The organism is Reyranella sp. (assembly GCF_965279465.1).
Lineage (GTDB): Bacteria > Pseudomonadota > Alphaproteobacteria > Reyranellales > Reyranellaceae > Reyranella.
In genome coordinates this window covers 5306853-5362250 of sequence record NZ_OZ257242.1, presented here as the reverse complement: position 1 = coordinate 5362250, position 55398 = coordinate 5306853, and the positions used below count along the sequence as shown (strand labels likewise).

Below are 55398 nucleotides of genomic sequence, written 5' to 3'. Positions count from 1 at the left end.
GACCAGCTTGGTCCAGACCAGTTGCGGCTTACCACTGTCGTAGATCTGGGTGAACGCGTCGAACTCGGGAAACACGGACATCGCGGCCGCCTACTGCTGCTGTTGCGGCGAGAACGCCGCGGCGAAGACCTGCTCGTTGACGGTGACACCGTACTTGCCGCGCAACGCGCCAAGGAGCTGCGTGACGAGGTCGTTGGCGATCATCGTGTCGAGCTGCTTGCCGAAGCGATCGAGCGCGTCCTTGTCCTTCGCGAGGTCGGCCGCCTGAATCTCCTTCGGCCGCACGATCACGCTGCCTTCGGCGCTGCGCACGGATTGGGCTTTGCCGATCGCCAGCTTGAACAGTTCCTGAACCGCCTGCTGGGTCAGGTAGTTCCCGGTGTCGGCCTCGTAGCGTGTGACCGGCTTGGTCGTGCGCAGCTCCAGCCCGAAATCCTTCGCGATCGCGCCGAGATCGCCGCCGCTGTTGGCCTTCTCCAGCGCTTCCTTGACCTTCTGGTCGGCGAGCTTGCGCCGCTCCTCGGCCTGCCAGGCATCGACAACCTTGGCCTCGACCTCGCTCAGGGCAGGGACGCGTGCCGGCGCGACGCGGTCGGTGCGGACCACGAAATACTCGCCCTTCGGCGTTTCGAGCAGCTGGCTCTCGCTGCTCTCACGCGTGGAGAAGGCGGCTTGCACCAGCTCCGAGGCCGCCGGGCCGATGACGACCTGCTTGCCTGACGCATCCTGGCCGCGGGCATCGACGCCCTCGACGGTATGAACCTTGAGGTTGAACTCCTGGGCGGAGGCGACCATCGACTGGGTCTTGCCGAGCGAGCGCTCGAAGTCAGTGACCAGCTTGATCAGGACGTCGGGCGCAAGCTGCGCCTTGAGGTCGGTTTCGATCTTCTCCTTGACCTGTTCGAATGGCGTTGCCTTGCCGGCTTCGATGTTGTTGATGCGGACCACGTGCCAGCCGAGGGCCGACTTGATCGGCTCGGGCGCAATGCCCTGGGGGGCGGCGAACACGCCGTCTGCGAGGGCACCGGCCGGCAGGTCCTTCTTCAGTACCGGGCCGAGCTTGATGACGCCGTCGGCATTGCCAAGCACTTCCTTGGCGGCATCTTCGAGCGATTTGCCCGCCTTGGCGGCCTCGATGATCTTCTTCGCTTTGTCCTCGCTGTCGGCCATCGCCTGGTCGACGTCGCGCTTTTCCGGCGAGCCGAACTCGGCGGCACGCGCTTCGTATTCCTGCTTCACCTGCTCGGGCGTGACCGCGACCTGTCCCATCACGTCGTCGACCGTCATCAGCACATAGGAGAAGGCGCGGTACTCGGGGATCTGAAATTTGGCCTTGTTGGCCTCGAAATAGGTGCCGAGCTGCTCGGCCGTCGGCTTGGGAACGTCGACGATGATGGCGTCCGGGACATAGACCGTTTCGGCAACCCGCTTCTCGCTCTCCATCTTGAAGATGTCGTCACGGAGGCTGATCGGTGCGAGGCCTTCGGTACGCACCGTGCCGAACAGCTGTGTCGAGGCGATCTGGCGACGGATATCGGCGACGTAGGCAGCTTCGGGGATGCGCGCCTGTTGCAGGAGGGCGCGGTACTTCGCCGGATCGAAGCCGCCGCCCGTTCCCTGGAAGGTGGGATTGCGGGCGATTTCGGCCTGGACCTCGCTATCACTCACTACCAGCCCGTACTGTTGCATGGCGTTGTCGATCACCGCCCGTTGCACCACGTCCTCGAGCGCACGGATGTGCAAGCCGTAGCGCATGGCCTGCTCCGGTTCGGGCCGCTGGCCGGTCTGACGCTGGATCTGTTCGATCTGCCGGTTGAAGCGATCGCGAACCTCCTCGACGGAAACCGAGGTGCCGCCCAGCCAGCCATAGAGCGGGATGTGCATGCCGCCGACATGCGCGACTTCGGTGCTGCGCCCGCCCATCTTGAGCATGTCGCCGATGCCCCACAGCCCGAAGCTGATGATCAGCATCGTCATGAGGGTGCCCATGACGAGATAGGAGGCCAATTTCTTGAATCTGTTCACGGGCGGGCTTCGCAGCGGGGGAGGGGTCGGGACGACGGGGCGCATGCCTACCACCAGCCCCCCTTGCAGGCAACGTGGCAGCCCACTAGACACGCTGGCGTCAAAATACGAGGAAATCATGGCCCGCACCCGCCGTCCGCTCATTGCCGGAAACTGGAAGATGAATGGCCTGAGGGCCGATGCGATGGCCCTGGCCAAGGGCGTCGCCGACGGCGTGAAACAGGCCGGCTGGGCCGATCGCGAGGTGCTGATCTGCCCGCCGGCGACGCTGGTGTCGGCGAGCGCCGATGCCACCCGGGGCACAGGGCTCCTGGTCGGCGGGCAGGATTGCCACGCCAAGGCGAGCGGCGCGCATACTGGCGAGGTGTCGGCCGAGATGTTGCGCGATGCCGGCGCCAGCCATGTCATCGTCGGCCATTCCGAGCGGCGCACCGATTGCGGGGAGACCGACGCCATCGTGCGCGCCAAGGCGGAGGCGGCATGGCGGGCAGGGCTCCTGCCGATCGTCTGCATCGGCGAGACGCTGGCCGAGCGCGAGGCGGGCCGGACACTGGCGGTGCTCGAGACCCAGCTCAAGGGCAGCGTGCCGGCCGGCGCCACGGCGGCCACGCTCGTCGTGGCGTACGAGCCGGTCTGGGCGATCGGTACCGGCAAGACGCCGACCACGCCGGAAGTGGCCGCAGCCCACGCGCATATTCGCAAGGTGCTGGGTGGGCTTGTGGCCGATGCCGCAGGCGTGCGGCTGCTCTACGGCGGCTCGGTGAAAGGCAGCAATGCCGCCGAGCTGCTGGCAGCCGGCGACGTCGACGGCGCGCTGGTCGGAGGTGCGAGCCTCAAGGCCGAGGAATTTTTGGCTATCGCCAAGGCGGCCTAAAGAGGCTAGAAGCGCCCGCGAAAATGGATAGCGTACGTACTTTTTTCCATGATTGGCGGCTGGTGCTGCTGATCATCCACGTCGGCGTCACGGCCGCGATGATCGTCGTCATCCTGCTTCAGCGCAGCGAGGGCGGCGGGCTCGGCATGGGCGGCCGCAGCGACGCGCTGTTCTCGGTCCGCGGGCAGGCCAATGTCCTGTCGCGCATGACTGCGATCTTCGCCGGCATCTTCTTCTTCCTGAGCCTTCTGATGGCCTGGAGCGTCGGCGAGCCCGGCTCGCGCTCATCGCGCTCGATCATGGACAACGTGCCCTCGACGCCCGCGGCGCCGTCACCGGCCGGCGGCAATCCCGCCCCGCCGGCGGCCCCCGGGGCGCCGACAGCGCCCACCCGCTAGGAACAACGGCCGATGTCGGACCGTTCCCACCGCCGAACCTTCTCCGGCGGGACGATATCCCCATGGCCGCGCTCGACAACATTTAGTAGTCTGTAAGCCCATGACGCGCTTTATTTTCATAACGGGCGGCGTGGTTTCTTCGCTTGGCAAAGGTCTTTCGTCGGCGGCGCTCGGGGCGCTGCTGCAGGCCCGCGGCTACCGCGTGCGGCTGCGCAAGCTCGACCCGTATTTGAACGTCGATCCGGGCACGATGAGCCCGTATCAGCACGGCGAGGTCTTCGTGACCGACGACGGGGCGGAGACCGACCTCGATCTCGGCCATTACGAGCGCTTCACTGGCGTCGATGCGCGGCAGAGCGACAACATCACCACAGGCCGCATCTATTCCACCGTTATCGCCAAGGAGCGCCGTGGCGAATATCTCGGCGCCACGGTGCAGGTGATCCCGCACGTCACCGATGCGATCAAGGAATTCGTCCTCGCCGATGCCGACGAGGACTTCGTGCTGGTCGAGGTCGGCGGCACGGTCGGCGACATCGAGAGCCTGCCGTTCCTCGAAGCCATCCGCCAGGTCGCCAACGAGCTCGGCCGCGAGCGGGTGATGTTCGTTCACCTCACCCTGCTGCCCTGGGTGCCGACGGCGGGCGAGCTCAAGACCAAGCCGACCCAGCATTCGGTGAAGGAGCTGCTGAGCGTCGGCATCCAGCCCGACCTGCTGCTCTGCCGCTCGGGCGACAAGGAGATCCCGGCCAACGAGCGGCGCAAGATCGCGCTGTTCTGCAACGTCAAGACCGAGCGGGTGATCGAGGCGCGCGACGTCGACACGATCTACCAGGTGCCGATCGCCTATCACGACCAGGGCTTCGATGCCGAGGTCTGCAAGTATTTCGGCCTCGATGCCAGCGCGGAGCCCAACCTCGACCGCTGGCGCGGCGTGGTGCGCTCGGTGCGCGAGCCCGAGGGCAAGGTCACGATCGCGGTGGTCGGCAAGTACACGGTGCTGCTCGACGCCTACAAGTCGCTGTCCGAGGCGCTGACCCATGGCGGCTTCGGCAGCAACGTGAAGGTCGGGCTGGAGTGGATGGACTCCGAGATCTTCGAGCGCGACGACGCCGTCGCCCATCTCGAGAACGTCCACGGCATCCTGGTTCCGGGCGGCTTCGGCGAGCGCGGCACCGAGGGCAAGATCCACGCCGTGAAGTTCGCACGCGAGCGCAACGTGCCGTTCTTCGGCATCTGCTTCGGCATGCAGATGGCGGTGATCGAGGCGGCCCGCAATCTGCTGGGCATCGAGGACGCCTCGTCGAGCGAGTTCGGCCCGACCGACCATGCCGTGGTCGGGTTGATGACCGAATGGATGAAGGGCAACCGGGTGGAGAAGCGGGCGGCCGATGGCGATCTCGGCGGTACGATGCGGCTCGGCGCCTATGCCGCGCACCTGCGGCGGGGCACCAAGGTGCACGAGATCTACGGCCAGGACGTGATCAGCGAACGCCACCGCCATCGCTACGAGGTCAACGTCAACTACAAGGACCGGCTGGAGCAGGTCGGCTTGCGCTTCTCTGGCATGTCGCCGGACGGCCTGCTGCCGGAGATCGTCGAGATTCCCGACCATCCCTGGTTCATCGGCGTGCAGTATCATCCCGAGCTGAAGTCGCGGCCGTTCGCGCCGCATCCGCTCTTCACCTCGTTCATCAGCGCGGCCAAGGCCCAAAGCCGGCTGGTTTGACCGGATTGGGCCCCATTGGGAGTCGTATTTCCGTCAAGTTTTCCGGGTGGAATCGCGTCATGACCCGCAAGCTGCTCTTCATTGTCCTCGGCCTGTTCACGCTGACGGGTGCCTGGGCGCAGGCTGCCGCCCAGTCCTATGGCAAGGCGGAGCGCCGCGATCCGATCTTCCTGCGCTTCCCCGCCATGGCGGAGCGCTTCTGGGTCAATACCGAGACCATGGCCGCAAGCCACAAGTCCGTGGCGGTACCGATGCCCAAGCAGTGTGCCTTCGTCTATGCCGATACCTACACCCGCAACCAGATGAGCGAGCGCGAGGTGCAGGACATGGCGCTGTCAAACTGCAACGCCAAGCTCGGCCAGCTCGGGCCGCTCGGCGAGAACTACGGCATCAATTGCCAATGCAAGGTCGTGATCAGCGACGGCGTCTATGTCGTCCCGCGCGAGACGCTGCCCGACCAGGCGTACGGGCCGACATCGATCTTCTACCGCGACGATCGCGGCAACATCGCCCGCCTCAACGGCGTCGCGCGCTACGGTGCCCTGATCGGGCGCGATCGCTCGGTGACCTTCTCGGTCGACAACCCCCGCGGCGAGACGGTCTGCGAGGGCACGTTCACCAATGAGGGGCCGCAGTCCGGCCGCTTCTCGCTCAATTGCTTCAACGGCAAGTTCGCCGGCAACGGCAGCTACGAGAGCCGGATCGGCAATCCCAACGACCATATCATCGCCCGCGGCCAGACCGGTCGCGGCCAGCCGGTGACGATGGTGATCGGGCTGCCCTCGCAACTTGCCGCCAGCACCTATGGCGGCCTCTGAGATGCGCGGCTGGCTGCTGGCAGGCCTGCTTGCGCTGACGCCGGCGGTCGCGTTCACCCAGAGCGCCAGCGAGGTCGAGCGCTGCTTCCAGAATCCTGCCAGCTGCGCGTCGAGTGGCGGCGCGCCTGCCCCGGCCCCAGCCCCGGCTCCTGCCGCAAGCGCTGCTCCCGCGGGACCTGCGAGAGGGCCGGACTATGCTGCCGTGCTGAACAGCCCGGAACCCGACCGGCGCAAGCTGCAGGAGTCGCTGCGCACGCTCGACAAGTACAGCGGTCCGATCGACGGCAACCTGCAGTCCGCGGCGACGACGAAAGCCATCGGCGACTGGCAGAAAGGCCACGGCCTGGCCGCCACCGGCAAGCTGACGCCGAGCGAGGCGGTGGCCCTCAACAACGAGGCGACCAAGGCGCCGATCCGGCGCCTCGATCCCTCGGCGCAGGTCGCCGCGGCGCCCGCCGCGCCGCCGTCGAATGCCGATGCGCTGAAGTCCCTGCGCGCGAGGCTCGCGGAACGCCGCAAGGCCGCGGAGCCCAAGGCCGTTGCCGCGGCGCAGTCGCTCGTCGCCGACCTGAAAGCCTACGTTGCAGCAGACGGCAAAGGCGCCGCCGGCGAGCAGTTCGCGGCCTTCGCCAAATGGTATGCCGACACCAAGGCGGCCGGCCGCACCGTCGGCGACATCAAGCCGGCCGTCGAGGACTACGGCGACGCCAAGGCTGGCGTGGCAGCGACGGCCGAGGTGAGCTTCGAGACGAAGCAGGGCGACAAGAGCACGTCGCAGTGCCTGGTCTTCGCCTGGATCGAGGCCAGCCCCCGCAAGAACGCCCAGGTCTTCTCCTGCGACGACGTCGCGGCCGTGGAGAGGTGGAAGACCGATCAGGCGCTGCGCAGCGCCTGGCGGTAAAACGCGTTTCGCTCATTGTCTTTGCTGGGAGCGCGGCTCTCCAGAGCCGCTCATGGGATGTGGCAAACCGAAGAAAGAGCGGCTCTGGAGAGCCGCGCTCCCAGCTAGAGCCTGGTTCGGGGGTAGAGGCTCAGCCCGCAATAGAGGCCGTCGGGCAGCGGCGATCCGGGCGGGTGGATGCGGCCCTGGGCCAGCAACTTCGGCAAGAGGTGAGTGTGCGGTCCCTCGGGCGAGCGGCCGCCCGGCGCCGGGATCGGCTGATGGACCTCGATGCGCGCCACGGCCGAAGCGAGGATGCGCGTCGGGCTGGCGCGCGCAATCGCGAGGCCGGCCGGGTTGTCGGCAGCAAACAGGGGACGGCCGGCGCCCGCGCGCAGGGCGGCATCGGTCTCCGTGTCACCAGACCGCAGGCGCACCAGCATGTCGATGTGAGGCGCCGCGATGCCGACGTCGAATGTCCGATCGCCCAGATCGGTGACCGTCGCGCGTTGCGCGCCGCGCCGCTCGGAACAGAAGGCGATCTCCCGCAGCCGTCCGCCGTCGTCGGTGAGGCCAAAGGGCTGCACGCCCTCGAGCGAGACGATCGCCAGAGCGCCTCTCTCGGTCCGCACGGACATGGCCTCGAGATCGAGCCGCAGGCCCGGCTCGTCGGGGTCGTACTGGAATTCGGCGATGGCACCGTAGGTGCCCACGCTCCAGCCGGTGAGCGGATCGGCCAGATAGCGGCGCACGATCTCTGCCGGATCGTCCTCCAGCGGGCGCAGCTCCTGTTTGGAATTCGGCATGTGTAAATTTACCCGGAAAAATTCTGCCCACGATACGTCCAGGCGACCGGCTGGGCGACCCCGTCGATGGTGACCGTGCGAAAGCCGACGCCATAGGCGCGGTCGATCACGTCCGGTTGCAGCACTGCCGCGGCCGCACCGGACGCCTGCATCCGGCCAGCCACGAGAAGCACGACGTGGTCGGCGAAGCGGGCGGTCAATCCAAGGTCGTGCAGGCAGACCACGACGCAGACGCCGCGCGCCGCTTCCGCCCTGAGCAACGTCATCGCTTCCAGGGCATAGGCCGGATCGAGGTTCGCGACCGGCTCGTCCGCGAGGATGACATCGGCTTCGGTGGCCAGGACGCGGGCCAGCGCGAGCCGGGCGCGTTCTCCCTGCGACAGCTCGTCGATCCGGCGCCCTGCCAGCGACGTGCTCCCAACCCGGGCCAGGGCCCGCTCGATCGCTGCGGTGTCGGTCGGCGAGAGCGGCCGGCTGAGGTCGGCTCCGTGCGGCAGGCGGCCCAGCGCGACGAGATCGCGTCCCAGCAGCGGCCAATAGACGGCGGCGCTCTGCGGCAGATACGCGATGCGTCGTGATCGCACGGCGGCACCGAGCCGGTCGACCCGGGCGCCGTCGAGCGTCGCTTCGCCGCCGTCGGGCGGATCGAGGCCCGCGAGCTGGCGCAGCAAGGTGGTCTTGCCCGCGCCGTTGGGGCCGACGATGGCGCTCAGCTGGCCGCCCGCGAAGGCGACGTCGATTCCGTCGAGCACCGTCCGCGCGCCCCGGCGGCGGACCAGCGAGCGCGTGGCGAGCACGGTCATGTCGCCAGCCCCGTCATGCCGCGAGCCACGAGGCGCGCGTACGCCGGATCACGCGCACGAGGAACGGCGCACCGACCAGCGAGGTGAAGACGCCGAGCTGCAGCTCGTAGGAAGTCGGCAGCACGCGCACGGCGATGTCGGCCGCGAGAACCAGGATCGCGCCGACCAGCATCGACGGCACCAGCGTCGCGCCGGGCTTGAAGCCGACGTGCGCGCGGACGAGGTGAGGGGCCACCAGCCCGACGAAGCCGATCATGCCGGCGACGGCGGTCGCCGCACCGACCATCAGGCCGACCGCGAGCGTGAGCCACAGGCCGAGCCGTCGCGTGTCGACGCCCAGGCTGCGTGCCGCATCCTCGCCGAGCGACAGGGCGTCGAGCCAGCGGCGGTTCATCAGGACGAGCCCCGCACCGGCGACGATGAACGACGCCGACACGAGGATGTGGCGCATATCCCGGTCGGCGATCGATCCTGCCAGCCACAGCCAGATCTCCTGGAAGGCGAAGGGGTTGGGGGCGAGCGCGAGCACCAGCGAGATCAGCGCCGCGGCGATGGCGTTGATCGCCACGCCCATCAGCAGCAGCGATACGGTGCCCGTGCCGGCGCGCACTGCCATCATCAGGCCCGCGACGGCGAGCGCGGCACCGGTGATGCCGGCCAGCGGCAGGGCGAGCGCGAATGCCGCGGCCAGCCCGCTGTAGAACGCACAGACGGCGGCGAAGCTCGCGCACGCCGACACGCCGATCACGCCCGGCTCGGCGAGCGGATTGCGCAGCCAGGCCTGCAGCACGGCACCGCTCAGCCCGAGGGCCGCGCCGACCAGCACGCCGAGCACGGCGCGCGGCAGCCGCAGGTCGAGCACGATCGCCCATCCCACCTCGTTGCCGAGCCGCCACGGCCACCACACCGGCCCGGTCGCGACCGAAACGAGGAAGAGCACGACGACCAGCAGCGCTAGCTTAGCGTGGGTGACCAAACCGCATCCAACTGCGTCAAGTTTCCCATGTTCACCAGGACCTCCTTCCTGTCGTCCTGAGCGCTTGTGCGCTTTTCACGCTGGGAGCGCGGCTCTCCAGAGCCGCTCATAGGCTGTGGCAAACCGAAGAAAGAGCGGCTCTGGAGAGCCGCGCTCCCAGCAGGAAGGGCATGTCTTGTCGGGCCGAGGCGCAGCAGCGCAAGCTTGGCTTGAGTGACCGAACCGCATCCAAATGCGTGCACTTTCATTGCCCCCTCCGGTCGTCCTGAGCGGAGCGAAGGACCTCGCGCCAGCGGCGCGGCCCGTGTCTGATCGTTCGGTGGGGTCCTTCGCTGCGCTCAGGACGACAAGAGCGTCTTGTCGGTCCGAGGCGCAGCCTCGCCAGGCCTGTTCTCACGGATGCACCTCGCGCAGCTTCTGCAGGGCGTCGAGATTCTCAGGACCGGCGCAGATCGAGTAGCGGATCGGCAACGACAGGATGCGGGCATGTCGCGCCAAGGTCCCGATCGCCGGATGGTCGACGAACGAGGTGGCGCGCGCCGGATCGGCGTTGGATTCTTCGTCCAGGATGACGAGGTCCGGTCGGCCGGCCAGCACGGCTTCCAGCGAGAAGCGGCCATAGGCGGAGATGCCCAGATCCGCGGCGAGATTTCGATAGCCTGTCAGGCCGAGCAGCTCGTCCATCAGGCTGCCCTTGCCGGTCGTGCGCAGGTTGGCCTGCAGCACGGCAGCCGTGGCGGTCGGCGGGCCCGGCCGCACGAGCTGGCGCTGCCGCTCGCGCATCGCGACGATCAGGTCGCGGCCCTGGTCGCTGCGGCCGAGCACGTCGGCCATGCGCGCGATCTGAACCTCCGCTTCCTCGAGCGAGGCAGCCCAGGGAAGCTCCAGGATCGACACACCGGCGGCACGCACCAGCCGCTTGACGTTGGCATGCGCCATCGAATCGAACACGACGAGATCGGGCCGGAGATCGAGGATCGATTCGGCGGTGGCGCGGACGGTGGGGATGTTGCGCGCGCGATCGGCCAGAACCGCGGTGCGGGGATCGCGCGCGAGATAGCTGACCCCGACCAGCTGCCCGGGCGCGGCGAGGCGCAGGGCGAGCTGGTCGAGGCACAGGTTGACGGTCACGACCCGCCTGGGCGGTTCGGCACGGCAGGCACTCGTGGCCGCCAGGAGGAGGCAGAGCATGGCGGCGACAAGCCCGGTCTTCACGTCGACACCAGTCCCTGCGTCAAAACTTGGCCTTCACGCCGAAGAAGGCCTGGAAGGCCGGAGGCTGGAACCCTGTGGGCTCTTCGTAGCGCTGGTCAAGGATGTTCTCGGCGCGGGCGAAGAGCTCGACTCCCTTGCGGACGTCCCAGGCCGCCGTGGCGCGCAGGAGAGTGTAGGGGGGAGGGGTGATGGGCGTGAAAGTAACCGCATCGAGATCGTGGCGGCCTCCGACGCTGTTCAGCTCCGCACCCAGGCGCACGCCCTCGATCGGCCGCACGGCGGCGCGCACCGAGAAGACATCCTCGGGACGACGCACCAGCCAGGCACCGGTCGTGAGATTGAAGGCGAGCGTGTGGGTGTAGGCGAAATGGACGTCGAGCCAGTCCGTGACCTGAATGTCCACGAAGCTTTCGGTGCCTTCGGTTTGCGCCTGGGGTGCGACGTTGGTGTATTGCGTGAAGGGAGTGACGCAGTCGATCAGGTTGCTGATGTTGTTCTTGAAGTAGAGGACGCCGGCCTTGACCTTGCCGTCGAACATCGTCTGCTCGGCGCCGACTTCGAAGCCCCGGCTGGTCTCGGGCTGCAGGTTACGATTGCCGACGCAGAACAGCCCGGCGTTGTAGAGCTGGTTCAGCGACGGTGCCTTGAACGCGGTGCCGTAGGAGGCCTTGAAGGTGGTGTTCGTCGCGCTGAGCAGGTAGTTCGCGCCGACACGCCACGTCCCATTCGAGCCGTAGAGGCTGTTGAAGTCGACGCGGCCGCCGGCCGACAGCGTGAGCGCCTCGAACAGCGTGACACGGCCCTGGGCGTAGAGGCCGGTCTGTGAAACCTGGCCCCATTGCTGGACGGTGTCGGCGTTGGAGTAGGCCCACTGGTTGCTGTAGTCGATGCCGGCCACGATGCTGGCCTGCTCGGTGATCGTGAAGACGTTCTTCCAGTCGGCGCTGAACTGCCGTCCGTTGTAGGTCGAGTTCATCGGTGCGGGAAACGGGATCTGGATGCTGGGATAGTCCAGAGCGTGCCGATAGACAGTCGAATAGCCGACGCCGATCGTCGGCTTCCACACGCCGCCGAAGAAGTTGCCGTCGAATTGCAGGCGATTGAAGAACTGCTGCGTGAATTCGGTCGCGTTGGGATCTTCCGCCGGCGCGAAGGTGAAGTCCGGCTGCAATGCGTAATTGTCGAACTTCACCTGGGTGTCGATGTAACGGCCGAACCACGTCAGGCTGGCATTCTCCGTGATGTCGACCCCGAGCCGTGCCGCCAGGTTGATGTTGCGGTAGGCGTCGTTGTCGAAATAGCCATCCGACGCAATGAAGCGCGGGGGAATGGCGCTCTGGCCCGGGGTGTACAGGCCGCTTGCGCTGACATTGTAGTTGAAGCGGTTGACGCTGCCCGTCGCATAGGCGCCGAGGCTGGTTTGCAGCCGCGTCCCCAGCTCGGCATAGCCGCCGGCAGAGAGGGAGCCTTGCCCCTTCTTCGTCACCATGTTGATCACGCCACCGATCGCGCCCGAGCCGTAGAGCGTGCTCATCGGGCCGCGCACGACCTCGATGCGGTCGAGGTTGTCGGTGAGGAAATGAGCGAAGTCGATCGAGGCATTGGGCGTCGACGGATCGGTGATGGACATGCCGTCGACCAGCACGACCGTATGGTTGGAGTTGCTGCCGCGCACGAACACCGAAGTCTGCGTGCCCGGACCCCCCGACTGCTGGACGGATACGCCGGGGACATAGCGCAAGACTTCGTCGACGGTGCGCAACTGCCGGCGCTCGATCTCGTCGCGGCTGATGACCGTGACCGTGCCCGTCACCTTGTCGGCGGGCACCGGCTCGCGGTCGGTGGTGATCACGACATTGGGCATCGTCGCCGTTATGCCGCTTTCGGTTTGCGCGGATGCACAGAACGGCAGGAGCAGGGGAGAGGCTACGAGCAGAAATCGACGGAACGGCATCATCGGACGGTCCTCCAGAACAGCCACGCACAAGGCGCGTCACCGCTCGGTTGACCGTCCCGTTGGATTGTCCCGTCCATCGGAAGAGCGACGCTATCGCCGGCAGGTCTTCTGGCTCACGGGTCGTCGCTTGCGCCTGTCTTCCCAGACCGAAGTCCAGTGACCTGATGGCGTTCGCTCGCCGCTTACAGCTGCGGGTACAGCTGCCGATTGGCCCTCACGGGCGGCACGGCATTCCCTGTTAGCCTCCGGTTAGGGAGGACCGTCGATGTGACTTTGGTAATTTGAGGGCGCTGTCGCGTCAAGGAGTTTGGCGGGGGGACTTGGGCGGATCATCGTGCGCGGCAAGCTTGTCACGCGCGGCAAGGCTAAGAAGGCCGACGTTGTTCTCTACTACAAGCCGAAACTCCCGCTCGCGCTGATCGAGGCGAAGGACAACAATCACAGCGTCGGCGATGTCATGCGGCGGCCTCGACTACGCCGCGACTCTCGGCGTCGCCTTCGTTTTCTCGTCCAACGGCGCGGCTTTCTGTTTCATGACCGGACTGGCCATCGAAACAAATCTCGACCTCGACGCCGTCCCGCCGCCGACAACATAGAAATTTGGCGCAGGCGCCGATCGAGGACTTCGCCATGCAGGCCGCGCACGACCGCATCGCCGCCGCCGTCGCTAGCATCGCCTGCGAAGCGTTGATCGTCGCCCACCGAATCTTTGCCCTGGGTGCGCTCGCCAAGGCGGATATATGGCCGCTGCCGGTGAGGAGAGAGGTCGCGCCCGGGATGACAACTTCCGTCGGGCAGGCGCACGTCGCAAATTGCCAGGATTCGTTTGTCAGGCCCGCGGCCCGGTGTAAAATGCATCGGAGAGACAACCTAACGGGGCGACGGTGCAACGTCGCCGCGGGAAGGGCGGGTAGTACATGCGGTTTGCATTCGTTCTGATTGGTCTTGCGGGCTTGCTTTTCCTGGCAGTCGTCGCGATGCCGGCCTATCAGCTCACCGCCTATCCGACCGATTTCAAAGGGGCGGCCGGCATCCAGCTTTCGGAGGAGGCCACTACCCTGCTGGCCAAGGCAAAGACGAATGCGCTTATCCTCGTCGAGCGCCAGCGTCTCTGGCAGACCGTCGCAGTCTGGCTCGGTTTCCTGGGATTGGGACTGACTGCGCTGGCCTCAATCGTGGCCGGATGGAGAAGCCGTCAGAGCCGCGCGGACAGGGAAGAATTTCTCAACAAGAAGGTCACCGCCATCGGAGCGCTTACGGCGATCGCGACGCTTGCAATGGGAGCGAGCGACCTCGTCGAAAAGACCGGCGTAAAGCCGTTAGACGGGGATATCTCGGCGCTCAAAAAGGCGATCATGGAGGTGCCTGCCGGGATCGCCGTCAATCCCGCAGCAGAACGCGGCATTCTCGATGCCCTCGTAATCACGTTGGCGGAACACCGTCCATGAGCTTCGTTTGCCTGATTTTCGCCGCCATTCTTTCTGCAACCGCCTGCCCCCCGAGGCCGCCGCCTCTCATCGAGGCGCTGGGAGAGGCCCGGACGCTGCGCCCCGATGCCGAAAGAGCGATCGAAGTAGCTAACGACGTGCTGCGAGTGGCGCGGGAGCCGTTCCGTATCGTCGCTTCGTGGCAGTTGAATGGTCGGGGATTGCGCGAAGACGAGCTGGTCGTCTATCTCGTCGGATCGCCCCTGAGCCCGCGCGAGCTTTGGGAAGAGCGCAGCAAGCTAGAAACACTCATCACCTCGATCACGAGCGATCTCGGCGAAATCAATCCGGATGCGTCCAATTGCGGCGACAAGGACGACTGCGTCGGGACACTTTATCCCGAGACGAGCATCAAGGTCGTAATGGACGTGTTGAACCGGCAGAACACCTGGGAGCTGGCGAAGACCTCGCCCGAATGTCGCTGCATTGTCCTTATGGAGCAGCACCTGTTGCTTTTCAGGATCGTCTTCGGGGCCGACTGGGCCCGATACATACTTTTGATGCGCTACGACAGCAAAGATCAGCTTCAGGCGGATCTCGATAGTGGCCGGGTGCCCGACGTGCTGCTCGAGAGCAAGCGCGTGCCCCTCGAAGCCATGGTCGCCTTCCTGCTGCTGCACGAAGTTGGCCACGTGACCAAAGTGCCGTTGCGGATACCGATGAGAGACAATGCCGACCTGGCGGCATTTCTCGACCGCCTGAGCAGCGAACAGCGCGAGGAGCTCCGTGCCGACAGCTTCATAGTGCGGCTCCTCGCCGCCCGGTGCTTCAGGCAGAACCCGACCGGATTGTTGTTGGATACATGCTACACACCGGCGGTGTTGTCGATGTTGACCTTCGTGGTCGGGATGAAAGGAAAATCCAAGGACGCCTTATGCCTGCGCTACCTCGACACCGTAGCCGGCTATCCCAATTGGCAAGGAAGGCTGTTGCTGCTGGGCTATCAATACGAAGAAGTCGTGGGCAAAGGCTACTCGCTGCTGACGGATTATCTTTCTACTCGCCGGCACCTTCTCGAAAAGGCGTCGACATCGGAAAGCAAGGTCTGCCGTGATGCTGCCCTGCGCTTTTCGGCGAACCGTTCCTCGCCGGCGTCGGGTTCCAAGGTCATAGACGGCCCAAGATGATCGGCATCGGCCGACAGGACTTCCCGCATGAGCCCTGTTAACCGGTTGTTCTAACCAATGAATGCACGTCCGGGAGGCGAGCCTTACGGCCGCTACCGCCCCCGCCGCCGCCTGTGCGACACGTTGCTCGCCAAGACGCTGGCGCCGGCCGAGGAACGCGAACTGGAGGCGGCGGCATTGGATGCCGATCAACCTCGTCATCGCTGTCACGAACGGCGACTGGTTCAACATGCTGCGGCAGCAGCCGAACCGTGCTGAGGTCAATTTCTGGGCGCCGCCCGCCGCCAACTTTCGCGTCCTTCAGCCGGGCGAGATATTCCTGTTCAAGCTCCACGCCCCGCGCAACGTGATCGTCGGTGGCGGCATCTTCGCCTACACCAACGCGCTGCCATGCTCGCTAGCCTGGGAGGCGTTTCGCGAAGCCAACGGCGCGCGGTCGGCGCAGGAAATGCGGGCGCGCATCGCGCTGTACCGCCGGGTCGATCCGGGCCACCGTAGCGATTTCGAGATCGGCTGCCGTATCCTGACGCAGCCTTTCTTCTTCGCCGAGGCCGACTGGATTCTCGCGCCGGCGAGCTGGGCGTCGAACATCGTGGCCTTCAAGACCTACAGCACCGGCGACGCGGACGGGCTTGCGCTGTGGGACGCGGTCAACGAGCGGATGAACCGGCCCGGCCTCCCCGGCATGGCCGAAGAACCGGCACGGTTGGGCGAGCCGCAGCTCATCCGGCCGCGGCTGGGGCAGGGCGCGTTCCGGGTGCTGGTCACGGACATCTACAATCGGCGCTGCGCCATCATGCAGGAGCGGACCCTGCCGGCGCTCGAAGCCGCACATATCCGTCCCTATGGCGATGGCGGCGAAAATGAAGCTCGAAACGGGCTCCTGCTGCGGCGCGACATCCACAGTCTGTTCGATGCCGGCTACGTGCCCGTCACGCCCGATCTGCGCTTCGAGGTGAGCCGGCGCATCAAGGAGGAGCTCGACAACGGGCGGCACTATTAGGCCCTGCACGGGCAGCCGATCTTCGCGCCAGAGCAGATCGTGCGCCGTCCCGGCCCCGAGGCGCTGCGCTGGCATAACGACCACGCGTTTCGGGGGTGAGGCTTGGGCATGCGATCCGCCTTCGCTTGGACACGCCACACCGACGCAACCCATTTTTCTTGTTGCTCCGGGGAGTTACACTTTCCCCTTATCCCTAGGTATGGCGAATCTCGGCCGACCCTGGACGTTCTCTCTCGCAACTGCGGCGACGATCTGCCGGCGACTGGCCGCGCGCCAGAGCGCCATATCTCGCCGGGACGAGGGAGTTCCACAATGAATGGCAACAGCTGGTACGCCGACGATATCGCTTCCCTGCGCCGGTTCGTGGCGGCTGGCTGGACGGATGCGCGGATCGGCAAGGCGCTCGACCGGGCGCGCGAGTCCGTGCAGCACAAGCGCGCCGCGCTGCGCCTGGAGCCGGGGCAGTCGCCGGCGAGGACGACGGCGGTGCGCCGCTTGATGGCGCGGCGGATGGCGAGGAGCTTGCCATGAGCGTGCTTCGGCTCGCGAAGCAGGAGAGGTTCTGCCACGAGTATGTGAAGGACTTCCATGCCAAGTCGGCGGCGCTCCGCGCGGGCTACAGGTCCGGCCACATCTACGAGACCGCCTCGCGCCTGCTGAAGGACGCCCGGGTGCGGGCGCGCATCGCCGAGCTGCGCGACGCGATGGCGCGGCAGGCGAAGGCGGAGGCCGAGGTGCAATCCCATGCCGAGGCCAACTGGGTGTTGGCCCAACTGGTGAGGATCGCGCACGCCGATCCGCGCAAGTTCTTTCACGCCGACGGCACACGGAAGAAGGTCCATGAGCTGGACGACGAGGAAGCCGCGGCGCTGGCGGGTTTCGAGCCCACCGGCGAGGCCGGCAAGGTCGTCGACCGGCTCAAGGTCCTCGAGCTGCTCGGCCGGCACTTCGGCCTGTGGCAGCAGAAGCCGGCGCCGGCGCAGGAGGGAGGCCTGTTCGACGGGATGAGCCTCGAGGACGTCCGCCGGGTCCGCGACAGGGTCGGCCAGCTCCTCACAGAGGCTGGCATGGATCCGGCTCGAAGCGCACCGCGCCGTCGCCCGGGGTGAAAGCCGGGCAGGGTGTTGCCTCGCCAAGCCGGCAGGCCAGTGCCGCAGATCGCCGGGGTAAGGCTATTCAGCCTTTACGCCTGCGAACTTGATCACCATCGCCTACCGTTGGATTTTCCCGTCCATCGGAAGAGCGACGCTATCGCCGGCAGGTCTTCTGGCTCCAACTATCTCTTCGCTGCTCGCCGTGCGACTTTGACCAGGGTGTCGTTTATCCGCGTCTGCCAGCCCGCACCGCCGGACTTGAAGTAGCGGAGCACCTCAGGGTCGAGCCGAAGCTTGACGGCGAGCTTCGGTGCCATCGAGCGCGGCCTGCCGACCGGCCTGGCTTCCGTTACCACCGCACCGGCCAACTGTTCGTCCGTCAGCTCTGGCGCGTCGTCATACTCCTGCGGCTTGATTCGGTGCCGGTCGACCTTAGGCAAGTCGCTCTTGATAGCGCGCTTGTACGCGGTCATTGCACTTCCTCATCGAAATGATGTGCCGAGCGTTGCCGTCGAGGCCGCGGTCTGCTTCGTGGCGTTGCGCTTGGCGGCGTCGAAGGTGATTTTCACGAGGATATTTGTACCCCCAATAAATACAGCCGGACAATATCCGGGGGTACAGAAATTGAGAAAATTCGTGTCGGCTGGCATGCGCGATCTTCACCAGCTGGGCCACCACCCGGTCGGCTTCGGCATGGGAGACGGCCTCCGCCTCCGCCTGCCGCGCCATCGCGTCCCGCGCGGCGTCATCGCCGCGGTGAGAGCCGGGCAGGGCGGCGCCTCGCCAAGCCGGCGGGCCTCGCGCCTGGGCCGCCGGCGTGGGGCGTGAAGGCTATTCGGCCCTGACGCCCGCGAACTTGATCACCTTGCCCCATTTCTCGGTGGCCTCCGCGATGATCGTCGCGAATTCAGCGGGTGTGCCTCCGACCGGCGTGCCCCCCAGCTCGGTGATCCGGGACCTGATCTTGCTGTCGGCGAGGGCGGCATTGATCTCCTTGTTCAGGAGGGCGATCACCTCGGGCGGGGTGCCCGTGGGCACGCCGATTCCCGCAAAGCCGCTGGCCTCGTAGCCGGGCACGAAGTCCGCGATCGGCGGCGTGTCGGGTAACACGTCCAGCCGGGTCTTGGTCGTCACCGCCAGCGCACGCAGCTTGCCCGCCTTGATCTGCTGGATCGCTTCCGACACCGGAGCGAAGATCACCTGCACGTGGCCGGCGATCAGATCGACGACCGCCGGCGCACCGCCCTTGTACGGGACGTGGACCAGGTTGAGCCCGGTCATCATCTTGAAGAGCTCGCAGGAAATGTTCTGCGGCGTGCCCTGGCCCGCCGAGCCGTAGTTGATCTTGCCCGGATTGGCCTTGGCGTAGGCCATGAACTCGGGGAGCGTCGTGGCGGGGACCGACGGGTTCACCACGACGACGTAAGCCAGCCGCGTGACGTAGACGACCGGCGCGATGTCCCGCTGGAAGTCGAAGGGAAGGTTGCTGTAGAGCGCGGCATTGATCGCCGCCGGGGTCACGACCTGCAGCAGCGTGTAGCCGTCCGCGGGGGACTTGGCGACCATGTCGGTGCCGATGTTGCCGCTGGCGCCGGGCTTGTTCTCGACGATGAACTGCTGGCCGAGGCGCTCGGTCAACCATTCGCCCATCAGGCGCGCCTGGATGTCGGTCGCCCCGCCGGCCGGAAAGCCGACGACGATGCGTGCCGTTCGCGACGGATAGGCTTGCGCCCGAGAAATGCCCGGCACCGCTGATAAGGCAGCGGCACCCGCGGCCAGATGCATGAATGTACGGCGATGAAACGTCATGATGTTCCCTCCACAGCTGCGCCACGTCGCGGACTTGCAGTCCATCTGAGCGCTTTTCGAGAGGAGCCTACATCGGTCCTGTGAGAAGGCGGAAGGGGCCGATGCCGCCTTTAATCGTCCAGCGACACCGTCCGCCAGCTCGACAGCGCACGGGTGGTGGCCGTCCAATCGACCAGCACGATGCTGTCATCCGGGGCGGCGTGGGCAAAGGCGATCGTGCCATCGACCGCCGCCACGGAACGGGCGCCGGAGAAGTCGAGGACGTCCCGCCCGGTCCGGTTGCAGACCAGCACGGGCCGTTGCGTCGTGAGAGACGCCCATTCCCATTCGCCGCTCGGGCCATGCTCGCCCGGCGCCCAGGCCGCGGCCGACAGCAGGAGATCGCAGCCCTGCGCGGCGGTCTCGCCGACAAGGCGCTTCGAGTACATGTCGGCGCAGACGAACAGCCCGACGCGGCCAATGCCGGCGATGTCGACGACGGTCGGCCGATCGCCGGGCGTCGACCAGGATTCGGCGCCCACCCGCAGCGCGGCGATCTTTCGATGCCGTCCGGTCACGCCGCCGTCGGGTCCCAGCACGATCATGCTGTTGAAGAGGGCATCGCCGTCCGCTTCCGGTTGGCCCAGCACGATCGAAGCGCCGCCGGTGCGTCGCGCCAGCCGTGCCGCCCAGTCGAGAAGCGCCGGCTGCTCCCCGGCGATCCATGTCGTGCCGATGAGATCGCGGAAGCCGTAGCCGCTGAGGCAAAGCTCGGGAGTCACGATCAGCCGCGCGCCCCGCGACGAGGCCTGCGATACGGCCCGCTCGATCAGGCGCTTGTTGTATTCGACGTCACCCGGCCGGGGAGCCAGATGAAGCAGCGCTATGGTCTGCGCTTGATGGGCCTGGAGGGGAGACATGGCGAGCGAGGTTACTCCGGCAACGGTGGCGCCCAGAAGATCGCGCCGGGGAAGGCGCCGGCCGATCCTAGCCACCGAGCGGCACCGCCAGCAGAACCAGCGCCGTTCCGACCAGGGCAATGACCAGGCCAGTGAACCAGCGATTGCCTCCGGAATAGTGAGCCCACCAGTAGCCGCTGAAGAACATCAGTGCGAGCTGCAGCGCGTTGGCCACGCGCAGGGCCGTGAAACCGTCGTGGAACAGCAGCAACGGGATCAGGCCCGGGATCGCCGTCATGCTGACCAGGACCACGATCAAGGCCGCGGCCACCCAGTCATTCGCCTGAAGATGAGCCCGCTCCGTTCCCGCATTCCTGAACAGCTCCAGAAACGAACGGTGAAGCCTGGCTCCGTCCTGTGGCCGCATCGACGGTTCGCCCTCGAGGTCGAACTCCTCCTTGACCGCGGCCATTGCCTCCTCGTCGGTCGAAGCAGCCTGAAGTCTCTTCACGAACTGGACGCGCCGATTTCGGTTGAAGAGCGTACCCAGCAGGTAGAATGCGCCGTCGATCACGCCCCAGGCCACGTTGCAGCCCAGCAGCGCCAAGGCGAGCTCGACGCCGACGATATCTGCGCGTTCGGAGAGCAGGCGGGCGCCGGCGGTTATGGTGAGCGCCATGACCAGGCCGAACAGTATCTCGAGCAGCGTTTCCGACGGGTCGAGATGGCGCCTGACGAAGCGGACGATCATCGCGCCCTCTCTTCCGGGCGCCGGGCGCGCGACAACGAGACGGTGACATAGACGTTCCAGCCCTCGGGGCGATTCTGAGCGGCAAATTCCTTGTAGCCGCGGACGTCGAGCTCGGCCGCGAGGCCGCCGAGCTGGAAGGACCAGCCAATCTGCGGCCCCGCGCCCGCAACCTGCGACCGGAACCCTCCCAGCAGCGCTGCGCCGCCGGTGTCCGGGCTCACCTGGCCGAAAAAGTAGCCCGCGGCGCCGACATAGAACGTATCGCTGAACGAGTACGACATGCCGACATCGATATGCGCGTCCATCCCGCTCTGGTAGCGCGTGGTCGGATTGATGAAGTTATACGTCAAGCCGGCCGTGACCGAGACCTCGAACCCCGATGCCGGCATGTAGGTGTAGCCCATGCCGGCATCGATCGCCCAATGGCCCAGCCCGACACCGGCCAGACGGTTGGGATCGTAGGTTCCAACCGGTGCGCTGCCCATGATGTAGGTCATGATGTTGTGGCTGCCGATCTGCCACTTCAGCGATGCCATGGGGTAGAGATCGCTGACGCCCGCCGCGCTGTCACTGCTCCTGGCCGAGAAGGCGCCGGCATTGGGCGTCGCCAGGACGCCCCACACGGACGTATCGGCGCGGCCGGCGGAGAAGGTCACGCCCAGCCACAGCTGCCCATTCAGCACCGGATCGGCGAAGGTGTAGCCGGGCGTCAGGAAGAGATATTGCTCGGCTGTGTCATAGCCGAGCAGGAGCCCGCCGCCGCGGGAAAAGCTCGTCCCCGCGGTGGCGCTGGCCTTGCGGAAATAGAACATCGCCTCGAGGGAGAACCCGGCATCACCCGGCACCGCGGCGAAGCTCGCGAACTGGCCCGGCAGCCAGACGCTGGCGCCGCCCTCGTCGGCAATCGCCCGCACAGGAACGAGCGCCACACAGAGGGTGCCAAGGAGCGGCAGACTCACGACAGCCTTGCGCTGCATGCGATCCCCCCTTTTGCGCAAGCATAGCATGGCAACATGCAACCCGGTTCACGGGCTGGCGGGTAATCGTCGAGGGCCTCCTGGATCGCGACCAGAATGTCACGCAAGCGATCTCGCGCGGGCGCGCTTCACTGTCCGGCATAACCACCCGCGAGGAACGTGGCTTTGGTCGCGGAGCGGCTGAGCTTTCCCGACGAGGTGAGGGGCAGGCCGAGGCGGCGCGAGATCAGGACGACACGGCCGTCGACGCCGAAGGCCTCCTTGGTCTTCTGCCTGATGTCGCCTTCGAGCGTTTCGTCCGCGGCGGCGTCCGCAGGAGGGGCCTGCACGACGATGACGACGGACTCCATTGCACCGTCGTCGACGGAGAAGGCGCAGGCGTCGCCGCGCCGCAGGGAGGGCAGGGCTTCGACGCTCCACTCGATGTCCTGCGGCCAGATGTTGCGGCCGTTGACGATGATCAGGTCCTTCGCGCGGCCGGTGATGACGATCTCGTCGTTGCGCCAGTAGCCGAGGTCGCCGGTGTCGAGCCAGCCGTTGCACAGCACGTCCGTGCTGTCCTCGACCGGCGGGAAATAGCCGGGCATGACGCTGGGGCCACTGACGAAGAGCCGGCCGACGCGCCCTTCGCCGAAGACGATGCCGTCGGGGTCACGGATCTCGATGCGATGGCCGGACAATACCCGGCCGCAAACCACGAACTCGCGGCTGTCGCCGGCATGCGAATCGGTCGGCCGGTCGAGGCGCAGGCCAGTGAAGGGGCGCACGAAGCTCACGCCGACGCAGACTTCGGCCATGCCGTAGCTCGGCAGGAAGGCGCGCGGGTCGAATCCCGCGGCGTTGAAGCTCTCGGCAAAGCGCTGCAGCACTGACGGCTGGATCATGTCGGCACCGACACCGGCCAGACGCAGGCAGGACAGATCGATCTCGCCCAGCGCCTTGGTTTGCGCCCGGCGGGCGGCCAGATCGTAGCCGAAGCTCGGGCCGTAGGTGATCGTGGCGCGGCGCCGCGAGATCAGCGACAGCCACTGCAGGGGGCGGCGCGCGAAATCCCAGGGCGCGAGCAGGTCGACGCTGCGTTGCGCGCACATCGGGGCGAGGACGAAGCCGATCAGGCCCATGTCGTGATAGAGCGGCAGCCAGCTCACGCCCGAGTCAGTGGCGGAGACCTCCTGCGCGGCGAGCGAGCCCGTGATGTTGGCCATCAGCTGGTCCTGACGGATGTCGATGCCGCGCGGCTCGCGGGTGCTGCCCGAGGAGAACTGGATGTAGCACGCATCGCCAGCGCCGAAGGGCCGCAGCAGGGCCCTGGATTCCGGCAGGGCGTTGAACGCCGCCATGGGCCCGGCAAGCCGGACGGCCGTTCCCTCGGCCGCCCTCTGCGCGAACTCGGCAAGCTCGTCCGGCGCCACCACGCCAACGGCGCCCGCGACCGTTATCTGGCTGCGCAGCTGTTCGATGAAGCCGGCGCGCGAGCCGAGCCCCACCGGCATCGATACCGGAACCGGCACGACCCCGGCATATTGCGCGCCGAAGAAGGCGATGCAGAAGCCCGGCCAGGTATCGGCAATCAGCACCAGCCGCTCGCCGCCCTCGAAACCCGCGCCGATCAGGCGGCGGGCGAAGGCCTGGGCCTGAACCTGCAGGTCGCGATAGGGCAGGCTGCTCGAAAGCTTTCCGCGGGCATCGAAGAAATTGAGGCCGGTCTCGCCGTGCGCCGCATAATCGAGGGCGTCGCACAGGCTGGTGAAGCCGCCGCGCCTGAAGACCAGGTCGCCGTTGAGGCTGGGCGTCGGCGTATCGACGCGCCGGTCCGCGCTATGCGCCAGGGCGTGATCGTAGCGCTGGAAGCGGCTTGGCGGCGGCGTGCCCAGGTCGGAGGCTGCGCGGTCCGGAAGACGGGCAGGCGAGACAAGACGGATCGGCGTCACAGGACGGATCTCCCAAACGGTTCGCTCAAAGCGCGCCACCGCTCGGGTAGACCGTCCCGTTGGATCATCCCGTCCATCGGAAGAGCGACGCTATCGCCGGCAGGTCTTCTGGCTCGCGGGTCGTTGCTTGCGCCTGCCTTCCCGGACCGAAGTCCAGTGACGTGATGGCGTTCGCTCGCCGCTTACAGCTGCGGGTACAGCTGCCGATTACCCCCGTCAGGGGCGCACGGCATTCCCTGTTAGCCTCCGTTAAGGAGGACCGTCGATGGCTTTACATAGTGCCGGGCAAGCGCGCTGGCAAATGTGTCCAATTCTGAACACTGCCTTGCGCCGCTATGCCACGCGCTCGAGGTAGCTCTGGAAGACGCCGACATGGACCTGGGCCGGATCGGCCGAGTTGGGCCACAGCTCCTCCGCATTGAAGCGCACGTCGTAGGTCGGCTCGTCCTCGGCATGGATGCCGTGGGCATGCGCGTCGGGAAAGGGATAGGCCGGGGACTCGCTGACCACGATTCCCGTCTTGCCGCGGACGTAGCCCGGCGCGCGGACATGGCCGGGGATATGCTCGGTGCGCACGCGGACCTTGTCGCCCGGCTTGAAGCGCTCACGCGTGGCAACATTGCTGCGGCCCGGCGCGCTCGGCATCGAAAGCGGATAGGCGCCCTGCGCGCGGCGCTCGAGCTCCTCCCTGCTCACGATGCCCTTCTCGACGCAGAGCGTCGCGAGGCTGGTCAGCGAGCGCTCGTAGTAGCTGGCCGAGAGATAGTGCCGCGGCTCCATGCGCTCGATGGCGTGGCGATACTCGTCCATGTTGAAGATGCCGAGCTTCACCGCCAGGGAGTAGAGCGCATTGACCCGCTTTTCCCACGGCTCGTGGAAGGTCCGGGCCTTGAGAGTGTAGCGGACGCGGCCGAATCCCTGCCGTCCGCCCATGTCGTGCATGCCGTCCATCTCGGGCTCCTAGACGCTGTTCATTAGATTGCTAGACAAGGTTCTTAATGCCCATTCGGTGTCATCCCGAGCGCAGCGAGGGATCTTTGAGGCCATGAGCAAGGATCCCTCGCTGCGCTCGGGATGACACTGTGCGTAAGATGGAATCAAGCACTACAAACGGGCGACGCCGATCATGGCGTCCTTGGTGACGAGGCCGGCGAGTTTCTCCTCGGACCAGCCGTCGGTCCCGGCCGGCCGCACCGGCAGCACCATGTAGCGGGTGTCCGCGGTGGTGTCCCAGACGCGGATGTCGATCGACGGCGGCAGGTCGAGGCCCATTTCCCTGAGCACGGTGCGCGACTGGCGCACGATGCGGGCGCGGTATTCGAGGTCCTTGTACCAGTCCGGCGGCAGGCCGATGATCGAGAACGCGGTGCAGGAGCACAGCGTGCAGCAGATCACGTTCTGCAGGGTCGGCGTGTTCTCCAGCACCACGAGATGGCGGTGGTGCGGCGGCATGGTGAGGCCGAGCTCGGCCACCGCGTCGCGGCCGTTGGCCAGCAGGCGCGCCTTGAAGGCCGGATCGGTCCATGCCCGGGCGACGACCCGGGCGCCGTTCTCCGGAATCCATTTCTCTTCGGCGGTGTGCATGAACTCGTCGATGAATTCGGCCGGCTTCAGGCCGCGCTCCTCGAACGCGGCCTGAATGGCGTCGACGCGCTGCTCCACCGTCGCGGTATTCTGCTGGATGTTGCCGTGGTCGGGCATGGCTGGAACTCCCTCTGGCTCTGCGGCTTTCTCCGACTATAGAAACGCGGCGCCGTCTCGTCACTTGCCCGGGAGTGGGCGCGCGGCTAGAGAAATCGCGCCCCAGAAGGAGTTTTTCTCATGAGTGCCATCGTCGACATCCGCGCCCGCGAAATCCTGGACAGCCGCGGCAATCCCACCGTGGAAGTCGAAGTCGAGCTCGAGAGCGGCGCCATGGGACGCGCGGCGGTTCCGTCGGGCGCCTCGACCGGCGCGCACGAAGCGGTCGAGCTGCGCGACGGCGACAAGAAGCGCTACGGCGGCAAGGGCGTGCTGAAGGCGGTCGGTGCGGTCAACGGCGAGGTGATGGACCTGCTGTCGGGCCTCGACGGGCTCGACCAGATCAAGATCGACCGGGCGCTGATCGAGCTCGACGGCACGCCGAACAAGGGCCGCCTCGGCGCCAATGCAATCCTCGGCGTCTCGCTCGCCGTCGCCAAGGCCTCGGCGATGGATTCGGGCCTGCCGCTCTACCGCTATGTCGGCGGCAGCCAGGCGTCGGTGTTGCCGGTGCCGATGATGAACATCATCAACGGCGGCGCGCATGCCGACAATCCGATCGATATCCAGGAATTCATGATCATGCCGGTCGGCACCGACCGCTTCGCCGAGGCGCTGCGCATGGGCTCCGAGGTGTTCCACGCGCTGCGCAACCAGCTCAAGGACGCGGGCCACAACACCAACGTCGGCGACGAGGGCGGCTTCGCGCCCAACCTCGCGACCGCCGACGAGGCGCTGTCGTTCATCATGAAGGCGATCGAGAAGGCAGGCTACAAGCCGGGCGAGGACATCGTGCTGGCGCTCGATCCGGCCTCGACCGAGTTCTTCAAGAAGGGCAAGTACGAGCTCGAGGGCGAGGGCAAGTCGCTCGATGCCGGCGGCATGGTCGACTACTACGCGGCGCTCGTCGCCCGGTACCCGATCGTCTCGATCGAGGACGGCATGGCCGAGGACGACATGGCCGGCTGGAAAGCGATCACCGACAAGCTCGGCAGGAAGATCCAGCTGGTCGGCGACGACCTCTTCGTCACCAACCCCAAGCGCCTGGCCGACGGCATCAAGAATGGCCTCGCGAACGCGATCCTGGTGAAGGTCAACCAGATCGGCACCCTGACCGAGACGATGGAAGCCGTATCGATGGCGCGCAACGCGAGCTACGGCGCGGTGATGTCGCATCGCTCCGGCGAGACCGAGGATTCGACGATCGCCGACCTCGCCGTCGCCACCAACTGCGGCCAGATCAAGACCGGCTCGCTGTCGCGCTCCGACCGCCTCGCCAAGTACAACCAGCTGCTGCGCATCGAGGAGCAGCTCGGCACCCAGGCGCGCTACGCCGGCCGGTCCATCCTGAAGGCCAGCTCGTAGTGACGGGCGAAATCGTCGAAGTCGGAGAGCACGGCCCGTGCTTCCGGCTCGACGATCGCGGTGGCGATATCGTCGCCGGCGAATGACCGGATCGCGTCGAGCGATTCCCAGAAGGTGACAGCCAGGAATTCGGTCCTGCCGTCGACCTCGCGCCGCAGCAGCCACGCGCCCTCGTGACCGGCGAGCGTCGCGAGCTCGGGAAACACCGTTTGGGTCACGTGCCCGAAATAGGCGTCGGCCTTGGCGGCGCTCGCCTGGCCGCGCCACATGCGTACGATCATCGGACCTCCAAATCCTGCTCGAGATGACAGTGAGCGTGGTGCGCGTGCCCGGGTATTGGTAAAAATTGACCATGCCGCGCGTCGATCCGAACAACTCGACCCAATACTGGTGGGACCGCCATCTCGGCGGGCTCAGCCTGATGCATGCCGATTTCACGACCCACGACTATCCGCAGCATACGCACGACGCGCTGGTGATCGCGATCACCGAGCAGGGCGGATCGGTCGTGAAGAGCCGCGGCGCGCTTCAGGATGCCACGCCGTCGACCCTGTTCGTATTCAATCCCGAGGAGCCTCACGGCGGCTGGATGGGACGCAGCGAGCGCTGGCGGTACCGCTCGCTCTATCTCACCCGGCACGCACTCGATCGCGTAGCGGGCGAGGTGGGCGTCGAGATGGTGCCGTACTTCATGCGCAACACCTTCGCCGACCGCGACCTGATCGACGCCTTCCTGGCGATGCACCTCGCACTGGAAGAGGGCCGCGACGTGTTCGCCGAGCGCGAGTTGCTGGTCGGCGCATTCGGCACGCTGTTCCGGCGCCATGGCAGCGGCCGGCGCCCGATCGAGGCGCCGCCGCGCGATCGCACGTTGCTGTCGAGCGTGGTCGAGCGCATGCGCGCGGAATACGCCACCGACCTTCGCCTCGAGGACCTGGCGGCGGGCGTCGGCCTGACGACGTTCCAGCTCATCGGCCTGTTCAAGCGCACGGTCGGCCTCACGCCGCACGCCTATCTGACGCAGGTTCGGCTCGGCATGGCCTGCCGGCACCTGCGGCACTCGCCGGTGCTGGCCGAGGTGGCGACGGCGGTCGGCTTCTACGACCAGAGCGCCCTCAACAACCACTTCAAGCGCTGCTACGGCATCACGCCCCTGCAATTCGCGCGCGCCGCGGCCGCGTAGCCGGATCATGTGGCACGCTCCCGGCGAACAGCAATTTTCGCCAATACGGTCGACGCGGCGCGGCTTACATGCCGGCAATGCACCTCTACTGCCATGACAATCCCGAGACACTGACGCTCGAAACCGAGGTCACCGACGCGCGGCCGGGCAAGGTCTCGCTGGCGCAATCGCCTTTCTATCCCGGTGGCGGCGGGCAGCTCGCCGACCGCGGCGTCATTGGCTGGAGCGGGGGAGAGGCCAAGGTCACGGGCTTCGAGCATTCAGCCGGCAAGATCTGGCATCTGCTGGATACGCAAGAGGAGGTGGCGGGCAGGGTGGAAGCGTCGGTCGATCCGGATTTCCGCCGCAAGATGCGCCAACTTCACACCGGCACCCATGTACTGAACGCGCTCGTATTCCAGCAGTTCGACGGCGCGCTGGTGACCGGCGTGCAGATGGCAGAGGACGGCACCGCTCGCATGGATTTCGACCTGCCCGCTGCGGACAACGACCGCCTTCGCGCGCTCGAAGGGCCGATCAACGACCTGATCCGCCAGGACATCGCGGTGAGCTTCGTCTACGTGCCCATGCACGAGGCACAAAACACGCCCGGCCTGATCCGCAGCCGCTCGGTCGCGCCGCCGCCGACGCCGGACGGCAAGATCCGCATCGTCGAGATCGCCGGCCTCGACCGGCAGGCCTGCGGCGGCACTCATCTTGCCTCGACCGGCGGGTCGCCGCCGATCCGGATCCTGAAGATCGACAACAAGGGCCGGCACAATCGCCGCATCCGCATCGCGCTGGCCGAATAGATTCGGCAGAGCCGAATAGATTCGGTAGAGCCGAATCGGGCTTGACTTATCAACACCACATGTTGCTCTATCCGTTCAGGAATAGCACATATGTTGTTGAGACCGCGTCAAATTCTGGCTCCCGTCATCTTCGCCACGGTGTTCGGCTACTTCGGCTACCACCTCGTGAACGGAGATCGTGGCCTGCTGGCGATGGCTCACCTGCAGCGCGAAGTGCAAATCGCCGACCAGAATCTCGCTGAGGCCGAGACGACGCGGAAGATCTGGGAGCGCCGTGTATCGGCGTTGCGCAACCAGAGCCTCGATCCCGACATGCTCGATGAACGTTCCCGTGCGTTGCTCAACTATGCGCGCAAGGACGACATCATCGTCTTCACGCCGACTCGTTGACTCGAACCGCTTTGCGGTTGGCTGGAAGAAACTGTCCGGCACCCTCGGCGTTCCGAAAACAATCGCTCAAATGCTGCGACGCACTCGCCGCCAATCTGTTTTTTCTCGCTAGATCAACCACATCGGCATGGGCGATGCTATAAGCCGCTACGGGGCCACTCGAGGGGAAACGTCATGGCAAAACCGGCCACCAAGCCGAAAGCGGAATCGCTTACGGCCAAATCCAAGTCGCCAAAACCGGGCGACAACAGCGTGAGCCCCGAGCAGCTCAAGACGTTCTACCGCGACATGCTGCTGATCCGTCGCTTCGAGGAGCGCGCCGGCCAGCTCTATGGCATGGGCCTGATTGGAGGCTTCTGCCATCTGTACATTGGCCAGGAAGCGGTCGTGGTCGGCATGCAGTCGACGATCGGCGGCAAGGACGCGATCATCACGTCCTACCGCGACCACGGCCACATGCTTGCCGCCGGCATGGACCCCAAGGGGGTCATGGCCGAGCTGACCGGCCGCAGCGGCGGCTACTCCAAGGGCAAGGGCGGCTCGATGCACATGTTCAGCCGCGAGAAGAATTTCTACGGCGGCCACGGCATCGTCGGCGCCCAGGTGCCGATCGGCACGGGGCTGGCCTTTGCGCACAAGTATCATGGCAACAAGAACGTCTCGCTGACCTACTTCGGCGACGGCTCGGCCAACCAGGGCCAGGTCTACGAGGCGATGAACATGGCGGCGCTGTGGAAGCTGCCGGTCATCTACATCATCGAGAACAACCGCTACGGCATGGGAACGTCGATCGAGCGCTCGACGGCGATCACCGAGCTCTACAAGCACGGTGAGGCATTCGGGATCCCGGGAGAGGCGGTCGACGGCATGGATGTGCTGGCGGTGCGCGCCGCGGGCGAGAAGGCGGTCGAGCACGCCAAGAGCGGGCAGGGACCGTACATCCTCGAGATGCAGACCTATCGCTACCGCGGCCATTCGATGAGCGACCCGGCCAAGTACCGGACCAAGGAAGAGGTCGACAAGTATCGCAGCGAACGCGACCCGATCGATCACGTCCGCAAGCTGCTGCTCGAGGGCAAGATGACCGACGAGGCAGCCCTCAAGGCGGTCGATGCGGAGATCCGCAAGATCGTGAACGACTCGGCGGAGTTCGCGCAGCACAGTCCCGAGCCCGATCCGTCGGAGCTGTGGACCGACGTTCTGGTCGGAGCCTGATCCATGTCGATTCCGGTTCTGATGCCTGCCCTGTCGCCGACCATGACCGAGGGCAAGCTGGCCAAATGGCACGTCAAGGTCGGCGATGCGGTGAAGTCGGGTCAGGTGATCTGCGAGATCGAGACGGACAAGGCGACGATGGAGGTCGAGGCCGTCGACGAAGGCACTGTTGCGCAAATCCTGGTCGAGGAAGGCGCCGAAGGGGTCGCCGTCAACACGCCGATCTGCATCCTGGCCGCCGAGGGCGAGAGCGTTGCCGACGCATCCAAGCCCGCCCCGCCGGCTGCGTCCGCGCCTCCGGCTCCGAAGGCCGAAGAGTCACCGACTGCGGCGAGGCCCTCGGAGGAGCAGAAGGCGGCTCCGCCCGCGCCATCGTCACCGCCCCCAGCGTCGGAGCCGGAGTGGACTGGCAAGACCGTGCGCATGACGGTGCGCGAGGCCCTGCGCGACGCCATGGCCGAGGAGATGCGCAAGGACGAAAGCGTCTTCCTGATGGGCGAGGAGGTCGCGCAGTATCAGGGAGCCTACAAGGTGAGCCAGGGCCTGCTCGAGGAGTTCGGCGCCAGGCGTGTGATCGACACGCCGATCACCGAGCACGGCTTCGCCGGGCTGGGCGTCGGCGCTGCGTTCGGCGGGCTGCGTCCGATCGTCGAGTTCATGACCTTCAACTTCGCCATGCAGGCGATCGACCAGATCATCAACTCGGCCGCCAAGACGCTCTACATGTCGGGCGGCCAGATGGGCTGCCCGATCGTCTTCCGTGGCCCCAACGGCGCGGCCGCCCGCGTCGCTGCCCAGCATTCGCAGTGCTATGCGAGCTGGTACGCCCATGTGCCCGGCCTGCGCGTCCTGGCGCCATGGAGCGCCGCAGACGCGAAGGGCCTGCTGAAGGCTGCGATCCGCGATCCCAATCCGGTGATCTTCCTCGAGAACGAGATCCTCTACGGCCAGCAGTTCGAGGTCCCGGACGATCCGGAATTCGTGCTGCCGATCGGTAAGGCCAAGATCGAGCGCCAGGGCAGGGACGTCACCATCACCGCCTTCTCGATCATGGTCGGCAAGGCGCTGCAGGCGGCAGACGAGCTCGCCAAGCTCGGCATCGAGGCCGAGGTGATTAACCTGCGCAGCCTGCGCCCGTTCGACACCGAGACGCTCGTCAACTCGGTCAAGAAGACCAACCGGTTGGTGTCTGTCGAGGAGGGCTGGCCGTTCGCCGGGATCGGCGCGGAGCTCGCGGCGCAGATGATGGACCATGCGTTCGACTGGCTCGATGCGCCGGTCAAGCGCGTGGCGGGGCTCGACATTCCGCTGCCTTATGCGGCGAATCTCGAGAAGATGGCGCTGCCGCAGGCGGACGATATCGTCAAGGCCGCCCGCGCAGTCTGCAATCGCTAGGGGCGGAGCGAGGCCATGTCGATCAATATCCTGATGCCGGCACTGTCGCCCACGATGACCGAGGGCAAGCTCGCCAAGTGGCACGTCAAGGCCGGCGACTCCGTGACGTCCGGCCAGGTTATCTGCGAGATCGAGACCGACAAGGCCACGATGGAGGTCGAAGCGGTCGACGAAGGCAAGATCGGCCAGATCGTCGTGCCCGAAGGCGCCGAAGGCGTGAAGGTCAATGAAGTCATCGCCGTCCTGCTGGAGGAGGGCGAGACCGAAGTGAAGCCCGCCCCGGCTCCGCCACCCCCCAAGGTCGAAGCGGCGCCAGCGCCTCAAGCCTCATCGTCTTCCGGACCGCGAGCCTCCGGCTCGCTCATGAGTCCGAGCGAGCCGGAGGCTCGCGGTCCAAAAGAGCATGAAGCTCCCAAAGGACAACGCATCTTCGCTTCGCCGCTGGCCAAGCGCATTGCGGCCGAAAAAGGCATCGATCTCGCAAGTTTGAAAGGCTCCGGCCCGAACGGCCGTATCGTCAAGGCGGACGTCGAGAGCGCCAAGCCTGCGGCGACACCAACACCGGCCGCGGCCCCCAAAGCCGCGCCGAAGGCAGCGCCTGCCCCGGCGCAGCCGATCGTCACCGCGCCCGGCGACCAGCGCATCCCGCACACGGCCGTGCGAAAGGTCATCGCGCGGCGCATGCTCGAGTCCAAGCAGACCGTGCCGCATTTCTACCTGACGGTGGAATTCGAGATCGATGCGCTGCTGGCAGCGCGCGCCGCGATCAACGAGGTGGCGCGCAAGAAGGACGCCCGCGTCTCGGTGAACGACATGGTGATCAAGGCCTGCGCCAAGGCGCTGCGCGATCATCCCGAGTGCAACGCCTCGTGGACCGAAGACGAGATGATCCAGTACGGCGCGGTCGACATCTCCGTCGCTGTCGCCACCGACCGCGGCCTGATCACGCCGATCATCCGCAACGCCGACATGAAGGGCGCGGCGCAGATCTCCGTTGAGATGAAGGACCTCGCGGCACGCGCCAAGGTGGGCAAGCTGAAGCTCGAGGAGTTCCAGGGCGGCGGCTTCACCATCTCCAACCTCGGCATGTTCGGCGTGAAGGAATTCGGCGCCATCATCAACCCGCCACAGGCCATGATTCTGGCCGTCGGGGTGGGCGAGGAGCGCGTCGTCGCGCGCAAGGGCGAAATGGTGATCCGCAACATGATGAGCTGCACGCTGGCCGTCGATCACCGCGTCGTCGATGGCGCGATGGGCGCGCAGTTCATGCAGACCCTGCGGACCTATATCGAGCAGCCGGCTGCAATGCTGGTGTAGGAGGAGCAGGTGCATCTGACGCTGGCATGGATGATTGCCCATGTGCCTGCGATTCTGGCAGCGCTTTTCGTCAGCGTTCGTGACGGTCTGAAACTGCCGAATTTTGCCCAGTTCGGCTGGGATACCCTCATCAACTACGCGGACCGCCTGTTCTGGATTTCGGTGACCTCTTCGGGTTTCGTCGTGTTCGACTTCGTCAGGCGGGCTACAAGTTGGAAGATCGGGACGCCGTGTTGGGTTCTTCCTTTGCCTGGCACGTCTCCCTGTGCGCGCTTCTTATGCTGCTGGCCGCGATCTCGTTTGGGATGGTGCTAATGGCAGATGCAAGTGCCATCATTGCGCATGTTCAGATTCCTTTGGTGAACGGCTACGCGGTAGTCCTTGTTGGAGGCGTGCCACTGTCCGTCATGTATGCCGTACGTGTCGATGTCGGCGCGTAGAGTGAGGTGGTCATGGATCTGACGACTCCCGTAAATCTTCTTATGTGGGCGATGGGTTTGGCCGCGATCGCCTTTTCGCTCCACCTGTTGTGGACCATTGTTGGAAATCGTCGATCGGTGAGTGGACCAGTCGGGGATAGCGCCGTCCTTGCCAGCCTCCACCTCTTGGAAGCAGCATTTGCGAACATCGACACAATCGAGCGGAAAAGCCGGCGGGACAAGGTAGTCGAACTCGCACTCGCCACGGCTGCCTTGAGAAGACTGATGAGCCGGGTCGACTTGGATCAGCAGACACGCAACGACTGTAGCAGGATCGCGGACGCTCTCGGTAGGATGCGGTAGGACAATGGCTGACACCAATTTCGATCTCATCGTCGTGGGCGGCGGGCCGGGCGGCTACGTCGCCGCGATCCGGGCCGCGCAGCTTGGGCTCAAAACCGCGGTCGTCGAGCGCGAGAACATGGGCGGCATCTGCCTGAATTGGGGCTGCATCCCGACCAAGGCGCTGTTGCGCACCTCCGAGGTCTACGGGCTGATCAAGCACGCCGACGCTTATGGGCTAACGGTCAAGGATGTGTCGTTCGATCCGAAGAAGATCGTCGAGCGCTCGCGGAAAGTGGCGGGCCAGCTCAGCAACGGCGTCAAAGGCTTGATGAAAAAGAACAAGATCACGGTGTTCGACGGCACGGCCAGGCTTGCCGGGGCAGGCAAGCTCGCGGTCGCGATGAACGACAAGAGCAACGTGACGCTCGCTTACAAGAACGTGATCCTGGCGACCGGCGCCCGCGCGCGGCAGCTGCCCGGGCTGGAGTCCGACGGCAAGCTGATCTGGAGCTATCGCGAGGCGATGGTGCCGCCGGAGTTCCCGAAGTCGCTGCTGGTCATCGGCTCGGGCGCGATCGGCATCGAGTTCGCGAGCTTCTACCGCACCATGGGCGCCGAGGTGACGGTGTGCGAGGTGCTAGAGCGCATTCTCCCGGTCGAGGACGAGGAAGTGTCGGCCTTCGCCAAGCGTGCCTTCGAGAAGCAGGGCATGAAGATCCTGACCGCCGCGACCGTGTCGAACCTGAAGAAGGGCGCCAACAGCGTCACGGCGACCATCACGCAGGGCGGCAAGAGCCAGGAGATAACCGTCGACCGCGTCATCTCCGCCGTCGGCATCGTCGGCAATGTCGAGAACCTGGGTCTCGAAGGCACCAAGGCGAAGGTCGAGAAGACCCACATCGTGATCGACCAATGGGGCTTCACCGGCGAGCCGAACGTCTATGCCATCGGCGACGTTGCCGGCCCGCCCTGGCTCGCGCACAAGGCGATGCACGAGGGCGTGCTGGTGGTCGAGAAGATCGCCGGCGTGAAGGGCGTCCACCCGATGAAGACCGAGAACATCCCGGGCTGCACCTATTGCCAGCCGCAGGTCGCCAGCATCGGCCTGACCGAAGCAGTGGCCAAGGCCAAGGGACTGCAGGTCAAGGTCGGCAAGTTCCCGTTCATCGGCAACGGCAAGGCGATCGCGCTGGGCGAGCCCGAGGGCTTCATCAAGACGATCTTCGATGCCAAGACCGGCGAGCTTCTGGGCGCGCACATGATCGGCGCCGAGGTGACCGAGCTGATCCAGGGTTACTCGGTTGCAAAGACTCTTGAGACCACCGAGGCCGAGCTGATGGCCACCGTGTTCCCGCATCCGACCCTGTCGGAGATGATGCACGAGTCGGTACTGGCGGCGTACGGGCGGACGCTCCATATCTAGCCCGTCATGGACGGCTCGCACGACAAGCCCCTGCTGAGCCGGGCGGAGCGCCATCCCGAGAAGGCGCACCGGCCGGACAATCCGATTCCGCGCAAGCCGGACTGGATCCGCGTGCGCGCGCCCAACTCGCCGGAATATGCAGAGACCAGGCGGCTGATGCGTCAGTACGGCCTGTCGACCGTATGCGAAGAGGCGGCCTGCCCGAACATCGGCGAGTGCTGGAAGCAGAAGCACGCCACCTTCATGATCATGGGCGAGACCTGCACGCGGGCCTGCGCCTTCTGCAACGTCGCCACCGGCAAGCCGGGCGCGCTCAATCCGCACGAGCCGGGCAACATCGCCGAAGCCGTCGGCAAGCTCGGACTTGGCCATGTCGTGGTGACCTCGGTCGATCGCGACGACCTCGACGATGGCGGGGCAGGGCACTTCGCCGAGGTGATCACGGCGCTGCACAGGTCGGCGCCGGCCACGACTGTCGAGATCCTGACGCCGGATTTCATGAAGAAGCCGGGCGCGATCGAGACCGTCGTTGCCGCGCGCCCCGATGTGTTCAACCACAATCTCGAGACGGTGCCGCGGCTCTATCCGACGATCCGGCCCGGCGCGCGCTACTTCACCTCGCTGCGGCTGCTCTCGAAAGTGAAGGAGATCGACCCGTCGATGTTCACCAAGTCCGGCCTGATGGTCGGGCTGGGTGAAACGCGCGAGGAGATCCTGCAGGTGATGGACGACCTGCGCGCGGCCGACGTCGATTTCCTGACGATCGGGCAATACCTGCAGCCGACGCCCAAGCATGCGGCCCTGGCGCGATTCTGGACGCCGGCCGAGTTTTCGGAGCTGGCGGCGCATGCCCGTGCCAAGGGTTTCCTGATGGTCTCGGCGTCGCCGCTGACGCGGTCGAGCTATCATGCGGGCGACGACTTCGCCCGCCTGCGTGCGGCCCGCGCCGCCCAGCTCAAGACCTGACGTCGCTGTGGCCCTCACTCGGCATTCCGAGCGGAAGGTTGTCCCCTTCGCGCCCCGGCAGCTTTTCGATCTCGTGGCGGATGTGCCGCGCTATCCGGAGTTCCTGCCGTGGTGCACGGCGGCCCGCGTGCGCAAGAAGGAAGGGCCGAACATCGAGATCGACGAGCTGGCGATCGGCTTCGGCCCATTCCACGAGAAGTTCGTCTCGCGTGTCGTGCTGACGCCCGACGATCCCAACGGGCCCGGCATCGAGACGACGGGGACAGAGGGGCCGTTCAAGTCACTGAAGAGCCGCTGGCAATTCCGGCCGCATCCGACCGGCACGGAAATCGTCTTCTCCCTGGAGTTCGAATTCCGCTCGCGCCTGCTGCAGCACACCGTCCGCGTGCTGTTCGCCGAGGCGGTCAAGCGCATGGTCGCCGCCTTCGAGGCCCGGGCCGTGCAGCTCTACGGAAAGCCTCGGTAAGAAACTGGCCTTGTCATCGTCTTCCGGACCGCGAGCGTCTCGCTCGCTCATGCGCATGGGCGAGCGAGACGCTCGCGGTCCGGAAGAGGATGAGCACTTGGTTCTTTTTGGTGGCGCGATGAGTCCGAGCGCCACTGAAATGGCGCGACCCAATGAACGAGCGAGTCGCCCCCGTCACCTTTCCGCCAGCGTCGACACCATCGCGAGCGCCGTCAGCACCGTCAACCGCCGGATCCGGTCGCGGTCGCCCGGAAAGACATGGCGTTCGACGATCGGTTCGAAACCCGCGCGAACCGCGCCGAAGTGCACCAGCCCCACCGGCTTCTCCTCCGATCCGCCGCCTGGGCCGGCCACGCCCGTAACCGAGACGGCGATATCGGCGTTGGAGCGTGCGAGCGCGCCGGTGGCCATGGCCCGCGCCACCGGTTCGCTTACCGCGCCGTGGCCGAGGATGGCGTCCCACGGCACGCCGATCATCTCGCGCTTGGCCTCGTTGGAGTAGGTGACGAAGGCGCGGTCGACGACATCCGACGAGCCGGCGATGGCCGTCAGCGCTGCCGCGATCAGGCCGCCGGTGCAGGACTCGGCGGTGACGACCTTCAGCTTCTTCTTCCGGCAGGCCAGCAGCACATGCTCGGCGGCTTCTCGCATTTCATGATCGAACATCAACGCCTCGGGGTTTCGACGGTGGCGACGGCCTGGGCCGCGATGCCTTCGCGGCGTCCGGTGAAGCCCAGCCCTTCGGTGGTGGTGGCCTTCACGCTGACCCTCGAGGGATCGATGCCGGCGATCCGCGCGATGCTGGCCACCATGGCGTCGCGATGCGGGCCGATGCGTGGCGCCTCGCAGACCAGGGTCAGGTCGAGATGCACGATGCGGCCGCCGCGCGCGGCGAGCAGGTCGACGGCGTGCCGCAGGAATCTGTCCGACGACACACCGCGCCATTGCGGATCGGAGGGCGGGAAATGCTTGCCGATGTCTCCGGCGCCGATCGTGCCCAGCACGGCATCGGTGAGCGCATGCAGTGCTACGTCGGCGTCCGAATGGCCGGAGAGCGTGTGGTTGTGCGGGATCGCGATGCCGCCCAGCATCACCGCATTGCCGGGACCGAAACCATGCACGTCGAAGCCCAGAGCGGTGCGGCTTTCCATCGTGATGCCGCGCGCAAGATCCTCGGCCGTCGTGATCTTGCGATTGTCCTCGCTGCCTTCCACCATCACCACCTTCAGTCCGGCGCGCTCCGCGACCGCGGCGTCATCGGTCAGGGCAGTGCTCTCCGCCGCACCGAGCCCCGCCGCCTCGCGATGCGCCGTGAGCAGCGCAGAATAGCGGAAGACCTGCGGCGTCTGCGCGCGCCAGAGATTTGTCCTGGGGACGGTTTCGTTGACGGTGCCATCCGCATCCGTGCGCTTGATCGTATCGGCCAACCGGACACCCAGCACGGCGCCGTCGACGCCGTCCGCCCTGACGGCCGCCAGGCACGCAGCGATATCCACAGGTTTCACGAAAGGCCGTGCCGCGTCATGGATGGCGACGAAATCGGGCGCCTCGCCGGTGAGCGCCTCGAGGCCGTTGAGGACCGATTGTTGCCGACTGACGCCGCCCAGAACGGGGGGTGGCAATCCGAGCCCCTCGACGGCGTTGTGATAATGATTCTCGTCGCTGCCCGCGATTACCACCAGTAGACTGGTGATTTCAGGCGTCGAGCGATAGGCATCCAGCGTATGCCGCAGGACCGGACGGTTGCCCAGAAGCGCATATTGCTTGGGCAACGGGCCACCAAAGCGGCTGCCCCGGCCAGCCGCGACGATGAGGGCGCTACAAGTCGTCATGGAATCCCTAGATAACATTGGCTTCGGAGGTGCGCACTTCAGCGCCCTTGCACCTGCGGAGAGGACCCGCTATTGCTCGGGCCAATAATTGTGCAGTGCACAAGTTGCCTATAAACTGATCAAGAATGAACAGCGCAGCACGTCTCCATCCTATCGAAATCGGTCCGGTCCGTATCGATGATCCAGTTATCCTGGCGCCGATGTCCGGCGTCTCGGACATGCCGTTCCGCCAGATGGTCAAGCGGGGCGGGGCGGGGCTCGTCGTGTCCGAGATGATCGCCTCGGCGGCCATGGTGCGCGAGAACCGCAAGACGCTCCTGATGGCCAAGAACTCGCCGGAAGAGTTCCCGATGTCGGTGCAGCTCGCCGGCTGCGAGCCCCAGGTGATGGCCGACGCGGCGAAGCTGAACGAGGATCGCGGCGCGGCGATCATCGACATCAACTTCGGCTGCCCTGTGAAGAAGGTCGTCAACGGCCATGCCGGCTCCGCGCTGATGCGCGACGAGGTCCATGCCGCCAAGATCCTCGAGGCGACGGTGAAGGCGGTGAAGCTGCCGGTGACGCTCAAGATGCGCACCGGTTGGGATTCTGCCAATCGCAACGCCCCCAATCTCGCGCGCATTGCCGAGCAATGTGGCATCAGGATGCTGACGGTGCACGGCCGCACGCGCTGCGACTTCTACGACGGCCATGCCGACTGGGGCTTCATCCGCGAGGTGAAGGCCGCGACCAGGCTGCCGGTGATCGCCAACGGCGACATCAACACGCTCGACGACGTCGACCAGGCGCTCGAGCAGTCGGGCGCCGACGGCATCATGATCGGCCGTGGCGCCTATGGCCGGCCGTGGTTCCTCAACCAGGCGATCCATTACCTGCGCACCGGCGCGCGCCTGCCCGATCCTTCGCTGGCCGAGCAGTACGCTGCGGTACGCGCGCACTTCGATGCGATGCTGGAGCACTATGGCAGCGAGACCGGCGTGCGCATGGCGCGCAAGCATCTCGGCTGGTACTCCAAAGGCCTGCCGGCGTCGGCCGAGTTCCGCGCCGCCGTGAACCGCGAGACCGAAGCGGGGAAGGTGCGTGCCCTGCTCGCCGCATTCTTCCTCCCGGCGCTCGAGAGGCGGGCCGCCTGACATGGCCGTTCGGACCCTCAAGCGAGCCAGTGCGCTGAGCGATCAGTTCTCGACGGCGATCCTCGATTCGCTGTCGGAAGCGGTCGTCGTCGTCGATGGCGAAAGCGTGATCCATTACGCCAACCTCTCTGCCGAGCAGTTCTTCGGGGTCGGCCGCGCGCGTCTGGTCAGCCACCCGATGACCGAGTTCGTGCCCGAAGATTCGCCGCTCTTCTCTCTGCTCGAGCAGGTCCTGGCGACCGGCGGTGCCGTTGCGGAGAATGGGGTGACCCTGAGCTCGCCGCGCATCGGCAACCGTTTCTGTGGCCTGCGCCTGTCGCCGATCGTCGAGAGCGACGGTCTGGTGGCGCTGTCGCTGGTCGAGCAGTCGATCGCGCGCAGCATCGACCGCCAGATGTCGAATCGCAGCGCCGCCCGCTCGGTCAGCGCGCTGGCCGCAATGCTGGCGCACGAGGTCAAGAATCCGCTGTCGGGAATCCGCGGCGCGGCACAGCTGCTCGAGCAGTCGGTGCCGGACAGCGAGCGCGAGCTCACCACCCTGATCTGCGAGGAGACCGACCGGATCGTCGCGCTGGTCGACCGTATGGAAGCCTTCGCCGAAGGCCGCCCGATCGATCGTGGTCCGCTCAACATCCATCAGGTCCTGAATCATGTCCGCCGGTTGTCGCAGAACGGCTTCGGCAAGAATGTGCGTTTCATCGAGAGCTACGATCCGTCGCTGCCCGACGTGTTCGGCGATCGCGACCAGCTCATCCAGGTGTTCCTGAACCTGGTGAAGAATGCCTGCGAAGTGCCGGGCGACGGCGAGCGCGAGATCGAGCTGTCGACCGCCTACAAGCACGGCCTGCGTCTTACCGTGCCGGGCCAGCAGGCAAGGGTGAACCTGCCGCTGGTTGTGTCGGTGCGCGACAACGGCTGCGGCGTGTCCGACGAGCTGCGTTCGCACCTGTTCGATGCGTTCGTCACCAACAAGCCGACCGGCACCGGCCTCGGCCTCGCCCTTGTCGCCAAGATCATCAACGATCACGGCGGCGCCATCGAATACGACAGCGAGCCCGGCCGCACCACCTTCCGGGTGCTGTTGCCGATGCAATCGCCGCAGGCAGCGACATGACTTCTGGAACGACGATCCTCATTGCCGACGACGACCGGGCGATCCGAACTGTGCTGCACCAGGCGCTCGGGCGCCAGGGGCACACGGTCCGCAGCACCGGCACGGCTTCCACCCTGTGGCAGTGGGTGCAGGAAGGCGAGGGCCAGCTCGTCATCACCGACGTGGTGATGCCCGACGAGAACGGCCTCGACCTCGTGCCGCGTATCCGCAAGCTGCGCCCGGACCTCCGCATCATCGTCATGAGCGCGCAGTCGACCCTGCTGACCGCGGTTCGGGCGACCGAGCGCGGCGCGTTCGAATATCTGCCCAAGCCGTTCGACCTGAACGAGCTGGTTTCGGTCGTGAACCGGGCGCTCTCCGCGCCGGCCGCCTCGATGCCGCGCGGCTCGCATCCGCCGGAGGAGAACGAGCGGCTGCCGCTGATCGGCCGTTCGCAGGCCATGCAGGAGATCTATCGCGCCCTGGCGCGCCTGATGGCGACCGATCTCACCGTCATGGTCACCGGCGAGTCGGGCACCGGCAAGGAGCTGGTCGCGCGCGCGCTGCACGACTACGGCAAGCGCCGCAAGGGGCCGTTCGTGGCGCTCAACATGGCGGCGATCCCGCGCGAGCTGATCGAGAGCGAGCTGTTCGGCCACGAGCGCGGCGCCTTCACCGGCGCGGTGCAGCGCTCGTCGGGCAAGTTCGAGCAGGCGTCCGGCGGCACGCTGTTCCTCGACGAGATCGGCGACATGCCGCCCGAGGCGCAGACCCGCCTGCTGCGCGTGCTGCAGGAAGGTGAGTACATGACGGTCGGCGGCCGTGCGCCGATCAAGGCCAACGTCCGCATCGTCGCAGCGACCCATCGCGACCTGCGCCGGGCGATCCAGCAGGGCCTGTTCCGCGAGGATCTCTTCTATCGGCTCAACGTTGTGCCGATCCGCCTGCCGCCGTTGCGCGAGCGGCTCGACGACATTCCCGAGCTGACCAACCACTTCCTGCGTGCCGCGACGGTCGACGGCCTGCCGACCAAGGTCCTGTCACCCGACGCCATGGCGCGCCTGCGCCAGCATCGCTGGCCGGGCAACGTGCGCGAGCTCGAGAACCTGGTCCGCCGCCTCTCGGCCCTCTACTCCGAAGAGGTCATCAATCTCGAGACGATCGAAACCGAGCTGGCCGATGCCATCCTCTCGTCGGAACCTGAAGCCGCGGCCAACGGCCATGCCTCGAGCGACATCAGCCTGACCGACGCGGTCGACCGCCATCTGCAGGCGATGTTCGCAGCCCATGGCGACCGGCTGCCGCCCGACGGGATGTACGATCGTGTCATTTCCGAGGTCGAGCGGCCGCTGCTGTCGCTCGCTCTGGGGGCGACACGCGGTAACCAGTTGCGCGCCGCCCGTCTCCTGGGGCTCAATCGCAATACGTTGCGCAAGAAGATCAAGGACCTCGACGTCCCGGTGGTTCGCACACCGCAGGTCCGCCGAGGCGGGTGACCTGAGTGACAGATTCGCTGAGCGTTCCACGCTTGGGCGACAGGATGAGCAGCCTCGGCCGCGGATTGACCGGCCGAGTCGCTGCAGCGTCGCTGGCAGTGCTCGCCTTCGTGGCGGGGACCGCGACCTATGCCTGGCTCGCCGGTCTGGTGCCGGCCTACTTCGGCACGCGCGGCTGGATGACCGGCCTGCTGGTCGCCGACCTCGTCATTGCCATGGCGCTGGTGGCATTGCTTGGCGGGCGCATGACGCAGATCTGGCTCGATCGCCGGCGCGGCGCGGCGGGCTCGCGCCTGCACATGCGGCTGGTCCTGCTGTGCGGCGTGTTCACGCTTCTGCCGACCCTCATGGTCGCGATCATCATGGCGCTGCTGTTCATCAACTTCACCGACTTCGTCGTGAAGCCGGCGCAGACCTCGTTCGAGGCGGCGCGCGCGATCGGCGAGCCCGTCCGGCGCGCGCGGGAAACCGAAATCCTGCGCGACATCTCGGCGATCTCCGCCCCACTGCAGGAGCAGGGGATCGAGGGGCTCAAGGACGCCGCCGCTGTTTCGGAGACGCTGAAGCAGCTGATCGGCGGGCGGGCGATCATCGAGGCCGATGTCATCCACGCCGACAAGGGCCTGATCGCCCGGGCCGTTGCACCAGGCGAAGAGCCGCTGGCCAATCCGGTGCCCGGACAGCAGTTCCTCTGGCAAACGGTCAACCACGGCGCGCCGATCCAGCTCGAGTCGCCGCACGGCGCCTACTTCGTCATGCAGTTGTTCGTCGCCGAGCCGTACTTCCTGGTGACCGGCCATGCGGTCGACCTCCGGGTCGTCGACTACATCAAGAGCATCGAGCTGGCCGGCAAGTTCTACTCCCAGATCGAGACGCGGCTGGAGCAGGGCCAGCTCATCATGTTCCTGATCTGCGGCGCCATCGCGTTCCTGATGCTGCTGGCCTCGATGTGGCTGGCTATCCTGTTCGCGACACGCCTCACCGAGCCGATCGGCGGGTTGATGTCGGCGGCCGAGCAGATGCGCGGCGGCGACCTGTCGGTGCGAGTGGAGGAGGGGCCGCCGAACGACGAGCTCGGCCAGCTTGCACGCTCGTTCAACCGCATGGCCAGCCAGATCGAGCAGCAGCGCCGCGAGCTGATCGACGCGAACAAGGAGCTCGACACCCGCCGGCGGCTGACCGATGCGGTGCTGGCCGGCGTATCGGCCGGCGTCATGAGCGTCGACGGCAACGGCTTCGTGGCCCGCACCAACCGTTCCGCGCTCGAGCTGCTGTCGCTGCCGGAGGACGGCGTTCTGGATCGTCCGCTGATCGAGGTCATGCCGGCGCTCGCGCCGCTGGTCGCACAGGCGGCGGAGCGGCCGGGTCGCGCGACGCAGGGCCAGATCGAGATCGTGCAGGGCGGCACGCGGCGCATCCTTCTGGTACGCATCAGCGCGGCGTCGGATGCCGGCTCGGTGGTGACCTTCGACGACGTCACCGACCTGATGTCAGCGCAGCGCATGGCGGCGTGGGGCGACGTGGCGCGGCGCATCGCGCACGAGATCAAGAATCCGCTAACCCCAATCCAGCTTTCGGCCGAGCGGCTGAAGCGCCGCTACCTCAAGCAGATCAAGGAAGATCCCGAGACCTTCACGACCTGCACCGACACCATCATCCGCCAGGTCGGGGACATCGGCCGGATGGTCGACGAGTTCTCCTCGTTCGCGCGCATGCCGCGGCCGACGGTGCAGCCGGAGGATGCCAAGGAACTCTGCCAGCAGGCGCTTTTCCTGCAACGCAACGCCAATGACGCCATTCGCTATCGCTCCGAGCTGCCCGACCAGCGCGTGCCGCTGATCTGCGATCGCCGGCAGGTGAGCCAGGTCCTGACCAACATCCTGAAGAACGCCGCGGAGGCGATCGAAGGGCGTGTGGCCAAGCCCGGCGTCGTGCTGCCGCCAGGAGAGATTTCTCTCTCTCTCAAGGACGACGGCGCGATCGTGCGGATTGTCGTCGAGGACAACGGCAAGGGCCTGCCGGTCGAAGGCCGCGAACGCCTGACCGAGCCCTACGTGACCACGCGCAGCAAGGGCACCGGATTGGGTCTCGCCATCGTCAAGAAGATCATGGAGGACCACGGTGGGCTGCTGACTCTCGAGGACCGCGAGGCTGGCGGCGCCCGCATCAGTCTGGTATTCCGTCGAGACGCGAAGGAAATCGCGTCGGCGCCTCGCCAAGCAACCGCCGCACAATGACCCGCTGCCCCCTGCGGGCGACCTGAAGAGCCATGGGCCACGATATTCTCATCGTCGACGACGAACGCGACATCTGCATGTTGATCGCGGGCATCCTGGAGGATGAAGGCCACACGGCCCGTCGCGCGCACAACAGCACCGAGGCGATGGATGCCGTTCGTCAGCGCCGGCCCGCGCTCGTCATCCTCGACGTCTGGCTGCAGGGCAGCGAGATGGACGGCCTGCAGCTGCTCGAGGAGATCCGGCGCGAGGACCCACCGATCCCGGTCGTGATGATCAGCGGCCACGGCACGATCGACACCGCCGTGTCGGCGATCAAGAACGGCGCCTACGACTTCATCGAGAAACCCTTCAAGGCCGACCGGCTGCTGCTGGTCGTCGACCGCGCGATCGAGGCCGACCGGTTGCGGCGCGAGAACGCCACGCTGCGCCGTCGCGCCGGCGGCGAGGTCGGGTTCGTCGGATCCTCCGGCGACGCCGCCAGCGTTCGCACCCAGATCGAGCGCGTCGCGCCGATGGGCAGCCGCGTTCTGATCACCGGCGCGTCGGGCGTCGGCAAGGAGACAGTCGCCCGGCTGATTCACAAGGGCTCGAAACGGGCCGATGGTCCCTTCGTCGTCGTGAACTGCTCGACCTTGCCGGCCGAACGGCTCGAGATCGAGCTGTTCGGTACGGACACCGCGTCGGACGGCGATTCGCTGCGAGTCTCGGGTGCCTTCGAGCTCGCCCACGGCGGCACGCTCCTGCTCAAGGAAGTCGCCGACCTGCCGCTGCCGCTGCAAAGCAAACTGGCGCGGCTGCTGCAGGAGCAATCCTATGCGCGCGACGGCGGCAAGACGCGGGTCGAGGTCGATGTCCGGGTGCTCGCCTCGACGACGCACGTGCTGCAGGAGGAGATTGCCGCCGGCCGCTTCCGCGAGGAGCTTTTTCATCGCCTGAATGTCGTTGGCCTGCCGGTGCCGCCGCTCAGCGAGCGCCGCGAGGACATCCCCGAGCTCGCGACCGAGCTGCTGCGCCGCGTCGCCGATGCCACCGGCCTCGCGACCCGGCCGATGGGCGAGGACACGCTGGCTGCTCTGCAAGGTCACGACTGGCCGGGCAACGTCCGCCAGCTGCGCAATGTGATCGAGCGGCTGCTGATCATGGCGCCGCCGGGTGGCGGGCCGATCCGGGCCGATGTGCTGCCCAACGACGTCAGCGAGGATGCGCCATCGGTGCTGCGCTGGGAGAAGGGCGGCGAGATCATGCAGCTCCCGCTGCGCGACGCGCGCGAGGTTTTCGAGCGCGAGTACCTGCTGGCCCAGGTCACGCGCTTCGGCGGCAACATCTCGCGGACGGCGACCTTCGTCGGCATGGAGCGCTCGGCGCTGCATCGCAAGCTGAAATCGCTCGGGCTGCACGGCGGCGTTGGTGAGGAGCGAGGCGCCGAGACGGCGGCGCCGGCTGGAGGAGAGTAGGTCATGGCGCGTTATGCCTATGTCAACGGACGCTACGTCGATCATCGCGATGCGAGCGTCCATATCGAGGATCGCGGCTACCAGCTTGCGGATGGCGTCTATGAAGTCGTCGGCGTGCGCGAGGGCAGGCTGATCGACGAGACGCCGCACATCGACCGGCTCGACCGTTCCCTGCGCGAGCTGCGCATCGACTGGCCGGTGGCGCGGCCCGCGCTGGGCTTCATCCTGCGCGAGCTGATGCGGCGCAACCGGCTGCGCGACGGGCTGATCTACATGCAGGTGACCCGCGGCGTCGCCCGCCGCGACCATGCCTTTCCGACCACGCCGGTGAAGCCCGCGCTCGTTCTGACGACCAAGAACACCAGGCATCTCGGGGCCGACCCCGGGCCGGGCGTGGCAGTGAAGAGCCAGCCCGATATCCGCTGGGAGCGCTGCGACATCAAGACGATCGCGCTGCTGCCCAACGTGCTCGCCAAGCAGGCGGCGCGCGAGAGCGGCGCCTACGAGGCGTGGCTGATCGACGGCAAGGGCTGCATCACGGAGGGCGCCTCGACCAACGCCTGGATCGTGACGCCCGACAACGAGCTGGTGACCCGCCAGACCGACAACGGCATCCTGGCCGGTATCACCCGCGGCACGCTGAAGAGGATCGCCAACGACCTGCAGCTCAAGTTCGTCGAGCGGCCGTTCACGCTGGCAGAGGCGAAGAAGGCGAAGGAGGCCTTCATCACCAGCGCGACGTCGTTCGTGACACCGGTGGTGAAGATCGACGGCGACAAGGTCGGCGACGGCAAGGTCGGCCCGACGGCCCGACGGCTGCGCGAGGAATATGTCCGCTTCGCGTCCGAGGGCGAGGCCGTTACGTGAGCCGGCCGGCCGACATCGAGCGGCCCAGGGCCATCCTGTTCGACTGGGACAACACCCTGGTCAACACCTGGCCGACAATCATCGAGTGCTACAACGACACCTTCAGGGCTTTGGGCCAGGCGCCCTGGACTCCGCAGGAAGTCCGCGACCGCGCGCACGGCTCGTTGCGCGACCATTTCCCCAAGCTGTTCGGAGAGCGGGCAGGCGAGGCGGAGACGGTGTTCTACGACACCTTTCACCGGATCCATCTCGAGCGGCTCGAGCCGTTGCCCGGGGCTGACCTGCTCCTGGCGCGTGCCGCCGCCGCCGGCTGCTACGTCGCCGTGGTGAGCAACAAGTTTGGCGAGAATCTGCGCACGGAGGTGGCCCATCTCGGCTGGGACCGGTGGATAACCAGGGCGGTCGGCGCCAGGGACGCTCTGCGTGACAAACCCGCACCCGATCCGATCTATCTCGCGCTCGACGGCACGGGAATTGCCCCTGACTTCTCCGTATGGATGGTAGGAGACACCCCGGCCGATCTGAAATGTGCGCACGCGGCGGGCGTTCTGCCCGTTTATTTCGGCAGCGTGGAAATCATGTCCGAACGGCTTCGGGAATTCCCGCCACGCCTTCATGCACGTGATTGTCATGAGCTGGCGGCATTGCTTTGACACGAACGCCACCTATATTTGTCCTAACTCGGTAGTGGGTATTAGGCCCACGCCTTCCAAACTGGCGGGCTCTATCCGCCGGATGCCCAGCAAGAGGCCAAGAACATGAGCGAAAAGGCACAAAACGTTCAGGACGTTTTCCTGAACCATCTGCGCAAGAACAAGACGCCGGTCACGATCTTCCTGGTCAACGGCGTCAAACTGCAGGGGATCGTCACCTGGTTCGACAACTTCTCGGTGCTGCTGCGCCGCGACGGCCACTCGCAGCTCGTTTACAAGCATGCGATCTCGACCATCATGCCGGTCACACCCGTGCAGCTGTTCGACGGGGACAAGGCTGACGGCTGATTTGACAGACGACATCGAACTCAACGGACACGACAGGCGCCCGCGGACGCTTCAGGAGACGGCGCGACCGGCGACCGTGGCCGCCGTCCTGAGCCCCTATGTCCAGGGCCCGCGCACAGGCAATCAGCGTGACAGCGATTCCAAGCTTGAGGAGGCGGTGGGGCTTGCGCGCGCAATCGACCTCGACGTGCAGTGGGAGCAGTCGGTGCCGTTGCGGAGGATCACGCCGGCGACGCTGATTGGCAAAGGTGTCGTCGAACGCGTCAAAGCTGTAGTGGAAGAGCAGGGGATCGGTCTCGTCGTCGTCGACGACCGGCTTACGCCCGTGCAGCAGCGCAATCTCGAGAAAGCCTGGAACACCAAGGTCATTGACCGCACGGGCCTCATCCTCGAGATTTTCGGCGCCCGCGCCCGGACCCATGAAGGCCGCCTGCAGGTCGAACTCGCCGCGCTCGACTACCAGCGCGGCCGGCTGGTCCGGTCGTGGACCCACCTGGAACGCCAGCGCGGCGGCTTCGGCTTCCTCGGCGGCCCCGGCGAAAGCCAGATCGAGATCGACCGCCGTCTGATCGGCGAGCGCATCGTGCGGATCAAGCGTGACCTGGAAGGCGTGCGCAAGACCCGCGCGGTGAACCGCTCCGGGCGCAAGAAAGCGCGCCTGCCGACGGTGGCGCTGGTCGGCTACACCAATGCCGGCAAGTCGACGCTGTTCAATCGTCTCTCCGGTGCCGACGTCTTCGCCAAGAACCTGCTGTTCGCCACGCTCGATCCGACGATGCGCGTGATCAAGCTGCCGGGCGGCCGCGATTGCGTGATCTCCGACACCGTCGGCTTCGTGTCCGATCTGCCGACCCACCTGGTCGCCGCCTTCCGTGCGACCCTGGAAGAGGTGGTCGAAGCCGACCTGATCGTCCATGTGCGCGATATCGCCCATCCCGATTCTGAGCGCCAGCGTGCCGATGTCGAGGAGGTGCTGAGCGCGCTGGGCGCCATCGAAGAGGGCGGCGGCACGCCGATGATCGAGGCGCTGAACAAGATCGACGCCCTGCCGCTCGAGCAGCGCGTCATCCTGCAGAGCCGGACCGCCGTCGGTCCCGAGCGCGACCGCCAATTCCCGGTGTCGGCGCTGAGCGGGGAGGGCGTCGAGCCCCTGCTGATCGCGATCGAGGACCTGCTCGGCAAGGACGCGGAGGCCCGCGAGGTCTCGGTGCCGCTCAGCGACGGTGCGACGATCGCCTGGCTCTACCGCCACGGCGAGGTGCGCAGCCGGCGTGATGACGGCGAAGTGGCCCGCCTGACGGTGGCGCTGGACGCCGCGGCCTCGGCCCAGTTCGAGCGCCGGCAATCGGAGAGCGGCGCGCGTTGACACCCGCCACGGCCGCTTCCTATAAGCGGCGCCTGTTCCAGAAAAGGGGAAACACCATGAATTTCAAGCCGTTGCACGATCGTCTGCTGCTCAAGCCGATGACCGCCGAGACCAAGACCAAGTCCGGCATCATCATCCCCGACACGGCCCAGGAAAAGCCGATGCAGGGCGAGGTGATTGCAGTCGGCAAGGGCAAGCGCCTGGAAGACGGCCGCCTGCAGCCGCTCGACGTGAAGGTCGGCGACAAGGTGATCTACGGCAAGTGGTCGGGCACCGAGGTCAAGATCGGCGGCGCCGACCACGTGATCCTGAAGGAAGAGGATCTGTTCGGCATCCTCGGCTGACCGCGATGCTGAAGCCCGGCGATTCGCAACGGGTCGCCGAGCTGATGCGCGAGACGGCGGCTGCCGAGCTGCTGCCGCGATTCCGCAATCTCGCAAAGGAAGATGTCCGCCAGAAGCGGCCGGGTGACTTCGTCACCGTGGCCGACGTCGCATCGGAGCAGCGGCTGGCCAGCGGGTTGGCCAGCATCCTGCCCGGCGTGCCGGTGGTGGGCGAGGAGGCGGTCGAGGGCGACGCCGGCCTCGTCGACCTCATCGCCCGACCTGGCGAGACGTGCTGGGTGGTCGATCCGCTCGATGGGACGAGCAACTTCGCGGCCGGACGCGACCGTTTCGCCATGATCGTCTGCCTGATCCATGACCGCGAGACGATCGGCGGCTGGATTCTCGACGTTCCGAACGACCGCCTGGCGGTGGCGCTGAAGGGGCAGGGCACGACGCTCGACGGCGTCCCAGTCCTCGGCAAGCCGCCGGATCGCCCGCCCAAAGGGCTCGTTGGCTACCGTGTCCGCAAGGAGATCGATCGGCAACTGGCGTCGGCCCCGCGGCAAAGGCTGGGCGAGCTGACGACACTCAACTGCGCCGGCCGCGAGTATATCGAGCTTCTGTCGGGCGCTTTCGATTTCAACCTCTATCGCATGACCAAGCCGTGGGACCACGCGGCCGGGGCGCTGATGCTCGCGGAGGCAGGCGGGCAGGCGCTCCGCCTCAATGGCGAACCCTACCGGCCGGCCGGCCGCATGGAGGCCGGCATCGTCGCCGCGACATCGTCCGAGGTCGTGGCGGAAGCCAAAGCGGTCTACGAGATGGTCCAGATGCCGCTTCTGGTGCCGAGGCCCTGAACCGGGAGGCTGCTGGGAGCGCGGCTCTCCAGAGCCGCTCATGGGATGTGGCAAGACCAAAGAAGAGCGGCTCGGGAGAGCCGCGCTCCCAGCCGAAGACATCAAGCTTTGGTCTTGGCTTCCTGCCAGAGAGCTTCCATTTCCTCGAGGCTCGCCTCGACCGGCTTGCGGCCCTGGGCTGCGAGGCGCGCCTCGACGTAGCGGAAACGCTTCTCGAACTTGTCGTTGGTCGAACGCAAGGCGGCCTCGGGGTCGACTTTGCAGTGTCGCGCAAGGTTGGCGACCGCGAAAAGCACGTCGCCCAGCTCATCCGTGATCCGGGCCGGGTCGGACTTGCCGGCGTCCAGTTCTGCGCGCAGTTCGCCCAGTTCCTCCTCGATCTTGTCGATCACCGGCCCGATGGTCGTCCAATCGAAGCCGACCCGGGCGGCGCGCTTCTGGATCTTCTCGGCGCGCAGCAGGGCGGGAAGGGCACGCGCCACCCCGTCCAGGGCGCCCGCCGGTTCAGCGCCGCCCGCCTTCTTTGCCCGTTCGGCCGCCTTGCGGGCCTCCCAGGAGATGGTCTGGGCATCGGCATCGGCGATCCTGAGGTCGCCGAAGACGTGAGGGTGCCGGTCCACCATCTTGTCGGCGATGGCGCCGGCTACGTCGTCGAACCGGAAAGCACCGATCTCGCTCGCCATCTGGGAATGGTAGACGACCTGCAGCAGCAGGTCTCCCAGCTCTTCCTTCAGGGCCGGCATGTCGTCGCGCTCAATAGCGTCGGCAACCTCATAGGCCTCCTCGATGGTGTACGGTGCGATCGTCCGGAAGGTCTGGTCTATGTCCCAGGGGCAGCCGTGCTGGCGGTCGCGCAGCCACGCCATGACGGACAGAAGGCGTTCCAAAGGGTCCTTGGGCAGCGAATCGACGGTGGGACGGTCACTCATGGCTATTGTACATCATACCTAGAATTATCGTATAATATATATTATGACAAATAGTCATTAGTACGATTTTATCATGGCTTACCAGTCTACTTTCAATTTAGACTTCAGGAGCGCCATCAGCTTGAGCCCATGGTCCGAATCGCGTGCAGCCACGCCCAGCGTCATCAGTGCGCCCTCCTTTGGCTTGCCTGGCCTCGGCACGACCAGATCGAACACGACACGCGTCTCGGCGTCGCCCGGCGCGGCCGGAACGTTCTGGTAGACGATCAGGAAAGATCCATCGCTGAGCTTTCGGGCTTGGGCCTGGATGCCCGGCTTGCGGGCTTTGATCGCGCCGGTCTTGGTTGCCGCATAATGTTCGGCGTCGTTTACACCCTCGTAGGCGAAATCGACCCGCCAGACGATGAGCCGGAAACGCTTGTCGCTGCTGAAGCCGACACCACGCTCCCAGTCCTCGTTGGCCTGCCAACCCAGCGGCATGGCGACCTCGATGCGGATCGCGTCGAACCGGATACGGGCAAATCCGCCGTCGTTGTCGATGCTCAGGATGCGGGCCTGGGTGGGAACGGCACCGCTGCCGATCATCGGGTCGATCTTGTTGAAGCTGGACCCTCGGTCAGCCACCGCAAAGTCCCTGAAAGTCATGCCGCCAGCGTCAAGAACGCCCTGGGCACGAGCTGCTGCTGGCACCAAGGCCAGCGCCGCCGTCCCGAGCAGCAGCAACCGCCGACTGCTCACTTTTTGTCCCGCCTTAACCATTAGATTAGGTTTACCTCCTAATCTCTTGAAATTACGTTGTAATTACCAGACCATCATGGCAGGGCTGGACGTTGGCCGGCGTGCGCCGGTCGAGTTCAGCATAGTCCATATCGACGTGGAGGTTCGTGAGGAAAGCGCGCTCCGGCCCAATCCTGTCGATCCATTCCAACGCCAGGTCGAGATGAGCATGGGTCGGGTGCGGCCGATAGCGCATGGCATCGACGATCATCACCGCGGCGCCCTTCATCAGTGGGAACGCTTCTTCAGGCACGCGCACGACGTCGTTGGCGTAGACAACGTCCCCGAACCGGAAGCCGAGCGATGGTATCGAGCCATGGTCGAGCGGGATTGGCGTCACGGCAACGGAACCGGCCGCGAGGAAGGGACCTTCGATCTCCCGGACGCGATAGAGAGCGTGATAGATGCTCTCCGTCGCGAAGACGTAGTCGAACCGGCGCCTCAGGATGCCGAGCGTACGCCGGTCGGCCCACGCCTCGATGGCGCCGGTTCGGAACGTATAGGGGCGAAGGTCGTCGATGCCGTGGACCTGGTCGGCGTGCTCGTGGCTCCAGATCACCGCGTCGACCTTCTCCACCCGGGCGTCCAGCAGCTGCGCGCGGACGTCCGGCGAGGTGTCGACCAGGATGGTCTTGCCCTGGTCTTCGACCAGGATCGAGCAGCGGGTGCGGCGATTGCGGGCGTCGGCCGGATCGGCCGCCCCCCACTCGCCCTTCCCGTCCTTGCCGCCGAGACGCGGAACGCCGCCCGAGGTGCCGCAGCCCAAAATGGTTACGCGCACGCTGGCGGCTCCGCTTGGGCGCGTTGTGCCTGGGCGCGCTGCGCCTTGGTGAACAGCCGGAAGAAGTTGTCCGTCGTCGCGGCCTCGAGCTCGGCCATCGAGATACCCTTAAGTTCTGCCACCTTGGCAGCAGTATGGGCGACGAAGGCCGGCTCATTGGTCTTGCCGCGCTTCGGGATCGGCGCGAGGTAGGGCGCGTCGGTCTCGACCAGCAGCCGGTCGAGCGGGATGTCGCGCACGATGGTCCGCAGGCTTTCGGCCGCCTTGAAGGTCACGATACCCGAGATCGAGATGAACAGGCCGAGAGCCAGGGCGCGCCGGGCGATCTCGGGTCCGGAGCTGAAGCAATGGATCAGGCCGGGGAAGGCGCCCTTGGCGTACTCCTCCTCCAGCATGTCGCCGGTTTCGGCGTCGGCGTCGCGTGTATGGACGATCAGCGGCAGGCCGGTCTGGCGCGACGCCGCGATATGGGCGCGAAAGCTCTCGGCCTGCTCGGCGCGGGGGCTGTGCTCGTAATAGAAATCGAGACCGGTCTCGCCGATGCCGACCACCTTGGCATGGTGCGCCGCCTCGATCAGCCGGTCGGGGGTGCGTTGCCCCTCCTCCTTCGCCTCGTGCGGATGGACGCCGACCGAACACCAGATATTGTCGTGACGTTCGGCAATCGCCCGGACGCGCTCGAACTGGTCGAGCCGCGTGCCGATGGTCAGCATGCCCGCCACGCCGGCGGTCCGGGCGCGGGCGAGCACGCCCGTCTCGTCGCCGGCAAGCTGGGGAAAGTCGAGATGGCAGTGGCTGTCGATCAGCATCAGGCTGCCTTGGGCTCGACGTAGCGCGGGAACACCCCCTGGGGCTTGGGCAGGCTGGTGCCCGGCTGAAGCTCGGTATCGAACGAATTGAACGCCCTGCCCTCCGCCGGCACGCCGAGCTGGTCGAGGATCTTCGCCGTCGAATCGGGCATGAAGGGCTGGACCAGCAGGGTGACCCGCCGGATCGTCTCGGCCAGCACCCACATCACCGTGTCGCGACGCACCGGATCGGTCTTGGCCAGCGCCCACGGCGCCTGGGCATCGACGTAGCGGTTGGCGTCGCCGATCACTTCCCAAATCTGGGTCAACGCGCGATGGAAGGACTGCTCGTCGAGCTCCGCGCGGACGATCGCCAGCAGGCCTTTGGCGCGATCGAGCAGCGCGTTGTCCGCCTCGGTCAGCGTGCCCTTGGGCGGGACTTTCTCGCCGCAGCTCTTGGCCACGATCGACAACACCCTTTGGCATAGATTGCCGTAGGCATTGGCAAGATCCCCATTGAGGCGGCCGATCAGGGCACGCTTCTGGAAGTCGCCGTCATTGCCGAACGGCACCTCGCGCAACAGGAAGTAGCGCACGGCGTCGAGCCCGTAGGCATCCACGAGGTCGACCGGATCGATCACGTTGCCGAGCGACTTGGAAATCTTCTGGCCTTCGTTCGTCCACCAGCCGTGCGCGAAGACGCGTTGCGGCGGCGCCAAGCCCGCGGCCATGAGGAAGGCCGGCCAGAACACGCAATGGAAGCGGATGATGTCCTTGCCGACCATGTGCAGATCGGCCGGCCAGTACTTCCACAACGGGCCATCGGTGTCGGGATAGCCGCACTCGGTGATGTAGTTGGTGAGGGCGTCGAGCCAGACGTACATGATGTGCTTTGGGTCGCCCGGCACCGGTACACCCCACGAGAAGCTGGTGCGCGAGACCGAGAGGTCCTGCAGGCCGCCCCTCACGAAGCTCAGGATCTCGTTGCGCCGGCTGTCCGGCCCGATGAAGCGCGGGTTCTTCTCGTAGAGCTCGAGCAGCCGGTCGGCCCAGGCCGAGAGCTTGAAGAAGTACGACGGCTCCTCGACCCATTCGACCTCGGCGCCGGTCGACGTCGCACGCCGCTTGCCGTCGCTGCCGACCTCGGTTTCGCCCTCGACGAAATAGGTTTCGTCGCGCACCGAGTACCAGCCGGCATAGCTGCCGAGATAGATGTCGCCGGCGGCCACCAGCTTTTCCCACAGCGCCTGGCAAGAGGCGTAATGACGGGGCTCGGTGGTGCGGATGAAGTTGTCCGGGCTGTAATTCATCTTGCCGACCAGGTCGCGGAACGACTGGCTGACCTTGTCGGTGAACTGCTGCGGCGAGAGGCCGGCGGCGGCCGCGGCCTTCTCGACCTTCTGGCCGTGCTCGTCGGTGCCGGTCAGGAAATGGACGTCGTAGCCGTCGAGCCGCTTGAAGCGCGCGAGCACGTCGCAAGCGAGGCTGGTGTAGGCGTGCCCGATATGGGGCACGTCGTTGACGTAGTAGATCGGCGTGGTGACGTAATAGGTGCGACTCGACATGATCACTGAACTCCGGTCGCCGCCGTCGCCGTCAGCGCATCACCGATTGGAAAATCAGGAAGCTGTTGAGCACCGTCTGCTTGCGGTCAAGATTCACTGGAGGATCGGCGCGCGACAACAAGCGGGCGATCTTTTCCCATGCCTCGATCCAGTGATCAAGGCTGGCCGCGGCGAGCAATTTCTGATGCAACCCCTTCTCCGCGGACACCACGGGCGGGTCTCCTGCGGCTACCGCCCAGCTGCGCGCCAGTCCCTTGAACCAGCGGTCGAACAGGTAATTGAACGAGCGCCAGTCGGCATTCGCTTCCTCGCCGCGCCGTGAGAATTTCTCCGCGAAGCC

Annotated in this window: 58 protein-coding genes, 1 pseudogene and 2 riboswitches (2 of these 61 running past the window's edge); of the genes and pseudogenes, 34 read left to right on the top strand and 25 right to left on the bottom strand. The window is 66.2% G+C overall.

The annotated features are described in order from the left end of the window. Positions 1–81, bottom strand: the start of a protein-coding gene (trpE, locus tag ACQY8M_RS26175) for an anthranilate synthase component I (RefSeq protein WP_428661819.1). 1446 nt of this gene lie to the left of the window's left edge; only the first 81 of its 1527 coding nucleotides appear in the window; the start codon lies at positions 79–81; its stop codon lies beyond the left edge, outside the window. 9 nt (positions 82–90) lie between these two features. Beyond that, positions 91–2025, bottom strand: coding sequence for a SurA N-terminal domain-containing protein (locus ACQY8M_RS26170; protein WP_428661816.1), 1935 nt, complete (start codon positions 2023–2025; stop codon positions 91–93). A 118-nt stretch (positions 2026–2143) separates the two neighbouring features. Between ACQY8M_RS26170 and tpiA the strand changes: the two genes are divergently transcribed. The 5 genes from tpiA (at position 2144) to ACQY8M_RS26145 (ending at position 6745) form a co-directional block, all read left to right on the top strand. Further along, complete coding sequence (gene tpiA / locus ACQY8M_RS26165; protein WP_428661813.1) at positions 2144–2899, top strand: triose-phosphate isomerase; 756 nt, start codon at positions 2144–2146, stop codon at positions 2897–2899. A 23-nt stretch (positions 2900–2922) separates the two neighbouring features. Beyond that, a complete protein-coding gene (gene secG, locus ACQY8M_RS26160) occupies positions 2923–3297 on the top strand; it encodes a preprotein translocase subunit SecG (protein ID WP_428661810.1) in 375 nt (124 codons plus the stop codon). Between the two features lie 100 nt (positions 3298–3397). Then, complete coding sequence (locus ACQY8M_RS26155; protein ID WP_428661808.1) at positions 3398–5026, top strand: CTP synthase; 1629 nt, start codon at positions 3398–3400, stop codon at positions 5024–5026. A gap of 59 nt (positions 5027–5085) precedes the next feature. Beyond that, positions 5086–5844: a hypothetical protein gene (locus ACQY8M_RS26150; protein ID WP_428661806.1), complete on the top strand. Its 759-nt coding sequence runs from the start codon at positions 5086–5088 to the stop codon at positions 5842–5844. A 1-nt stretch (position 5845) separates the two neighbouring features. Next, entirely contained in the window at positions 5846–6745 is a 900-nt protein-coding gene (locus ACQY8M_RS26145) for a peptidoglycan-binding domain-containing protein (protein WP_428661804.1), read from the top strand. A gap of 104 nt (positions 6746–6849) precedes the next feature. On the opposite strand, the gene ACQY8M_RS26140 is transcribed toward ACQY8M_RS26145, so the two are convergent. The 5 genes from ACQY8M_RS26140 to ACQY8M_RS26120 form a co-directional block, all read right to left on the bottom strand. Further along, positions 6850–7530, bottom strand: a complete 681-nt coding sequence (locus ACQY8M_RS26140; RefSeq protein WP_428661801.1) for a DUF6925 family protein — start codon at positions 7528–7530, stop codon at positions 6850–6852. 8 nt (positions 7531–7538) lie between these two features. After that, the gene (locus ACQY8M_RS26135; RefSeq protein WP_428661799.1) at positions 7539–8333 is read right to left on the bottom strand and encodes an ABC transporter ATP-binding protein; all 795 of its coding nucleotides are present in this window, start codon (positions 8331–8333) and stop codon (positions 7539–7541) included. Between the two features lie 13 nt (positions 8334–8346). Next, the gene (locus ACQY8M_RS26130) at positions 8347–9309 is read right to left on the bottom strand and encodes a FecCD family ABC transporter permease (RefSeq protein WP_428661797.1); all 963 of its coding nucleotides are present in this window, start codon (positions 9307–9309) and stop codon (positions 8347–8349) included. Positions 9310–9702: 393 nt separating this feature from the next. Next, positions 9703–10524 (bottom strand): ABC transporter substrate-binding protein, encoded by an 822-nt coding sequence (locus ACQY8M_RS26125; protein WP_428661794.1) that lies wholly within the window; start codon positions 10522–10524, stop codon positions 9703–9705. 19 nt (positions 10525–10543) lie between these two features. Further along, on the bottom strand, positions 10544–12481 hold the full coding sequence (locus ACQY8M_RS26120; RefSeq protein ID WP_428661791.1) for a TonB-dependent receptor plug domain-containing protein: 1938 nt from the start codon (positions 12479–12481) through the stop codon (positions 10544–10546). Positions 12482–12562: 81 nt separating this feature from the next. Then, a riboswitch (cobalamin riboswitch) is annotated at positions 12563–12760 on the bottom strand. A gap of 43 nt (positions 12761–12803) precedes the next feature. Between ACQY8M_RS26120 and ACQY8M_RS26115 the strand changes: the two are divergent. The 6 genes and pseudogenes from ACQY8M_RS26115 to ACQY8M_RS26090 all read left to right on the top strand — a co-directional run. After that, positions 12804–13068: pseudogene (locus ACQY8M_RS26115) on the top strand (type I restriction endonuclease subunit R); the annotation flags it as partial. Between the two features lie 330 nt (positions 13069–13398). After that, entirely contained in the window at positions 13399–13929 is a 531-nt protein-coding gene (locus tag ACQY8M_RS26110) for a hypothetical protein (protein ID WP_428661788.1), read from the top strand. Then, on the top strand, positions 13926–15095 hold the full coding sequence (locus ACQY8M_RS26105) for a hypothetical protein (protein ID WP_428661785.1): 1170 nt from the start codon (positions 13926–13928) through the stop codon (positions 15093–15095). The genes ACQY8M_RS26110 and ACQY8M_RS26105 overlap by 4 nt, the downstream gene beginning before the upstream one ends. Positions 15096–15276: 181 nt before the next feature. Then, a complete protein-coding gene (locus tag ACQY8M_RS26100; protein ID WP_428661783.1) occupies positions 15277–16098 on the top strand; it encodes an HNH endonuclease in 822 nt (273 codons plus the stop codon). 312 nt (positions 16099–16410) lie between these two features. Then, the gene (locus ACQY8M_RS26095; protein ID WP_428661780.1) at positions 16411–16629 is read left to right on the top strand and encodes a hypothetical protein; all 219 of its coding nucleotides are present in this window, start codon (positions 16411–16413) and stop codon (positions 16627–16629) included. Next, the gene (locus tag ACQY8M_RS26090; protein WP_428661778.1) at positions 16626–17207 is read left to right on the top strand and encodes a terminase small subunit; all 582 of its coding nucleotides are present in this window, start codon (positions 16626–16628) and stop codon (positions 17205–17207) included. Before ACQY8M_RS26095 ends, ACQY8M_RS26090 begins: the two co-directional genes overlap by 4 nt. A gap of 167 nt (positions 17208–17374) precedes the next feature. Here ACQY8M_RS26090 and ACQY8M_RS26085 read toward each other — a convergent pair whose 3' ends face one another. Further along, positions 17375–17665 (bottom strand): BrnA antitoxin family protein, encoded by a 291-nt coding sequence (locus ACQY8M_RS26085; protein WP_428661775.1) that lies wholly within the window; start codon positions 17663–17665, stop codon positions 17375–17377. A gap of 9 nt (positions 17666–17674) precedes the next feature. After that, entirely contained in the window at positions 17675–17842 is a 168-nt protein-coding gene (locus tag ACQY8M_RS26080; RefSeq protein WP_428661772.1) for a hypothetical protein, read from the bottom strand. Here ACQY8M_RS26080 and ACQY8M_RS26075 point away from each other — a divergent pair. Continuing rightward, entirely contained in the window at positions 17841–18020 is a 180-nt protein-coding gene (locus ACQY8M_RS26075; protein ID WP_428661769.1) for a hypothetical protein, read from the top strand. The two genes, ACQY8M_RS26080 and ACQY8M_RS26075, sit on opposite strands and share 2 nt — an antisense overlap. A gap of 3 nt (positions 18021–18023) precedes the next feature. Here the strand turns inward: ACQY8M_RS26075 and ACQY8M_RS26070 are convergent, their stop codons facing one another. The 7 genes from ACQY8M_RS26070 to nthA all read right to left on the bottom strand — a co-directional run bounded on the left by ACQY8M_RS26070 (position 18024) and on the right by nthA (position 25239). After that, complete coding sequence (locus ACQY8M_RS26070) at positions 18024–19001, bottom strand: Bug family tripartite tricarboxylate transporter substrate binding protein (protein WP_428661767.1); 978 nt, start codon at positions 18999–19001, stop codon at positions 18024–18026. 110 nt (positions 19002–19111) lie between these two features. Further along, entirely contained in the window at positions 19112–19900 is a 789-nt protein-coding gene (locus tag ACQY8M_RS26065; RefSeq protein ID WP_428661764.1) for a carbon-nitrogen hydrolase family protein, read from the bottom strand. A gap of 67 nt (positions 19901–19967) precedes the next feature. Beyond that, positions 19968–20630, bottom strand: a complete 663-nt coding sequence (locus ACQY8M_RS26060) for a VIT1/CCC1 transporter family protein (RefSeq protein WP_428661761.1) — start codon at positions 20628–20630, stop codon at positions 19968–19970. Then, the gene (locus tag ACQY8M_RS26055; protein WP_428661758.1) at positions 20627–21607 is read right to left on the bottom strand and encodes a SphA family protein; all 981 of its coding nucleotides are present in this window, start codon (positions 21605–21607) and stop codon (positions 20627–20629) included. The genes ACQY8M_RS26060 and ACQY8M_RS26055 overlap by 4 nt, the downstream gene beginning before the upstream one ends. 128 nt (positions 21608–21735) lie before the next feature. Further along, entirely contained in the window at positions 21736–23538 is a 1803-nt protein-coding gene (locus ACQY8M_RS26050) for a fatty acyl-AMP ligase (protein WP_428661755.1), read from the bottom strand. Between the two features lie 81 nt (positions 23539–23619). Continuing rightward, positions 23620–23817: riboswitch (cobalamin riboswitch) on the bottom strand. Positions 23818–23871: 54 nt separating this feature from the next. Continuing rightward, positions 23872–24489 carry a nitrile hydratase subunit beta gene (nthB, locus tag ACQY8M_RS26045; RefSeq protein ID WP_428661752.1) on the bottom strand — a complete coding sequence of 206 codons (618 nt, stop codon included), beginning with the start codon at positions 24487–24489 and terminating at the stop codon, positions 23872–23874. 153 nt (positions 24490–24642) lie between these two features. Then, positions 24643–25239 carry a nitrile hydratase subunit alpha gene (gene nthA / locus ACQY8M_RS26040; RefSeq protein WP_428661750.1) on the bottom strand — a complete coding sequence of 199 codons (597 nt, stop codon included), beginning with the start codon at positions 25237–25239 and terminating at the stop codon, positions 24643–24645. A gap of 120 nt (positions 25240–25359) precedes the next feature. On the opposite strand from nthA, the gene eno reads away from it, so the two are divergent. Continuing rightward, on the top strand, positions 25360–26643 hold the full coding sequence (eno, locus tag ACQY8M_RS26035; protein ID WP_428661747.1) for a phosphopyruvate hydratase: 1284 nt from the start codon (positions 25360–25362) through the stop codon (positions 26641–26643). On the opposite strand, the gene ACQY8M_RS26030 is transcribed toward eno, so the two are convergent. Beyond that, positions 26607–26924, bottom strand: a complete 318-nt coding sequence (locus ACQY8M_RS26030; protein ID WP_428661744.1) for an antibiotic biosynthesis monooxygenase family protein — start codon at positions 26922–26924, stop codon at positions 26607–26609. The two genes, eno and ACQY8M_RS26030, sit on opposite strands and share 37 nt — an antisense overlap. A 71-nt stretch (positions 26925–26995) precedes the next feature. On the opposite strand from ACQY8M_RS26030, the gene ACQY8M_RS26025 reads away from it, so the two are divergent. The 10 genes from ACQY8M_RS26025 (at position 26996) to ACQY8M_RS25980 (ending at position 36553) form a co-directional block, all read left to right on the top strand. Further along, positions 26996–27826, top strand: a complete 831-nt coding sequence (locus ACQY8M_RS26025) for an AraC family transcriptional regulator (protein ID WP_428661741.1) — start codon at positions 26996–26998, stop codon at positions 27824–27826. Positions 27827–27894: 68 nt separating this feature from the next. Then, entirely contained in the window at positions 27895–28617 is a 723-nt protein-coding gene (locus ACQY8M_RS26020; protein WP_428661738.1) for an alanyl-tRNA editing protein, read from the top strand. Between the two features lie 90 nt (positions 28618–28707). Beyond that, a complete protein-coding gene (locus tag ACQY8M_RS26015; protein ID WP_428661735.1) occupies positions 28708–29007 on the top strand; it encodes an FtsB family cell division protein in 300 nt (99 codons plus the stop codon). Between the two features lie 174 nt (positions 29008–29181). After that, on the top strand, positions 29182–30222 hold the full coding sequence (gene pdhA / locus ACQY8M_RS26010; RefSeq protein ID WP_428661732.1) for a pyruvate dehydrogenase (acetyl-transferring) E1 component subunit alpha: 1041 nt from the start codon (positions 29182–29184) through the stop codon (positions 30220–30222). Between the two features lie 3 nt (positions 30223–30225). Beyond that, positions 30226–31617 carry a pyruvate dehydrogenase complex E1 component subunit beta gene (locus ACQY8M_RS26005; protein ID WP_428661729.1) on the top strand — a complete coding sequence of 464 codons (1392 nt, stop codon included), beginning with the start codon at positions 30226–30228 and terminating at the stop codon, positions 31615–31617. Positions 31618–31632: 15 nt separating this feature from the next. After that, positions 31633–32934 (top strand): pyruvate dehydrogenase complex dihydrolipoamide acetyltransferase, encoded by a 1302-nt coding sequence (locus ACQY8M_RS26000; protein WP_428661726.1) that lies wholly within the window; start codon positions 31633–31635, stop codon positions 32932–32934. 9 nt (positions 32935–32943) lie between these two features. Further along, a complete protein-coding gene (locus tag ACQY8M_RS25995) occupies positions 32944–33249 on the top strand; it encodes a hypothetical protein (protein WP_428661723.1) in 306 nt (101 codons plus the stop codon). Between the two features lie 471 nt (positions 33250–33720). Continuing rightward, positions 33721–35121, top strand: coding sequence for a dihydrolipoyl dehydrogenase (gene lpdA / locus ACQY8M_RS25990; RefSeq protein WP_428661720.1), 1401 nt, complete (start codon positions 33721–33723; stop codon positions 35119–35121). A gap of 6 nt (positions 35122–35127) precedes the next feature. After that, complete coding sequence (gene lipA / locus ACQY8M_RS25985) at positions 35128–36087, top strand: lipoyl synthase (RefSeq protein ID WP_428661717.1); 960 nt, start codon at positions 35128–35130, stop codon at positions 36085–36087. 7 nt (positions 36088–36094) lie between these two features. Then, a complete protein-coding gene (locus tag ACQY8M_RS25980; RefSeq protein ID WP_428661714.1) occupies positions 36095–36553 on the top strand; it encodes a type II toxin-antitoxin system RatA family toxin in 459 nt (152 codons plus the stop codon). A gap of 174 nt (positions 36554–36727) precedes the next feature. On the opposite strand, the gene ACQY8M_RS25975 is transcribed toward ACQY8M_RS25980, so the two are convergent. Continuing rightward, entirely contained in the window at positions 36728–37219 is a 492-nt protein-coding gene (locus ACQY8M_RS25975) for a CinA family protein (protein ID WP_428661711.1), read from the bottom strand. Beyond that, positions 37219–38385 (bottom strand): bifunctional 2-C-methyl-D-erythritol 4-phosphate cytidylyltransferase/2-C-methyl-D-erythritol 2,4-cyclodiphosphate synthase, encoded by a 1167-nt coding sequence (locus ACQY8M_RS25970; RefSeq protein ID WP_428661709.1) that lies wholly within the window; start codon positions 38383–38385, stop codon positions 37219–37221. The genes ACQY8M_RS25975 and ACQY8M_RS25970 overlap by 1 nt, the downstream gene beginning before the upstream one ends. A 125-nt stretch (positions 38386–38510) precedes the next feature. Between ACQY8M_RS25970 and dusB the strand changes: the two genes are divergently transcribed. From dusB to ACQY8M_RS25915, 11 genes are all read left to right on the top strand, one after another. Next, a complete protein-coding gene (dusB, locus tag ACQY8M_RS25965; RefSeq protein WP_428661706.1) occupies positions 38511–39518 on the top strand; it encodes a tRNA dihydrouridine synthase DusB in 1008 nt (335 codons plus the stop codon). 1 nt (position 39519) lies between these two features. Further along, on the top strand, positions 39520–40632 hold the full coding sequence (locus ACQY8M_RS25960) for a two-component system sensor histidine kinase NtrB (protein WP_428661703.1): 1113 nt from the start codon (positions 39520–39522) through the stop codon (positions 40630–40632). Beyond that, complete coding sequence (ntrC, locus tag ACQY8M_RS25955) at positions 40629–42107, top strand: nitrogen regulation protein NR(I) (RefSeq protein ID WP_428661700.1); 1479 nt, start codon at positions 40629–40631, stop codon at positions 42105–42107. Before ACQY8M_RS25960 ends, ntrC begins: the two co-directional genes overlap by 4 nt. 44 nt (positions 42108–42151) lie before the next feature. Then, on the top strand, positions 42152–44344 hold the full coding sequence (locus tag ACQY8M_RS25950; RefSeq protein WP_428661697.1) for an ATP-binding protein: 2193 nt from the start codon (positions 42152–42154) through the stop codon (positions 44342–44344). Between the two features lie 32 nt (positions 44345–44376). Continuing rightward, positions 44377–45801, top strand: coding sequence for a sigma-54-dependent transcriptional regulator (locus ACQY8M_RS25945; protein ID WP_428661694.1), 1425 nt, complete (start codon positions 44377–44379; stop codon positions 45799–45801). A gap of 3 nt (positions 45802–45804) precedes the next feature. Continuing rightward, the gene (locus ACQY8M_RS25940; protein WP_428661691.1) at positions 45805–46668 is read left to right on the top strand and encodes a D-amino-acid transaminase; all 864 of its coding nucleotides are present in this window, start codon (positions 45805–45807) and stop codon (positions 46666–46668) included. Beyond that, positions 46665–47321, top strand: coding sequence for an HAD family hydrolase (locus ACQY8M_RS25935; protein ID WP_428661688.1), 657 nt, complete (start codon positions 46665–46667; stop codon positions 47319–47321). Before ACQY8M_RS25940 ends, ACQY8M_RS25935 begins: the two co-directional genes overlap by 4 nt. Before the next feature lie 105 nt (positions 47322–47426). Continuing rightward, positions 47427–47669: an RNA chaperone Hfq gene (gene hfq / locus ACQY8M_RS25930; protein ID WP_428661685.1), complete on the top strand. Its 243-nt coding sequence runs from the start codon at positions 47427–47429 to the stop codon at positions 47667–47669. Between the two features lies 1 nt (position 47670). Then, positions 47671–49035, top strand: a complete 1365-nt coding sequence (gene hflX, locus ACQY8M_RS25925; protein ID WP_428661682.1) for a GTPase HflX — start codon at positions 47671–47673, stop codon at positions 49033–49035. Positions 49036–49091: 56 nt separating this feature from the next. After that, a complete protein-coding gene (locus ACQY8M_RS25920; protein WP_428661680.1) occupies positions 49092–49379 on the top strand; it encodes a co-chaperone GroES in 288 nt (95 codons plus the stop codon). Positions 49380–49384: 5 nt separating this feature from the next. After that, a complete protein-coding gene (locus tag ACQY8M_RS25915; protein ID WP_428661677.1) occupies positions 49385–50218 on the top strand; it encodes an inositol monophosphatase family protein in 834 nt (277 codons plus the stop codon). A gap of 101 nt (positions 50219–50319) precedes the next feature. Here the strand turns inward: ACQY8M_RS25915 and mazG are convergent, their stop codons facing one another. The 6 genes from mazG to ACQY8M_RS25885 all read right to left on the bottom strand — a co-directional run. Next, the gene (mazG, locus tag ACQY8M_RS25910; protein ID WP_428661675.1) at positions 50320–51147 is read right to left on the bottom strand and encodes a nucleoside triphosphate pyrophosphohydrolase; all 828 of its coding nucleotides are present in this window, start codon (positions 51145–51147) and stop codon (positions 50320–50322) included. A gap of 78 nt (positions 51148–51225) precedes the next feature. Next, entirely contained in the window at positions 51226–51870 is a 645-nt protein-coding gene (locus ACQY8M_RS25905) for a hypothetical protein (RefSeq protein ID WP_428661672.1), read from the bottom strand. 67 nt (positions 51871–51937) lie between these two features. Further along, on the bottom strand, positions 51938–52705 hold the full coding sequence (locus ACQY8M_RS25900) for an MBL fold metallo-hydrolase (protein WP_428661669.1): 768 nt from the start codon (positions 52703–52705) through the stop codon (positions 51938–51940). Then, positions 52696–53514: a TatD family hydrolase gene (locus ACQY8M_RS25895; RefSeq protein WP_428661667.1), complete on the bottom strand. Its 819-nt coding sequence runs from the start codon at positions 53512–53514 to the stop codon at positions 52696–52698. The genes ACQY8M_RS25900 and ACQY8M_RS25895 overlap by 10 nt, the downstream gene beginning before the upstream one ends. Continuing rightward, a complete protein-coding gene (gene metG / locus ACQY8M_RS25890; RefSeq protein WP_428661664.1) occupies positions 53514–55058 on the bottom strand; it encodes a methionine--tRNA ligase in 1545 nt (514 codons plus the stop codon). The genes ACQY8M_RS25895 and metG overlap by 1 nt, the downstream gene beginning before the upstream one ends. A 31-nt stretch (positions 55059–55089) precedes the next feature. Beyond that, positions 55090–55398, bottom strand: the 3' end of a protein-coding gene (locus ACQY8M_RS25885) for a DNA polymerase III subunit delta' (protein WP_428661661.1). 825 nt of this gene lie beyond the right edge of the window; 309 of the gene's 1134 nt are visible here — the last part of the coding sequence; its start codon lies beyond the right edge, outside the window; the stop codon is at positions 55090–55092.

Coding starts and splice junctions, on each gene's coding strand:
- metG (WP_428661664.1), bottom strand. CDS start 55,058: ATGTCGAGTCGCACCTATTACGTCACCACGCCGATCTACTACGTCAAC.
- ACQY8M_RS26015 (WP_428661735.1), top strand. CDS start 28,708: ATGTTGTTGAGACCGCGTCAAATTCTGGCTCCCGTCATCTTCGCCACG.
- ACQY8M_RS25950 (WP_428661697.1), top strand. CDS start 42,152: ATGAGCAGCCTCGGCCGCGGATTGACCGGCCGAGTCGCTGCAGCGTCG.
- ACQY8M_RS25945 (WP_428661694.1), top strand. CDS start 44,377: ATGGGCCACGATATTCTCATCGTCGACGACGAACGCGACATCTGCATG.
- ACQY8M_RS26110 (WP_428661788.1), top strand. CDS start 13,399: ATGCGGTTTGCATTCGTTCTGATTGGTCTTGCGGGCTTGCTTTTCCTG.
- eno (WP_428661747.1), top strand. CDS start 25,360: ATGAGTGCCATCGTCGACATCCGCGCCCGCGAAATCCTGGACAGCCGC.
- ACQY8M_RS26075 (WP_428661769.1), top strand. CDS start 17,841: ATGCGCGATCTTCACCAGCTGGGCCACCACCCGGTCGGCTTCGGCATG.
- tpiA (WP_428661813.1), top strand. CDS start 2,144: ATGGCCCGCACCCGCCGTCCGCTCATTGCCGGAAACTGGAAGATGAAT.
- ACQY8M_RS26150 (WP_428661806.1), top strand. CDS start 5,086: ATGACCCGCAAGCTGCTCTTCATTGTCCTCGGCCTGTTCACGCTGACG.
- ACQY8M_RS26055 (WP_428661758.1), bottom strand. CDS start 21,607: ATGCAGCGCAAGGCTGTCGTGAGTCTGCCGCTCCTTGGCACCCTCTGT.
- nthA (WP_428661750.1), bottom strand. CDS start 25,239: ATGCCCGACCACGGCAACATCCAGCAGAATACCGCGACGGTGGAGCAG.
- ACQY8M_RS26000 (WP_428661726.1), top strand. CDS start 31,633: ATGTCGATCAATATCCTGATGCCGGCACTGTCGCCCACGATGACCGAG.
- ACQY8M_RS26155 (WP_428661808.1), top strand. CDS start 3,398: ATGACGCGCTTTATTTTCATAACGGGCGGCGTGGTTTCTTCGCTTGGC.
- ACQY8M_RS26025 (WP_428661741.1), top strand. CDS start 26,996: ATGCCGCGCGTCGATCCGAACAACTCGACCCAATACTGGTGGGACCGC.
- nthB (WP_428661752.1), bottom strand. CDS start 24,489: ATGGACGGCATGCACGACATGGGCGGACGGCAGGGATTCGGCCGCGTC.
- ACQY8M_RS26070 (WP_428661767.1), bottom strand. CDS start 19,001: ATGACGTTTCATCGCCGTACATTCATGCATCTGGCCGCGGGTGCCGCT.
- ACQY8M_RS25940 (WP_428661691.1), top strand. CDS start 45,805: ATGGCGCGTTATGCCTATGTCAACGGACGCTACGTCGATCATCGCGAT.
- secG (WP_428661810.1), top strand. CDS start 2,923: ATGGATAGCGTACGTACTTTTTTCCATGATTGGCGGCTGGTGCTGCTG.
- lpdA (WP_428661720.1), top strand. CDS start 33,721: ATGGCTGACACCAATTTCGATCTCATCGTCGTGGGCGGCGGGCCGGGC.
- ACQY8M_RS25920 (WP_428661680.1), top strand. CDS start 49,092: ATGAATTTCAAGCCGTTGCACGATCGTCTGCTGCTCAAGCCGATGACC.
- ACQY8M_RS26140 (WP_428661801.1), bottom strand. CDS start 7,530: ATGCCGAATTCCAAACAGGAGCTGCGCCCGCTGGAGGACGATCCGGCA.
- ACQY8M_RS26060 (WP_428661761.1), bottom strand. CDS start 20,630: ATGATCGTCCGCTTCGTCAGGCGCCATCTCGACCCGTCGGAAACGCTG.
- hfq (WP_428661685.1), top strand. CDS start 47,427: ATGAGCGAAAAGGCACAAAACGTTCAGGACGTTTTCCTGAACCATCTG.
- ACQY8M_RS26065 (WP_428661764.1), bottom strand. CDS start 19,900: ATGTCTCCCCTCCAGGCCCATCAAGCGCAGACCATAGCGCTGCTTCAT.
- ACQY8M_RS25960 (WP_428661703.1), top strand. CDS start 39,520: ATGGCCGTTCGGACCCTCAAGCGAGCCAGTGCGCTGAGCGATCAGTTC.
- ntrC (WP_428661700.1), top strand. CDS start 40,629: ATGACTTCTGGAACGACGATCCTCATTGCCGACGACGACCGGGCGATC.
- mazG (WP_428661675.1), bottom strand. CDS start 51,147: ATGAGTGACCGTCCCACCGTCGATTCGCTGCCCAAGGACCCTTTGGAA.
- lipA (WP_428661717.1), top strand. CDS start 35,128: ATGGACGGCTCGCACGACAAGCCCCTGCTGAGCCGGGCGGAGCGCCAT.
- ACQY8M_RS26030 (WP_428661744.1), bottom strand. CDS start 26,924: ATGATCGTACGCATGTGGCGCGGCCAGGCGAGCGCCGCCAAGGCCGAC.
- ACQY8M_RS25970 (WP_428661709.1), bottom strand. CDS start 38,385: ATGACGACTTGTAGCGCCCTCATCGTCGCGGCTGGCCGGGGCAGCCGC.
- ACQY8M_RS25915 (WP_428661677.1), top strand. CDS start 49,385: ATGCTGAAGCCCGGCGATTCGCAACGGGTCGCCGAGCTGATGCGCGAG.
- ACQY8M_RS25975 (WP_428661711.1), bottom strand. CDS start 37,219: ATGTTCGATCATGAAATGCGAGAAGCCGCCGAGCATGTGCTGCTGGCC.
- ACQY8M_RS25895 (WP_428661667.1), bottom strand. CDS start 53,514: ATGCTGATCGACAGCCACTGCCATCTCGACTTTCCCCAGCTTGCCGGC.
- ACQY8M_RS26100 (WP_428661783.1), top strand. CDS start 15,277: ATGCCGATCAACCTCGTCATCGCTGTCACGAACGGCGACTGGTTCAAC.
- ACQY8M_RS26085 (WP_428661775.1), bottom strand. CDS start 17,665: ATGACCGCGTACAAGCGCGCTATCAAGAGCGACTTGCCTAAGGTCGAC.
- ACQY8M_RS26005 (WP_428661729.1), top strand. CDS start 30,226: ATGTCGATTCCGGTTCTGATGCCTGCCCTGTCGCCGACCATGACCGAG.
- ACQY8M_RS26120 (WP_428661791.1), bottom strand. CDS start 12,481: ATGATGCCGTTCCGTCGATTTCTGCTCGTAGCCTCTCCCCTGCTCCTG.
- ACQY8M_RS26095 (WP_428661780.1), top strand. CDS start 16,411: ATGAATGGCAACAGCTGGTACGCCGACGATATCGCTTCCCTGCGCCGG.
- pdhA (WP_428661732.1), top strand. CDS start 29,182: ATGGCAAAACCGGCCACCAAGCCGAAAGCGGAATCGCTTACGGCCAAA.
- ACQY8M_RS26145 (WP_428661804.1), top strand. CDS start 5,846: ATGCGCGGCTGGCTGCTGGCAGGCCTGCTTGCGCTGACGCCGGCGGTC.
- ACQY8M_RS26090 (WP_428661778.1), top strand. CDS start 16,626: ATGAGCGTGCTTCGGCTCGCGAAGCAGGAGAGGTTCTGCCACGAGTAT.
- ACQY8M_RS26135 (WP_428661799.1), bottom strand. CDS start 8,333: ATGACCGTGCTCGCCACGCGCTCGCTGGTCCGCCGCCGGGGCGCGCGG.
- dusB (WP_428661706.1), top strand. CDS start 38,511: ATGAACAGCGCAGCACGTCTCCATCCTATCGAAATCGGTCCGGTCCGT.
- ACQY8M_RS26020 (WP_428661738.1), top strand. CDS start 27,895: ATGCCGGCAATGCACCTCTACTGCCATGACAATCCCGAGACACTGACG.
- ACQY8M_RS26080 (WP_428661772.1), bottom strand. CDS start 17,842: ATGCCAGCCGACACGAATTTTCTCAATTTCTGTACCCCCGGATATTGT.
- ACQY8M_RS26105 (WP_428661785.1), top strand. CDS start 13,926: ATGAGCTTCGTTTGCCTGATTTTCGCCGCCATTCTTTCTGCAACCGCC.